Source organism: Serratia sp. BNK-23 (assembly GCF_047456145.1).
GTDB classification, from domain to species: Bacteria; Pseudomonadota; Gammaproteobacteria; order Enterobacterales; family Enterobacteriaceae; genus Serratia; species Serratia nematodiphila.
Genome location: NZ_CP179900.1, coordinates 3,686,308 through 3,743,978 on the forward strand (window position 1 = coordinate 3,686,308; position 57,671 = coordinate 3,743,978).

A 57,671-nucleotide genomic window follows, 5' to 3' on the forward strand; every position below is an offset into this window, starting at 1 on the left:
GACGCCGGTCACGATGCGCTGTACATGCGCACGCCCCTCTACCTGCAAACCGTTGGGGGCGTAGTCCTGAAACGCCGCGGCGTTCAGTTCCGTGTTGATCAGTTGTTCCAGATCGAGGTTACGCATTCTCTTCTCTCTTCATAGTCAAAATGTCTGCCGGTCGCCCTGCGCCATCAGGATGAATTTCACCCCCAGATCGTTGCCCTGCGCCAGCTGCTGCGCAATGGCGGCGCGCGCGTCTTCGCCCTGCTTCAGGCTGGGTTTGATGTGGCTGATGACCACCGGCAGACCGTTCAGCGAGCCTTCGCCGCCGCTGTACTGCGTCAGGTTCTTCAGCTCCTTCAGCAGCCAGGCCGGCGTCAGATGGCCGTACAGATGTTTGTCCTCCACCCCGTTGGGGTAAGAGGTTTCGATAATCATGCCCTTGAGCTTTTTCTGCTCGACAAGCGGCCCCAGCACGCGCCAGACGGTATCGAGATCGCGCGACTGCTCCACCTTATCCGGCCCGGTATCGCCGAAATAGGCGAAGAACTCGTTGCCGTTGGAAATCAGCAGCATCGACGACGGGTAGCGATCGTGGCTGAGCGGATACATCACGCCGGTCAACCCGGTCAGTCCGAGGGTAAACCGCTGCTGCGGCCGCACCGTTTGCAGCCGGTAGGTGCCCAGCCGCGCACCGTTGCCGGCATCGGTAAAGTTCGGCCAGGCCTTCCAGTTAAAGTAATGGTTGCGCAGGGTCAGCACGGTGTCCGCCTGGGCGTAAACGGTTTTTTTATTGTCTTCCGGCGAGCCGACGATCAGCCCCGCCACGTGGTCCAGATGGCCGTGGCTGATAAAGTAGCTGCCGATCAACTGCCGAAACACGTAGCCCTGCGGCGTATAAGGCGCGGCCAGCTCGGGCGTCACCTGCGGGAAGCTGCCCTTCTCCAGCCCTTTGGCGATGCCCGGCAGCAGCGAACCGGCGTCCAGCGCCACATACTGCGGCTGATTGTCGCTGCGGATCAGGTAGGAAGTCAGGTTGCCGTCGCTGACGCCGCCGTCGACGCCCAGCGCCACCACGTCAAAGCCGGCGATCGCCAGCGCGGAATAGCCGCTCAGGCACAGGGCCAGCACCTTTTTCATCATTACGTCGCTCCTTGCAGTTGCCTCAAGACTCTCCCCGTTTCGCCGCCTCGAACGCCGCCAGCGTCTCCACGCGGGCTTGCTTATGATCGACGATCGGCAGCGGGTAGTTCAGCGTACGGCGCTGCTTTTCCGCCCAGCGGTGGGGGTAATGGATGTCATTGTCGGGCACATCCGCCAGTTCCGGCAACCATTTACGGATGAAAGTGCCTTGTGGATCAAAACGTTCACCCTGGGTGGTCGGGTTAAAGATGCGGAAATACGGCGCGGCGTCGGTGCCGGTGGAGGCCGCCCACTGCCAGCCGCCGTTATTGGCCGCCAGATCCCCGTCCAGCAGTTGCGACATGAAGTAGCGCTCCCCGGCGCGCCAGTCGATCAGCAGATCCTTCACCAGAAAACTGGCGCTGATCATGCGCAGCCGGTTATGCATCCAGCCGGTAGCGTTCAGCTGGCGCATGGCGGCATCGACGATCGGATAGCCGGTCTCGCCCCGCTGCCAGGCCTGCAGCTTCGCCGCGTCATCGCACCAGCGCACTTTGTCCGTCCAGGCGATAAACGGCCGATGGCGGCACAGCTCGGGATAGGCCACCAGCAGATGGCGGTAGAACTCGCGCCAAATCAGCTCGTTCAGCCAGGCGAAAGCGCCGCTCTCGCGATCTTCCAGCAGCTGCGGGCATTCGGCGCGCAGGCGGTTAAAACACTGGCGCGGCGACAGCGCGCCGATCGCCAGATAAGGCGACAGGCTGCTGGTGCCGGCGATGGCGGGCAGATCGCGCTGGCGAAGGTAATCCTGCACTTGCTCACGACAAAAGGCGCGCAGCCTCTGTAGCGCGGCCTCCTCGCCGGCGGGATAGTCATTCCCGATGTCCGCCGCGGGATAATCGAACGCCGCCGGCGCTTCAGGCGCTGGCAACGCGCCATCGGCACGGATCTTCGGCGCCGGCAGGCAGCTCACGTCGGACTCAGTCAGGCGCTGAATAAAGGCGTTGCGAAACGGCGTATAAACCTTGTACATCTCGCCGCCGCCGGTTAGCACGCTGCCCGGCGGCAACAGCAGGCTGTCATCAAAACCGTGGCACGTTACCCGTCCATTCAACTGCTGCTCCAGCCGCGCATCGCGGCGCCGTTCATTCAGTTCGTACTGGCGATTGTAAAACAGCGCGTCCACCTGCTCTCGCCGGCAATAGTCCGCCAGCCAGTCGATCGATGCAGCAAAGTCCGAACAGGCATGGCAATGCAGCGCAATGCCCTTTTGCGCCAGCGCCTGCTGTACCGCCCGCAGGCTGGCGTGGATCAGCGCCGCCTGCCGCGGCGCCATCTCATGCTGCCGCCACTGCTGCGGGGTGGCGATAAACACCGCCAGCACCCGGGCTTTGGGATCGCTGCAGGCAGCATGCAACGCTTTGTTGTCGGTGATACGCAGATCGTTACGCAACCAGACCAGATGCGTGGTCATAAAATTCCCTTGTCAATCAATGGCCGTAACGCAAACGCAGCGCCTCCGGATAAGGTTCGAAATAGCGTTGTTCCGCCAGATAACTGTCGGGGTATTCCGCCATGTAATGCTTAAGCAAGGCGATCGGCGCCAGCAGCGGCTGCATGCCCTGCCGGTAGCGGTCGATCAGGTGCGCCAGCTCCTGGCGCTGCGCCGCGCTGAGCTGACGGCGGAAGTACCCCTGCACGTGCATCAGCACGTTGGTATGGTTGCGGCGCGTCGCCTTGTGCGCCAACAGCGCCATCAGGCGGCTGCGATATTCCACGGCGAAGGCCTCCAGCGAGTCCCAGCGATGAATGTCGGCGACGAAACGCCCCAGTTCGCGGTACGCCGGCTGCGAATGCGCCAGCAGCGACAGCTTGTAGCGGCTGTGAAACGCGATCAGCCCGCCGCGGGTCAGCCCCTGGCGCCACAGCATATTCAACTCATACAGCGCGTACACCCGTTCAATGAAGTTTTCCCGCAATGCCGCATCCTGCAATCGTCCGTCTTCTTCCACCGGCAGCCACGGCATCTGACGCAGCAGTTCGGCGGTAAACAGCCCGACGCCGTTTTTACGCGAGTCCTTGCCGTTCTCACTGTAGACCCGCACCCGCTCCAGGCCGCAGCTCGGCGACTTGGCGCAGACGATATAACCGCACAGGTGCTGCAACGCGGCCACGCGCTGCGCGGAGAAACTGCGCATCTCCTCGGTCAGATCCACGCCGGCGTCGTTGCTGTAGCGCATCGCCGGCCAGGGCTGCGCCTGTTTCACCAGGCGCAGCGCCGGGCGCGGCGTGGGCAGGCCGATCGCCATTTCCGGGCATACGGGCTCAAAGCGCACATAGGGCGCCAACTGTTCCACCGCGAAGGCCAGCCGCTTGTGGCCACCGTCGAAACGCACCGCGTCGCCCAGTAAACAGGCGCTGATGCCGATAGGGATCTTGTCACTCATACCGTTCTCTCGTGGTGTTGGTCGATGGGGAAAGTGTAGAAGAATGGCTTGCCAAATACGACCTTGCGCTTGACGGCAGCGGGCTTGGGGCATAAAAAAACCCCCGCCGCAGGGCGAGGGTTGTTCGTGAATCGGCAGCGACTCAGTAGAAATCGCAGGACGCCAGTTCCGCCTGCTGCAGCCAGACCGGCTTATCGCTGGTTTTTGACCAGACGCGGTGCAGGTAGCTGTAAAAACGCCCGCGATCGCTGCGGAACAGCATCACCGGCAGGGCCAAAATGCCCGCGATAACCACTGCGCTGCGGCGCAGGAGAATCCGATGCAGTGAATAAGCGTGATAGGTCGTAGACATGCGAACCTCCTTAAAAACGCCTGCCGTTGATTTGTCAGGGAGAACGGCGTCGGCGTATCAAATGAACAATCGGTAATTTGGTAACTGGACAAAATTTTAGCGCACTTGATGAAAGTTTACTACTCATCCGACCACTAAATCGCACAAAAAATCGCTAATCACCGCAGCGATTCGTAATTTTGTTACAATCAAGTTAATTTTTAACTAAACATGGGTTACATTGTGGTTATTATTCGGTTCTTCATCCCACGCCCCAGCCCCGGCTTATTCACACATCAGGCGCAATCTCGCCGCAAGCAGGCTGCCTGAAACGGCCAATTTCCGCTGAAATTTCAGCCATTTTTATACTTTTTTTACACCCGCCCGCGCGATTTTTTCATCTTCTTTCTACCCCGCTCCCTACACTGCCTCTATCAAAAACAACACCTCTGGAGGTGTCCCGTGAGTTTCAGCGTTATTGGTGGTGCGCTGTTGGTTCTGCTGCTGTTGGCCTATCTGGTCTACGCCCTGTTTAACGCGGAGGATTTCTGATGGCGGCTTCAGCCTTTTTACTGATCGCCAGTTTCCTGTTGGTGCTTCTGCTGCTGGCCCGGCCGCTGGGCGGTTTTATGGCGCGCCTGATCGAAGGTGAGCCGCTGCCTGCGCTGCGCGCAGTGGAAGCTGGCGTCTGGCGCGCCTGCGGCATCCGCCCCACCGAGATGAACTGGTGGCAGTACGCGCTGGCGATCCTGGCGTTTAACCTGCTCGGCCTGGCACTGCTGTTCGCCCTGCTCATGGCGCAGGGCTCGCTGCCGCTCAACCCGCAAGGCTTCCCTGGCCTCTCCTGGGATCTGGCGCTCAACACCGCCGTCAGCTTCGTCACCAACACCAACTGGCAAGCCTACAGCGGTGAAAGCGCCCTCAGCTATTTCAGCCAGATGGCCGGGCTGGCGGTGCAGAACTTCGTTTCCGCCTCCACCGGCATCGCCGTGGCCTTTGCGCTGATCCGCGCCTTTACCCGCCGCGCCGGCAAGACCGTCGGCAACGCCTGGGCCGATCTGTTCCGCATCACGCTGTATGTGCTGCTGCCGATCGCGCTGCTGATCGCCCTGTTCTTCGTCAGCCAGGGCACGCTGCAAAACTTCCTGCCTTACCTGCACGTCACCACGCTCGAAGGCGCGCAGCAGACGCTGCCGATGGGGCCGGTCGCTTCGCAGGAAGCGATCAAGATGCTCGGCACCAACGGCGGGGGGTTCTTCGGCGCCAACTCGGCGCACCCGTTCGAAAACCCGACCGTGCTGACCAACTTCGTGCAGATGCTGGCCATCTTCCTGATCCCCTGCGCGCTGTGCTTCTCCTTCGGCCAGCTGGCCGGAGAAAACCGTCAGGGCCACGCGCTGATCTGGGCGATGGCGCTGATCTTCGTGGTGGCGGTGGTGGTGGTGATGGTTGCCGAGCTGGCGGGCAACCCGCACCTGAGCGCGCTGGGCGCCGACAGCAACATCAATATGGAAGGCAAAGAGTCGCGCTTCGGCATTCTCGCCACCAGCCTGTTCTCGGTGGTGACCACCGCCGCGTCCTGCGGGGCGGTCAACGCCATGCACGACTCCTTCACCGCGCTGGGCGGCATGGTGCCGATGTGGCTGATGCAGATCGGTGAAGTGGTGTTCGGCGGCGTCGGCTCCGGCCTGTACGGCATGCTGCTGTTCGTACTGCTGACGGTGTTTATCGCCGGTCTGATGATCGGCCGCACCCCGGAATATCTGGGCAAGAAGATCGACGTTTACGACATGAAGATGACCGCGCTGGCGATCCTGGTCACGCCGACGCTGGTGTTGCTGGGCAGCGCGCTGGCGATCGGCACCGACGCGGGCCGCGCCGGCATCCTCAATCCGGGCGCCCACGGCTTCAGCGAAGTGCTGTATGCCCTGTCCTCCGCCGCCAACAACAACGGCAGCGCCTTCGCCGGGTTGAGCGTCAATACGCCGTTCTACAACCTGCTGCTGGCCTTCGCCATGTTCGTCGGCCGCTTCGGGGTGATCCTGCCGGTGCTGGCGATCGCCGGTTCGCTGAGCGCCAAGCCACGCCAGCCGGCGGGCAACGGCACCCTGCCAACCTATGGGCCGCTGTTTATCGGCCTGCTGATCGGCACCGTGCTGCTGGTGGGCGCGCTGACCTTCGTGCCGGCGCTGGCGCTGGGCCCGGTGGCCGAGCATTTGCAGCTTTGGCTGGCAAACTAACCGACGTCACAGAGAGAGAATAAGAGATGACTCGCAAACAACGCGCGCTGTTTGAACCGGCTCTGGTGCGCACCGCGCTGATCGATGCGGTGAAAAAACTGGATCCTCGCGTTCAATGGCGCAACCCGGTGATGTTCGTGGTGTATATCGGCAGCCTGCTGACCACCGCTATCTGGCTGGCGATGCTCACCGGCCAAACCGACGGCGCCGCCGCCTTTACCGGCAGCGTCTCCCTGTGGCTGTGGTTCACCGTGCTGTTCGCCAACTTCGCCGAGGCGCTGGCCGAAGGCCGCAGCAAGGCCCAGGCGGAAAGCCTGAAGGGCACCAAGAAAACCAGCTGGGCGAAAAAACTGGCCGGCCCGCGCCGCGACGGCGCCACGGAGAAAGTGGCCGCCGAGAGCCTGCGCAAAGGCGATATCGTGCTGGTGGAAGCCGGCGATACCATCCCGTGCGACGGCGAAGTGCTGGAGGGCGGCGCTTCGGTGGATGAAAGCGCCATCACCGGCGAATCCGCGCCGGTGATCCGCGAGTCCGGCGGCGACTTCTCTTCGGTCACCGGCGGCACCCGCGTGCTGTCCGACTGGCTGGTGGTGCAGTGCAGCGTCAACCCGGGGGAAACCTTCCTCGATCGCATGATCGCCATGGTGGAAGGTGCCAAGCGCCGCAAAACGCCGAACGAGATCGCGCTGACCATCCTGCTGGTGGCGCTGACCATCGTGTTCGTGTTGGCCACCGCCACCCTGTTCCCGTTCTCGCAATACAGCGTCGAGGCGGCCGGCAGCGGCAGCGTGGTCACCATCACCGTGCTGGTCGCGCTGCTGGTTTGCCTGATCCCCACCACCATCGGTGGCCTGCTGTCCGCCATCGGCGTGGCCGGGATGAGCCGCATGCTCGGCGCCAACGTGATCGCCACCAGCGGCCGCGCGGTGGAAGCCGCCGGCGACGTGGACGTGCTGCTGCTGGATAAAACCGGCACCATCACGCTGGGCAACCGCCAGGCTTCGGAGTTCCTGCCGGCGCCGGGCGTGAAAGAGCAAGAGCTGGCGGATGCCGCGCAGCTGGCCTCGCTGGCGGACGAAACGCCGGAAGGCCGCAGCATCGTGGTGTTGGCCAAACAACGATTCAACCTGCGCGAGCGCGATCTGCAGGCGCTGAACGCCACCTTCGTGCCCTTCTCCGCCCAGACCCGCATGAGCGGCGTCAACGTGCAGGAGCGCATGATCCGCAAAGGCGCAGTGGATGCCATTCGCCGTCACGTCGAATCCAATCAGGGGCACTTCCCGCGGGCGGTGGACGATCTGGTGGAAAGCGTGGCGCGCACCGGCGGTACACCGCTGGTGGTGGCGGAAGGCGCCCGGGTACTGGGCGTGGTAGCGCTGAAGGATATCGTCAAGGGCGGCATTAAGGAACGCTTCAATGAGCTGCGCAAGATGGGCATCAAAACGGTGATGATCACCGGCGATAACCCGCTGACTGCGGCGGCGATCGCCGCCGAAGCCGGGGTGGACGACTTCCTGTCGGAAGCCACGCCGGAAGCCAAGCTGGCGCTGATCCGCCAGTATCAGGCGGAAGGCCGTCTGGTAGCGATGACCGGCGACGGCACCAACGACGCCCCGGCGCTGGCGCAGGCCGATGTGGCGGTGGCGATGAACTCCGGCACCCAGGCCGCCAAAGAGGCGGGCAACATGGTCGATCTGGATTCCAACCCGACCAAGCTGATCGAAGTGGTGCATATCGGCAAACAGATGCTGATGACGCGTGGCTCGCTGACCACCTTCAGCATCGCCAACGACGTGGCCAAGTACTTCGCCATCATTCCGGCGGCGTTCGCGGCCACCTATCCGCAGCTGAACGCGCTGAACGTGATGCACCTGCACTCCCCCGCCTCCGCCATCATGTCGGCGGTGATCTTCAACGCCCTGGTGATCGTGTTTCTGATCCCGCTGGCGCTGAAAGGGGTGAGCTACAAACCGATGAGCGCCGCGGCTCTGCTGCGCCGCAACCTGTGGCTGTATGGGGTCGGCGGTCTGCTGGTGCCGTTCATCGGCATCAAACTGATCGACCTGATCCTGGTCGCGCTGCACGTCGCCGGTTAACCATTGAGGGAAATGAACATGACGTATTTACGACCTGCGCTGGTGATGTTGATCCTGCTGACTCTGATCACCGGCATCGCCTATCCGCTGCTGACCACCGGGCTGGCGCAGCTGCTGTTTTCGGGCGCGGCCAACGGTTCGCTGCTGTACCAGGGCGACAAGGCGGTCGGCTCTGCGCTGATCGGCCAGAACTTCACGCGCGCCGACTATTTCTGGGGCCGCCCGTCGGCGACCGGCGATTCGGCTTATAATCCACAGGCCTCCGCCGGCAGCAACCTGGCGGCCACCAACCCGGCGCTGGATAAGGCTATCGCCGAACGCGCGGCGCAGCTGCGCCAGGCCAATCCGGCCATGAGCGGCCCGATCCCGGTGGATCTGCTGACCGCCTCCGGCAGCGGGCTGGATCCGCAGATTTCGATCGCCGCGGCGCGGTATCAGCTGGCGCGGGTCGCGGCGGCGCGTCATCTGCCGCCGGAACAGGTCGCCAAACTGATCGAAGACAACACCGATCGGGCCACGCCCAACTTCATGGGGGAATCGGTGGTCAACGTGCTGAAGCTGAACCTGGCGCTGGATGCGTTGAAGTAGCGCGCCGTATTCAGCATAGTGATAGGGTTCGGCATGCCGAACCCCTTTTTGCTTGGTAACACAAGGAATTGTCATGGTCGAAGAAGAACAGCAGCGTCCCGATCCCGATAGCCTGCTGGCGCTGGCCAATGAAAAACCGCGCGGCCGGTTGAAGGTATTCTTCGGCGCCTGCGCCGGCGTGGGCAAAACCTATGCCATGCTGCAGGAGGCCCAGCGTTTGCGCGCTCAGGGGCTGGACGTGCTGGTCGGCGTGGTGGAAACCCACGGCCGCAGCGAGACCGCCGCCCTGCTCGACGGCCTGGCGCTGTTACCGCAAAAGCGCATCCAGCATCGCGGCCGGCTGGTGCATGAATTCGATCTCGACGCCGCGCTGGCGCGCCATCCGGCGCTGATCCTGATGGATGAACTGGCGCACAGCAACGCTCACGGTTCGCGCCACCCCAAACGCTGGCAGGATGTGGAAGAGCTGCTGGACGCCGGCATCGACGTGCTGACTACCGTCAACGTGCAGCATTTGGAAAGTCTGAACGACGTGGTGGGCGGCGTGACCGGCGTGCGGGTGCGCGAAACGGTGCCCGACCACGTGTTTGACGAGGCCAGCGAAGTGGTGCTGGTCGATCTGCCGCCGGACGATCTGCGCCGGCGGCTGCACGAAGGCAAAGTGTATATTCCCGGCCAGGCCGAGCGCGCCATCGAGCATTTTTTCCGTAAAGGCAACCTGATCGCCCTGCGCGAGTTAGCGCTGCGCCGCACCGCCGATCGGGTCGATGACCAGATGCGCGAGTTTCGCGACACCCAGGGGCGCGAGAAAGTGTGGCACACCCGCGACAGCATTCTGCTGTGCGTCGGCCACAACAGCGGCAACGAAAAGCTGGTGCGCATCGCCGCCCGCCTGGCGGCGCGGCTCGGCTGCCACTGGCATGCAGTCTATGTGGAAACCCCCAAGCTGCACCGGCTGCCGGAAAACCAACGCCGCGCCATTCTGCGTGCGCTGCGGCTGGCGCAGGAGCTGGGCGCCGAAACCGCCACCCTGGCCGATCCGTCCGAAGAGCGCGCGGTGCTGCGCTACGCCCGCGAACATAACCTCGGCAAAATCATCATCGGCCGCCGCAGCGAGCAGCGCTGGAAGCTGCGCGGCAGCTTCGCCGATCGCCTCGGCAGACTGGGCCCGGATCTCGATCTGGTGATCGTCGCGCTGGACAGCGACGCCGCACCGCCGCCGCCGGGCAAGGAGCACGACGGCCGCAGCTTCAATGAGAAATGGCGCATGCAGCTGCGCGGCTGTGCGGTGGCGGTGGCGCTGTGCGCACTGATCACCCTGCTCTCGCAGTGGCTGCTGCCGGGCTTCGATCAGGCCAACCTGGTGATGGTCTACCTGCTCGGCGTGGCGATCGTCGCGCTGTTCTTCGGCCGCTGGCCATCGGTGCTGGCGGCGGTGATCAACGTCGCCAGTTTCGATCTGTTCTTCGTCCAGCCCGAATGGTCGTTCGCCGTCAGCGATATGCAGTATCTGCTGACCTTCGGCGTGATGCTCGCCGTCGGCATCATCATCGGCAACCTGACCGCCGGGGTGCGTTATCAGGCCCGGGTGGCGCGCTACCGCGAGCAGCGGGCGCGCCATCTGTACGAAATGTCACGCGGGCTGAGCCGCGCGCTGACCGTGGCCGACATCGCCAACACCAGCCGTCATTTCCTCTCCAGCAGCTTCCAGGCGAAAACCGTGCTGCTGCTGCCGCAGGAAGACGGCCGGCTGCAGCAAATGATCGGCGAGGAAGGCGGGCTGCTGTCGGTAGACGAAGCCATCGCGCGCTGGAGTTTCGATAAAGGCTTGCCGGCCGGCGCCGGCACCGACACCCTGCCCGGCGTGCCTTACCAACTGCTGCCGCTCAATACCCCCAAACAGACCTTCGGCCTGTTGGCGATCGAGCCCAACAACCTGCGCCAGCTGATGGTGCCGGAACAACAGCGGCTGCTGCAAACCTTCGCAGTGCTGATCGCCAGCGCGCTGGAACGGCTGCACCTGGCGCGCAGCGCCGAAGAAGCCAAGCTGGACGCCGAACGTGAACAGCTGCGCAACTCGCTGCTGGCGGCGCTGTCGCACGATCTGCGCACCCCGCTGACCGTGCTGTTCGGCCAGGCGGAAATTCTCACGCTGGACCTGGCGGCCGAAGGCTCCAATCACGCCACCCAGGCCAGCCAGATCCGCCAGCAGGTGCTGAGCACCACCCGGCTGGTGAACAACCTGCTGGATATGGCGCGCATCCAGTCCGGCGGTTTCAGCCTGCGTAAAGAGTGGCAGTCGCTGGAAGAGATCGTCGGCGCCTCGCTGCACATGCTGGAGCCGCTGCTCAGCCAGCATCCGATCGTGGTCGAACTGCCGCCGGAACAGATCCTGGTCAACTGCGACGGCAGCCTGCTGGAACGGGTGTTCACCAACCTGTTGGAAAACGCCAATAAATACGCCGGCGCCGAGGCCACCATCGGCATTCGCGCCCGCACGCTGCCCGAGTGGCTGGAAGTCGAGGTCTGGGATAACGGCCCCGGCATCCCCGCCGATCAGCTGCAGCTGATTTTCGACAAGTTTTCACGCGGCAATAAAGAGTCGGCGATCCCCGGCGTCGGCTTGGGGTTAGCCATTTGCCGTGCCATTATTGAAGTGCATGATGGCCGCATCTGGGCGGAAGCTGGCGCCAACGGCGGCGCCAGCTTCCGCTTCGTGCTGCCGCTGGAAAAACCGCCCGAGATCGACGGCGATGCCTTCGATCTGTAATCAACGCAGGGGAAACGTGAGCATAACGCCAACCAACATTCTGATTGTTGAAGATGAAAAAGAGATCCGCCGCTTCGTGCGCACCGCGCTGGAGAGCGAAGGCCTGCGGGTGTTTGAAAGTGAAACCCTGCAGCGTGGGCTGATTGAGGCCGGCACGCGCAAACCGGATCTGATCATCCTTGATTTGGGCTTGCCGGATGGCGACGGGCTGAGCTACATCCGCGATCTGCGGCAGTGGAGCGCCATTCCGGTGATCGTGCTGTCGGCGCGCAACGCCGAAGAGGACAAAATCGCCGCGCTGGACGCCGGCGCCGACGACTACCTCAGCAAGCCGTTCGGCATCGGTGAGCTGCTGGCGCGGGTGCGGGTCGCGCTGCGCCGCCACTCAGCTAACCAACAGGAAAGCCCGCTGGTGAGCTTTTCGGCGATCACCGTCGATCTGGTGAATCGCCGGGTGCTGCGCAATGACGAAGATCTGCATCTGACGCCGATCGAGTTTCGCCTGTTGGCGGAGCTGCTGGCCAACGCCGGCAAGGTGATCACCCAACGCCAGCTGTTGAGCCACGTCTGGGGGCCGAACTACGTGGAACACAGCCACTACCTACGCATCTACATGGGCCATTTGCGGCAGAAGCTGGAAGCCGATCCGGCCCGGCCCAAACACCTGCTGACCGAAACCGGCGTCGGCTACCGTTTCATGCCTTAACCCCGACGGGCGCGGTTTGCCGCGCCGTTACGCCACCGGGCCCTTCTTCAATCCGACCATAAATTCCTTGAACGCCTCGCGCAGCGGAGCGAACACCGGGTGTTTGCGGTTTTCGATCATCACTTCGGAGAACAGTTTCAACCCCACGGCGAAGGCCGCGCTCTGCTCAGGGCCGAAGTTCAGATCGTCACGCGCCCGAATGCGCTCGACGATCTCGAGAATATCGTCATGGTTGGTCACCTCAAAACTCAGCGGTGCCTTCTCGACGGGGTTGCCCTGGCGGTCGCTCAGGGCTTCAACGGTAATGTTAAAACGGTGGCCGGGCATCAGTTCTCCTCCTGCTGCGTGGGTTGAATGTGCATTTCGCTTTCGATCGCCGCCACGGCGGTCAACAGTGCGGCGTTGATGCGCTCCACCTGCTGCGGCGTAAGATCGGCGCGCATCACGTTGCCGCGCAGCAGACTGCGCAGACGGTTCATGGCGTCGTAAATGCCTTCCGCCAGGTTGCCGTGCCGATGATGCTCGCGGCCGGCGCCCGCCAGACGCGCCAGAATGACCTCAACCACCTGTTGATGCTTTTGCAGCTCGCCCTCGCCCGCCGAGGTGATGCGGTAGCTTTTGCGGCCGTTGCCGGTGGTGAGCGGTTCGAGAAAATCCTGCTCTTCCAGCAGCGTCAGTGTGGGGTAAATCACCCCCGGGCTCGGCACATACAGGCCGGAAGAAGCTTCTTCTATTGCTTTGATCAACTCGTACCCGTGGCTGGGCTTGCGCGCCACCAGCGCCAGCAACACCAGACGCAGATCGCCGTGTTCGAACAGACGATGACGCCCGCCCCGGCCGCCGCGCCCGCCACGGCCATGCTCTTCGCCGTCGCCGCCGAAGTGATGGCGCCCACCGCGATGACGGCGCCCCTCTTCACATTCATGATGGTGATGATGCCGGTGTAAACCTAATCGATGAAACATAGGGTGATACCTCGCTTTAACAGTGAACATCAATACGAGGTTGTTTAGATATATCTAAACAGCGTCGATAACGCTAATCTAGATCGATATATCTAAATGCGCAAGCGCGTGCCGTGAAAAAGATATATCTAAATTACGGGCATAAAAAAAGCGCTGTAAAAACAGCGCTTTTTATCAGACGAGAACAACGATTATTTGGCGGAAGCCAGCACTTCGCTGACGATCTCAACCGCTTCGTGCTCGATTTTCTCGCGGTGTTCCGCCCCGAGGAAGCTCTCGCAGTAGATCTTGTATGCCTCTTCGGTACCGGAAGGACGGGCCGCGAACCAACCGTTGTCGGTCATCACTTTCAGGCCGCCGATCGACGCGCCGTTGCCCGGCGCTGCGGTCAGACGCGCGGTGATCGGGTCCCCGCCCAGCGTACTGGCCTTGACCATCTCCGGCGACAGCTTGGACAGCGCCGCTTTCTGCGCATGGGTTGCCGGCGCCTGGATGCGGTTGTAGCTTGGCGCACCGAAGCGCTTGGCCAGATCGTCATAGTGATGCTGCGGATTTTCACCGGTTACCGCGGTGATTTCAGCCGCCAGCAGGCACATGATGATGCCGTCTTTGTCGGTCGACCAAGGCTGGCCGTTGAAGCGCAGGAACGAGGCCCCGGCGCTCTCTTCGCCGCCGAAGCCCAGGCTGCCGTCGAACAGGCCGTCCACGAACCATTTGAAACCAACCGGCACTTCCACCAGCTTGCGGCCCAGGTCAGCCACCACGCGATCGATCATCGCGCTGGACACCAGCGTTTTACCTACCGCCACATCGGCGCCCCACTGCGGGCGATGCCGGAACAGGTAGTTGATGGCTACCGCCAGATAGTGGTTCGGGTTCATCAGGCCCTTCGGCGTGACGATGCCGTGACGGTCGTAATCCGGATCGTTGGCGAACGCCAGATCGAATTTGTCGCGCAGTGCCAGCAGGCCGGCCATCGCCGACTCGGACGAGCAGTCCATGCGGATGATACCGTCGTGATCCAGGTGCATAAAGCGGAAGGTCTGATCGATGGAGTCGTTCACCAGCGTCAGATCCAGCTTGTAGTGTTCCGCCACGCGCTGCCAATAGGCGATGCCGGAGCCGCCGAGCGGATCCACGCCCAGTTTCAGGCCGGCGCGTTGAATGGCCGGCATGTCGACCACGTCAACCAGGCCTTCGACATAAGGCTGCACCAGATCTTTGGCGTGCAGGTGGCCGCTGTTCCAGGCTTTGTCCAGCGACTGGCGCTGAACGCCTTTCAGCTGCTGCGCCAGCAGTTCGTTGGCGCGCTTTTCGATCACCGACGTCAGGTTGGTGTCAGCCGGACCGCCGTTCGGCGGGTTGTACTTGATGCCGCCGTCTTCCGGCGGGTTGTGGGACGGCGTAATGACGATGCCGTCGGCCTGCGCGCCGCCGCGGCGGTTGTGGCACAGAATGGCGTGCGATACCGCCGGCGTTGGCGTGAAGCCGTTGTTTTCCTGCACGATCACATCGACGCCGTTGGCGGTCAGCACTTCCAGCACGGAAATAAAGGCCGGTTCGGACAGCGCATGGGTGTCTTTACCCACGTAGCACGGGCCGGTGGTGCCCTGCTGATGACGAACTTCGGCGATCGCCTGAGCGATGGCGAGGATGTGCGCTTCGTTGAAGCTGTGGCGCTGCGCGCTGCCGCGGTGGCCGGAGGTGCCAAACTTCACCGCATGTGCGGCATTGCCGGCTTCCGGTTGCAGCACATAGTACTGCGACGTCAGCTGGGCTACGTTGATCAGATCGCTTTGGCGGGCGGGCTGCCCGGCACGTGGATTATTCGCCATCGACATATCTCCCTCATCCCTGTCGGTGACCGGGCAAATACGTCGCGCACGGCCATCATGACGGGCTGTTCGCTAAATTAGACGGTACCGCAAACTTTCTCGATCAGTTCCGCCGGGAACTGCATCGCCTGCATGATGTGTTCGATCATGCTGCGCTTGCGGCCGGTATTGGTATTGGTGATCACCCAGTAAGGGGTGCCAGGCACATGCTTCGGCTTGGTATGCGTGCCGTTGGCCAGCAGGGTCTGCTGATCGCCGGCGAAATAGGTGCGGGTACGGCCGGTCAACGCCTCGGTGGCGGCGGCAAAACCGGCGGCATCGAGGGTGTACAGCGTGGACAGCACCAGCATGAAACGGTTGACCGCTTTGTTCTGCTCGGCGTATTCATCCGACAGCAGCAGTTCACGCACGGCGCGTACGCGATCGCGCGGGCGCTGAACCGGCGCCGCTTTTTCCAGCTCGACGGACTGCGACGCACTGGCGGCAGGCAACGCGCGCGCCGGCTGCCCGGCGGTGAATTTCAACATGCGGCGTAAAATATCGGACGCGCTTTCACCGATGTGTTGCGTGTGGCTGGCAATATAACGGTAAAGCTCTTCGTCGACTTCAATAGTTTTCATCTTTATCCAATACTGTTTTTTCTACTTAGAACCTGAAGCCAGATCCTGCATTCAAGCCATGGGATTATAAGGTTAAAAGCGCTGGGGCGAACACAACAATGTGCCTCCGGACGGCAAATGCAGACTAATACCTATAGCCGGCACTGCCAAGCCCGCGCCGCGAAAATTCCGCATGATTCATCGTGCGATTCAATCATGATACCCTAATCTGAATCTCTCTCTGTATGAACTTCGCCATGAAATTACATTATCAACTGCTGGCCGCCGAGTCAGACGCGCTGCCGGTGCTGCTGATCCACGGGCTGTTCGGCAATCTCGACAACCTGGGCGTGCTGGCGCGCGATCTGCATAAACAGCACAGTGTGATCAAGGTCGATCTGCGCAACCACGGCCTCTCCCCGCGCGCCGACGACATGAACTACCCCGCCATGGCGCAAGATCTGCTGGCGCTGCTCGACGAACTGCAGCTGGAGAAAGCGATCGTCATCGGCCACTCGATGGGCGGCAAAGCGGCGATGGCGCTGACCGCCATCGCGCCCGAGCGCATCGCCAAGCTGATCGTCATCGACGTCGCGCCGGTGGATTACCAGACCCGACGCCATGACGAGATCTTCGCCGCGCTGAAGGCCGTCAGCGCCGCCGGCATTACCCAGCGCCAGGCGGCCGCCCAGTTGATGCGCGACTACCTTCAGGAAGAAGGCGTGATCCAGTTCCTGCTGAAGTCCTTCCATAACGGTGAATGGCGCTTCAACCTGCCGGTGCTGATCGAACGCTACGAAGACATCACCGGCTGGCAGGAAGTCCCGGCCTGGCCACACCCGACCCTGTTCATTCGCGGCGGCCTGTCGCCGTACGTGCAGGACAGCTACCGTGCAGACATCGCCCGCCAATTCCCGCAGGCACGCGCGCACGTCGTCGCCGGCACCGGCCATTGGGTGCACGCCGAAAAACCGGAAGCGGTGCTGCGCGCCATCCACCGTTTCCTCGGCGAAGCCTGAAAAACGCGCTCACCTGGCGAAAAAACGCGCTAAAGATAACGGCTTAGCGCGTTTAGCCCGCAGTTAGGCATTGTCGCCGCTCCATCTGCTGGGGTAATATGGCGCGCTATAATTTTGCCGCCGCGCCAGCGCGTTCGCGAACGCCGGTTCGGGGGTAAATTTGGGTTAGGGTTTATTGGCCCGAAGTGTGTTAACCGATGCCTCCGGAAGCGTGCGAGCGCTTTTTGATGCAAACTCCCTTGCAGTACCGCTACCTATGGCAAAAGAACAAACGGATCGCACGACGCTGGATCTGTTCGCAGATGAACGCCGTCCGGGGCGCCCGAAAACCAACCCGCTTTCCCGCGATGAACAGCTTAGAATCAATAAGCGCAATCAGTTACGGCGCGATAAAGTGCGCGGATTGCGGCGCGTAGAGCTGAAAATCAACGCGGATGCGGTGGACGCCCTGAACAAACTGGCGGAACAGCGCAACATCAGCCGCAGCGAACTCATCGAGCAGATGCTGTTGGCGCAACTGGCGGAAGAACAGCCGGAACATTGATCTCTTCGGCCGCACGCGCGGCGCGGCGTTAAGGACAACGCCGGATCGACCACGCTTTTCTTCATCCTTCGGCATCGCATAAATGCGATAAAACCCCGGCGCCACTTTCTGGCATGATACGCATTTACCGGTAAGAGACTGCGCCTGTCGGCGCCCGCCACCGTGGCGAAAGGCTCTTGCCATGGCATCATTTTAATCGGCGGCAGTGCCGGCGCCGAGTAATGCAATTAATTGAATTTAAAGGTTATACGCGATATGGCTACTGTAGGCATTTTCTTTGGCAGCGACACTGGCAATACCGAAAACATTGCCAAAATGATCCAGAAAATTCTCCAGAAACAGTTTGGCGACGACGTCTCTGAAGTGCACGACATCGCCAAAAGCAGCAAAGAAGACCTGGAAGGGTTCGATATCCTGCTGCTGGGTATCCCGACCTGGTACTACGGTGAAGCGCAGTGTGACTGGGACGATTTCTTCCCGACGCTGGAAGAAGTCGATTTCAACGGCAAACTGGTGGCGCTGTTCGGCTGCGGCGACCAGGAAGACTACGCGGAATACTTCTGTGACGCGATGGGCACCATCCGCGACATCATCGAACCGCGCGGCGCGGCCATCGTGGGCCACTGGCCGACCAAAGGCTACCACTTCGAAGCTTCCAAAGGCCTGGCGGACGACAACCACTTCATCGGTCTGGCGATCGACGAAGACCGTCAGCCGGAGCTGACCAACGAGCGCGTCGACGCCTGGGTCAAACAGATTGTCGAAGAGCTGAGCCTGGCCGATATCGTCGGCTAAACGCCGGGACTGGCGAAAGGTTGAACAAAGGCCCTGTAAAGTGCATAGTGTGCCGACAGGGCCGTCATCGGCAACAGGGATTGCTGCGATAGAAGCTACAGATTTGTAACTTCCCACCCCGTCACGGTAGACTGAGATATCGGTTTATCCCATCCATCAAGGCGTTGCATGCAAAACATGCAATAGTGCAATTATATCTTTGTTAACAACCGGCGGTTTCCATTTAGTACAACCGGTTCTATAATGAGACGCATTAACTCTTTGTGCCGACCGATGCCACAGGCGAGTACGCCTCAACTTGATTAGCATAGTAACAGGACTGAATTCGCATGACCGACAACAACATCGCATTGAAGAAGGCCGGCTTAAAAGTCACGCTTCCGCGACTCAAAATCCTGGAAGTACTGCAAAATCCGGAATGCCATCACGTCAGTGCGGAAGATTTGTACAAAAAACTGATTGATATGGGCGAAGAGATCGGCCTGGCAACGGTTTATCGCGTACTGAACCAGTTTGACGATGCGGGCATTGTGACACGTCACAACTTCGAAGGCGGCAAGTCCGTGTTCGAGCTGACCCAACAGCATCACCACGATCACCTGATTTGCCTGGACTGCGGCAAAGTGATCGAATTCAGCGACGAATCCATCGAAGTGCGCCAGCGTGATATCGCCAAGCAGCACGGCATCAAGCTTACCAACCACAGTCTGTACCTGTACGGCCACTGTGAAACCGGTGACTGCCGCGAAGACGAATCGCTGCACGACAAGAAATAAGCCTCACCGGCTATGAGAAACCGCCTCACATTGAGGCGGTTTTTTTATGCCCGCCGTACAACGGGCAAAAAAATCCCCGGGCAAGCCGGGGAAAGATCATGTCATGAAATACTACAATTGCAGCGGCACTGCGACTCCACGTACTGCTCTCACTTCAACATCCGCCCCACGCCGGCACGCGCGGGGGCGAACGCATTCCCCCTTCGTTAAGCGGCCCGCCGCCATGACGACAGGCCGATGTGCCGGGCTTAGACCTTCTCGGCGCGGCTGTAACGTTTACCGTCCGGGCTGACCGAGCGCACCTGTACTTCGCCGGAGACCGCCGGTTTGGCCTTGGCATCATAGCGCTGCCACTGCTTACCGCCGTCGGTGGAGTACTCGATGCCCAATCCCGGCAGCGCGATATTCGCTTCCAGCTTGCCGCCCGCCACGCGCGCGCCCGGCACCGGCAGACGGTAAGCGACGCCGCCTTTGTCCAGCTTGGCCAGTTCTCGTTGGCCCAGGATATTGGCGAAGCGCAACCAGTCTTTCTCCAGCGCCTTGGTGTCGACAAAGTGGGTTTCCCCGCCTTTGTATTCACGGCCGGCGCGATAGTCCTGCTCCCAACCGGCTCGGTGCCAGGCGCGTTCCGCCACCGACAGCGCGCGCGGGAAGATCATGTATTCCATCTGCGGATCGGTGCGCTGGGTTTCGCTCCACAGCTGAGCGGACAGACCGTAGGCGCCCGGCCACGGCTTGTCGCTTTTGGCGTTAAAGTGGTTGCCGTCGCGGTCGACCGAGGTTTCCGCGTTCTGCGGCATGTTGTCCGGCGCGAAGCTGAACACCTTGCGCTCGTCGCTGAAGCGGGTGCCCCAGTAGTAACCACGCTCGTCCGGGTTCACCTCGTAAGGGAAGTCCATGTAGACGTAGTCCGGGTTGGAGACCACCACTTCATACCCTTTGTTGGCCCAGTCGTTGACGCTATCGAAACCGCCCCAATACAACGTATCCCAGAAGTTGACGCCCACGCGCGAGGTGGCGAACGCCTTTGCGTTCTCGGCGTCTTTCAAGCCGTCTTGCCAGGCCTGCATTCTGTCGATGCCGTGCGCCTTCACCAGCTTGCTGACCTCCTGGCCGAAGTAGCTCGGCAGGTGTTCCATGTCGGCCACCTTGCCTTCTTTGATCATCGTCTGGCAAACCTGCGACTTGGCCCACGGCTTGTCTTCGTTGCTCTGGTCGATGATGCCTTTACCCGGCTCCGGTTTCGCCTTGTCGGTATAGCCGGCGCCCAGGCGGATGTTTTTCGCCTCATCGCCGCCGAAGTGCCAGGTTTTGATCGGCTGCCCGGCTTCTTTATGCATCTGGGCAATCTCGCCAATCACCTTGTCGACAAAGCGCTGGGAGGAATCCAGGCACGGGTTCAGGTAGCTCTGGCGGTTAAAGAACTGCACCGAGGTGGTATTGGAGGTATCGGTCGGATCCACCAGGCGGAACTCGTTGGCCTCCTGCTCTTTGCCGGCGGCATGCAGTTTCTTGTAGCGCGCTTCCATAGAGACCACCGCCGCGCGGGCGTGCGCCGGCATGTCGATCTCCGGGATCACCTCAATCTGGCGCGCCTGGGCGTATTTGATGATGTCGATATAGTCCTGACGGCTGAAGAAGCCGCCGTAGACGTCCGGCCCCTGGCCGTACTGCGGCAGCAAGCAGGTGGTTTCGCTCAGATCGTGGCAGCGCTGGCCGCCGACCTCCGTCAGCTCCGGCAAACCGGGGATCTCGATGCGCCAGCCTTCGTCATCGCTCAGGTGGAAGTGGAATTTATTGAGCTTGTAAGCCGCCATCTGATCCAGCAGACGCAACACCGCGTCCTTCTTATGGAAGTTGCGCGCCACGTCAAGGAAAATGCCGCGATACTGGAAGCGCGGCGCATCGCTGGCGTCCAGCGTGGCGATCTTGCCGCTGCCGTCGCTCGGCACTAACGACAGGATCGACTGCAACCCGTAGAACACCCCGGCCTGATCGAAGCCGATCACCCGCGCCTCTTTCTTACCGATTTTCAGCTCATAGGCACCCGACACCGCCATCGCGCCTTTAAACTTGCCCGGCTGGATGTCGGTCTTGATCGGGTAACCGTTGGCCTGAACCGGCACGCCCAGCAGCGCGAAACGCTGGTTGACGACGTCCGCCGCCGGCTTGACCAGCGTGCTCAGATCCGGCGATACCCCTTTGCGCAGGTCGGCGTCCTGTGCGTGCACTTTCACCTGCATCGGTGTCGGCACGATCTGGCCGCGCAGCGCGCCGGCGGGCAGCGTCTGCAGATCGGCATTGCTGACAAAGCGCGAAGCCGGCGTCATCAGAATGTTTTTGTCGTCCTTGGTGCGCTTCCACTGATCGCCGGTGAACGGCGCCACGAACTGGTCCAGGTTTTCGGTGTCGGTATTCGCCAGCATTTTCGGCTTGGCGTCGCCGGAGGTGGCATACCAGCGCGGCAGGAAGTCGTTTCTGAACAGCTGCCAGTATTCGGCGACCACCGGGATTTCCACCGCCTTGCCGGCAGGGAAACCGCTGAATTTGGCGGTCGGCTCCAGCTTGTACAGATCGCCGGTCAGATGCGCGATCTTGAACTGATCGTTATCCACCCGCAAGGTCTGGCGCGGGCTGTGGAAATAGATGACCCAGTCCTTGCCGTCGATCGCCTGCCCGTCGTTGCTGAGGGTGAACAACACCCGGTTGCATGAGGCCCAGTCGGCGCCCAGCGCCGCGCAATCCACGCCGTTTTCGCCGGCGCGGTTATCCAGCATTTTCACGTTCAGCTTCAGCTGGCTCAGCTGATCCACCAGCTGTTGATCGGCCATGGCATTACCCATGCCGCCCAGGAATCCCATCGTTGCCGTCAAAGCGGCCAGTGCGCTCAGTTTGAATGCGTTCATCTTCTCGTCCTTCTTAATTATTGTTATCGCGAATTTCTTGCCACAGCTTGCCGCACTTGGCGTCGTAAGCCTGACCGTTACCGCTGTGCACCGCCATAATGCAGTTCTGATAATCCATTACCCGCACCGTTTCCTGCGCGGCGAACTGCTGGTGCTGTTTCTCTTGTTTCAGCACGTTCAGCACCGCCTTGCAGGGCTGCAGACGCTCCGGCGAGCCTTCGGCGGTGTTGATGCAGGCGCTGTAAGCCTGCTTCAATTTGGCGTCTTCCGGCGGCGCGGCGGGTTGCGCGCAGGCGCTCAAGAGCGCGGCGGCCGCCAACATCAGCATGATTTTTTTCATCGTTGAATTCCCTTAACTGCCCCCGGCGACGAGGCCGGGGAACGCATCAGAAGATGGTGAATGGCGCGATGACCATGAACTTGACGTCTTTCTCGTCCTGGAAGATGTTGCCGTAACCGCCGCCCCAGCTCGGGATGTTGGTGTGGTTGTCATACTGGGTGTAGTGCAGCTTGATCAGCGTGCCCTTGGCGCGCCCTTCCTGGATGGTGTACATCGCGTCCAGGCTCCAGGCGCTCTCTTTCAGGCGCTGGCTCTGATCGTAGATCGGGTTGGTGCTCGGCTTGGCGTCCCAGGCGTAAACGTAGGAGCCGCCGACCGCCATGCCCGGCAGGTTCCAGTTGCTGAGGTCATACATCACGCCGGCGTACACCGCTTTCTCGCCGTTGGCGTTAAAGTCGGAGCGGTTATCCCACCACACGTCCAGGCGGCCGTTGGACGAGGCGTAGGTCGGGGTCATGCGCTGCAGGAAGAAACCCTGGTTGCCTTCCGCCTTGACCATGGTGCCTTCCAGACGCCAGTTGAACTGGCCGGTGGTGTAACCGAAGGTCAGCGCCTGCAGCCAGGCCAGCCCGTCGTAGATGCTGTTCGGATCGTTCTTGTCGCTGATGCGATCTTCCGCACCGTAGAACTGGTAACTGGTGGTCAGCGGGTTGCCCAGCACATCGAATTTGTAAGACGCCTTGGTGAAGTACTGATTCACGTAACCCTGGGCCTGGCCGAAGGCGGCTTCCAGCACCAGATCGTTTTTGAAATCGTACTTGGCGCCCAGCGAGTGCAGGTAGGAGACGCGGGTTTTCTTATCGTTCTGGCGGAAGTCGTCCACCTCGATATGCCACGGCGCCTTGTATTTGTCGGCCCACATGTAGGAGAAGCTCAACGCGCCGGCATCGCCGTAGTCGAACTTGGCGCCGGCCTCGGCGCCCTGATAGGTGCCCGGCATAAAGCTCCAGTGCGGCGCCAGCAGGGTTTGGCCGCTCGGCTGAATATAGCCGGCGCGCGCCCAGACCGGGCCGTATTTGAACTTGGCGGCGGCTTTGTACAGGCTGACGCCGCCTTTGTCACCGGAATAGTCTTCGTCGTAGGTACGGTTTTTTGAGGAGAACGCGATCTCGTTAGGGTGGCCGCTGGCGCTGGATTCCGCCAGCTCGATGGCGGTAAAGGCACCGACGTCCAGACCGAACATGTCCCAGGCATAACCCGAAGCGAAATCCAGGCTCAGGTTGGCGGTAGAGTGCGACAGGTTGGTGGTGTATTGGTTGTAATCCTTGCTGTCCGGATTGAGATCTTTACGGTCGCGCTCACGTTGCCAGTAATAGATGCCGCCGGTCAGCGTGGAGTCATCGATAAACCCTGCGGCTTTCGCCTCAGGCGCCATGGCAAACCCTGTTCCCAACAGCGCGCCCGCGACTGCGAGCGCCAGCGTTTTACGCTGAGCACCGTGCGTACCCATATTGAAATTCCTCTTTGACTTAACTTAAAAGTTGCAGCCGCCTGTGTTCACCACTGCCCTGCACGACTGCCAATAAAAAACCCGAACGGGTAAAAAAAATTGCCGACGAGATGTTATTCCCACAGCACTAATTGCTACAGACAGACTATTTTTCGCGACGCGAATTATCAAATGAAAAATGCGGGAGATTTGTCAAAATATGACAAGGAGCACATATCAGTGAGATTTTGTTACGCCGGTGTTCATGGAAGGTGTCGAATAAAAAATTCAATTAAATCAGAATAAATTGAGATACAAGGTCAACCAGAGACGATTAATGGTTTCAGCCTGACTAAATGCGTCATTCAGACAATAAAAATTGAGAGCGCTCTCCAAATGAAATTAATTCGCATCACGAATATATAAGTAAAAATTAAGACTATTAAGTCCAATATCAAAAAACTTATTGATTAACGCACCGCGGTTAATTAAGCACAGCCCGGAATAACGCTGCAGGAATAGATGATTTGCTCGATGGCAGACATAAAAAAAGCGCGGCCTAAGCCGCGCTGATTCATTAATTTCCAAGGCGAATAAGATTAGCCTTCGATTTTCGCCCAGGTGTCACGCAGACCAACGGTGCGGTTAAACACCAGATGCTCGGCCGACGAGTAACGATTGTCGGCACAGAAGTAGCCTTCACGCTCGAACTGGTAGGCCTTCTCCGGCTGGGCGGCCGCCAGACTCGGCTCGACGAAACCGTGCTTGATGACCAGCGATTCCGGGTTGATGGTGGAGAGGAAATCCTCCGCCGCGCCCGGGTTAGGCACGCTGAACAGGCGATCGTACAGGCGAATTTCCGCCGGCAGCGCGTGCGCCGCGGACACCCAGTGGATCACGCCCTTCACCTTGCGGCCGTCGGCAGGATCTTTGCTCAGCGTTTCCGCATCGTAGCTGCAGAAGATGGTGGTGATCTCGCCCGCTTCGTCCTTCTCGACGCGCTCGGCCTTGATCACGTACGCATTGCGCAGACGCACTTCCTTACCCAGCACCAGACGCTTGTACTGCTTGTTGGCTTCTTCGCGGAAGTCGGCGCGATCGATATAGATCTCACGGCTGAACGGCACATCGCGGCTGCCCATTTCCGGCTTGTTCGGGTGGTTAGGCATGGTGACCATTTCCACCGCGTCGCCCATGTTCTCGATGACGATTTTCACCGGATCCAGCACCGCCATGGCGCGCGGGGCGTTCTCGTTCAGATCGTCGCGAATGCAGGATTCCAACGCCACCATCTCGACGTTGTTGTCTTGCTTGGTCACGCCGATGCGCAGGCAGAACTCGCGAATCGAGGCGGCGGTATAACCGCGGCGGCGCAGACCGGAGACGGTCGGCATGCGCGGGTCATCCCAACCTTCGACGATCTTCTCGGCCACCAGTTGGTGCAGCTTGCGCTTCGACATGATGGCGTATTCGAGGTTCAGACGCGAAAACTCGTACTGCCGCGGGTGGCAAGGAATGGTGATGTTATCCAGCACCCAGTCATACAGACGGCGGTTATCCTGGAACTCCAGGGTGCACAGCGAATGGGTGATCCCTTCCAGCGCATCGGAAATGCAGTGGGTGAAATCATACATCGGGTAGATGCACCATTTGTTGCCGGTCTGGTGGTGTTCGGCAAACTTGATGCGGTACAGCACCGGATCGCGCATCACGATAAACGGCGAAGCCATATCGATCTTGGCGCGCAGGCAGGCGGCGCCTTCGGCGAACTCGCCGTTGCGCATCTTCTCGAACAGCGCCAGGTTCTCTTCCACGCTGCGGTCGCGGTACGGGCTGTCTTTGCCCGGCGAGGTCAGGGTGCCGCGATATTCACGGATCTGCTCCGGCGACAGCTCATCGACGTAGGCCAGCCCCTTGGTAATCAGCTCAACCGCATACTGGTGCAGCTGATCGAAATAGTCTGAGGAGTAATGAACGTTGCCGCTCCACTCAAAGCCCAGCCACTCCACGTCGTGCTTGATTGACTCCACGAACTCGATGTCTTCTTTCACCGGGTTGGTGTCATCGAAACGCAGGTTGCACTGGCCCTGATAGTCCTTGGCGATGCCGAAGTTCAGGCAGATGGACTTGGCGTGGCCGATATGCAGATAGCCGTTAGGCTCCGGCGGGAAACGGGTATGTACCGACGTGTGTTTCCCCGACGCCAGATCTTCATCGACGATCTGACGGATAAAATTGGTTGGGCGGGCTTCAGCCTCACTCATTTCACTGTTCCTCAATGCAAAGCGCTACACATAACCGCCTATGATCCAACAAGCCACGTCTGGAAACAACCGTTTGTTTCACGAAAAATGCGGCATATTGCACCATCGGCGCGCAGCGCACCGCCGTGGAGCGAAATGGGATAAAAAAGCGGGAAGAGATCGCTCTCTTCCCGCCAAGTCGGGGCAAACTCCGCCATGATGTGTGACCGGCCCCGGGTACTACTCAGGTAAAAACAGCCTTATTTCTGGATCTCGTACAGCTTGGTCTGACCGGCGACCACCGAGCCGCTGGCCAGCGCCGCCAGGCCGGCATAGTCGTCAGAATTGCTGACTACCACCGGGCTTATCATCGAACGCGCATTGGCGTTCAGGTAATCCAGATCCAGTTCCAGAATCGGTTGACCGGCTTTCACTTCCGCGCCCTCTTCCACCAGGCGTTTGAAGCCCTGGCCTTCCAGCGCGACGGTGTCGATCCCCATGTGCACCACGATCTCGGCGCCCTTGTCGGTTTCCAGGCAGAAGGCGTGGTTGGTGTTGAAGATTTTCACCACGGTGCCGTCAGCCGGCGCCACCACGATGTTGTCGGTCGGGCGAATCGCCAGGCCGTCGCCTACCGCCTTGCTGGCGAAGGCTTCGTCCGGCACCTGATCGAGCGCCACCACTTCACCGGTTACCGGCGCCACCAGCGTTTCAAACGCGGCTTTCGGCGCGTTCGGCACCGCCTGCGGTTTGGCTTCTGCAGCAGGGGCCGCCGCCGGAGCCGCCGCTGCCGCTACCGGGCCGGCCGCGATCACGTTGCGCATCGCGCTGGCGATAAGTTCGGCACGGGTGCCGACGATCACTTGCACGCTCTGCTTGTTCAGGCGAATAACGCCCGATGCGCCGAGGCGTTTCGCCAATGCGTCGTTCACCAGCGCGGAGTCTTTCACATTCAGACGCAGGCGGGTGATGCAGGCATCGATGCCGGTCAGGTTGTCGGAGCCGCCGATCGCGCCGACGTAGCGACGGGCCAGCGTGGTGGTTTCGTTCTCGTCTTTACCGGCGTTGCTGTCGACGTTGACGTCGTAGCCGTCGGTTTCGTCACCGGCAACCGCCAGCTCGCGGCCCGGGGTCATCAGGTTGAACTTGTTGATAGTGAAGCGGAACACCACATAGTAGATAACGAAGAACACCAGGCCTTGCGGGATCAGCATGTACCAGTGGGTCGCCAGCGGGTTGCGGGACGACAACACCATATCCACCAGGCCGGCGCTGAAGCCGAAACCGGCGATCCAGTGCATGCTGGCGGCGATGAACACCGAGATACCGGTCAGCACGGCGTGGATCACATACAGCACCGGCGCCACGAACATGAAGGAGAATTCCAGCGGTTCGGTGATACCGGTAAAGAAGGCGGCGAACGCGGCCGCCAGCATGATGCCCGCCACTTTGGCTTTGTTCTCAGGACGCGCGCAATGATAAATGGCCAGCGCCGCACCCGGCAGACCGAACATCATAATCGGGAAGAAGCCCGCCTGATAACGGCCGGTGATGCCGACAACCGCTTTACCGGCTTCGATCGACTGCTGGCCACCGAGGAAGTTAGGAATATCGTTGATGCCGGCCACGTCGAACCAGAACACCGAGTTCAGCGCGTGGTGCAGGCCAACCGGAATCAGCAGGCGGTTGAAGAAGGCATAGATGCCCGCGCCGACCGAGCCCATTTTCTGGATGTGTTCACCGAAGTTCACCAGACCGTTGAAGATCACCGGCCAGATGTACATCAGAATGAAAGCGACCAGGATCATCAGGAAGGAGATGAGGATCGGCACCAGGCGGCGGCCGCTGAAGAACGACAGCGCCTTAGGCAGCTCGACGCCGCTGAAGCGGTTGTACACTTCGGCGGAAATGATGCCCACCAGAATACCGACGAACTGGTTCTGGATCTTGCCGAACGCGGCAGGCACCTGATCCAGCGGGATCTTCTGAATCATCGACACGGCGGCCGGCGAACAGAGGGTGGTCAGCACCAGGAAGCCGACGAAGCCGGTCAACGCGGCGGCACCGTCCTTGTCTTTGGACATGCCGTAGGCCACGCCGATAGCGAACAGCACCGACATGTTGTCGATGATAGCGGAGCCGGATTTAATGAAGAAAGCGGCGAGCGCGTTGTCGCCGCCCCAACCAACAGGGTCAATCCAGTACCCGACGCCCATCAAGATGGCGGCGGCGGGCAGCGTGGCGACCGGCACCATCAGCGCCCGTCCCACCTTTTGCAAATAACTAAGAATGTTCACCTTTTCCCCCTATGTTGTCCGCGGACGGACCCTATTAGTAGTTTATTTGGAGCTCTCACTACCTTTTTAGAAACAACGCATGGCACGTATCACTCATGCCGAGTGTAAAAAATTTATTTTGTATCGCAAATTAAAACCTCCCTTTTTGTGATAAATATCACCAAAAAGTAGTCTTTACCTCCCAGATTGCTGGCCATCACACAAAACTTATTTTATCATTCAAAAAATCAACCGGACGGACGATTCACGCGAGAATCATAAAGCTGGGTTACGCTTAGGACTCCCGCAGGCCCGTACAGTATAGCTTTAGTTTACTTATCCCAAGAGGTGTTAGATGAGACTTATCCCACTGAAAGATACCGCACAAGTCGGCAAATGGGCCGCGCGTCATATCGTTCAACGCATCAACGCATTCAAGCCAACCGCAGAGCGCCCGTTTGTACTCGGCCTGCCTACCGGCGGCACGCCGCTGGAAGCCTACAAACATCTGATTGCGATGCACAAAGCAGGTGAAGTAAGCTTTAAGCATGTTGTGACTTTCAACATGGACGAGTACGTTGGCCTGCCGCAGGAACACCCGGAAAGCTACCACACCTTCATGTACCGCAACTTCTTTGATCACGTTGATATTCCTCGTGAAAACATCAACCTGCTGAACGGCAACGCCGCGGATGTCGACGCCGAGTGCCGCCAGTACGAAGAGAAGATCAAGTCTTACGGCAAAATTAACCTGTTCATGGGCGGCGTGGGCATCGACGGCCATATCGCGTTCAACGAGCCGGCTTCGTCCCTGGCTTCGCGCACCCGCATCAAAACGCTGACCGAAGACACCCGCATCGCCAACTCGCGCTTCTTCGGCGGCGACGTCAGCCTGGTGCCGAAATATGCGCTGACCGTCGGCGTGGGCACGCTGCTGGACGCGGAAGAAGTGATGATCCTGGTCACCGGCCACGCCAAGGCGCAGGCGCTGGAAGCCGCAGTGGAAGGCAACATCAACCACATGTGGACCATCAGCTGCCTGCAGCTGCACGCCAAAGCGGTGGTGGTGTGCGACGAACCGGCCACCATGGAACTGAAAGTCAAAACCGTCAAATATTTCCGCGAGTTAGAAGCGGAAAGCGTGAAAAGTCTTTAATCTTTGCAGGGGGCTACGATGTTCGCTTTAACCCACGGCCGAATCTATACCGGCCACGACGTACTTGATGACCATGCAGTCATTATCGCTGATGGGCTGATCGAGAAAGTCTGCCCGGTGGCTGAATTGCCCGCCGGCATCGAAACGCGCGACCTGGGTGGCGCCATCCTGGCCCCCGGGCTTATCGACGTGCAGCTGAACGGCTGCGGCGGCGTCCAGTTCAACGATTCGCTGGAAGCGATCTCGGAAGAAACGCTGGAGATCATGCAGCGCGCCAACGAGAAATCCGGCTGCACCAGCTATCTGCCGACGCTGATCACCAGCAGCGACGAATTCATGAAGCACAGCGTCGACGTGATGCGCGCTTATCTGAAAAAGCACCAAAACCAGGCGTTGGGCCTGCACCTGGAAGGGCCGTACCTCAGCCCGGTGAAAAAAGGCACCCACAACCCGGCGTTCATTCGCAAGCCGACCCAGGACATGATCGATTACCTGTGCGCCAACGCCGACGTGATCACCAAGGTGACGCTGGCGCCGGAAATGGTTGAGCCGCACTTTATCAAGCAGCTGACCGAGGCCGGCATCGTGGTCTCCGCCGGCCACTCGAACGCCACCTACGATCAGGCGCGCACCGGCTTCGCCGCCGGTATCAGCTTCGCCACCCACCTGTACAACGCCATGCCGTATATCACCGGCCGCGAACCGGGGCTGATGGGGGCTATCTTCGACACGCCGGAGGTCTATACCGGCATCATCGCCGACGGCCATCACGTGGCCTGGGCGAGTATCCGTAACGCCAAACGCCTGAAAGGTGATAAATTGGTCTTGGTCACCGACGCGACCGCACCGGCGGGTGCAGATATTGACCAATTTATTTTCGCCGGTAAAACAATATACTATCGGGACGGGCTGTGCGTGGATGAGAACGGCACCCTGAGCGGTTCCGCGCTGACCATGATCGAAGCGGTGCAAAACAGCGTCGAGCATATCGGCATCGCGCTGGACGAAGCGCTGCGCATGGCGACGCTGTACCCGGCGCGCGCCATCGGCGCCGATCGCCGTCTGGGCACCATCGAAGCCGGCAAGGTGGCTAACCTGACCGCCTTCACCCGTGATTTCAAGATCACCAAAACGCTCGTTAACGGTAACGAGGTTTAATTCAATGAACAGCGAGTAACATTATTGATGAGCACTGGCGGACAAGCACAAATAGGGAACGTTGACTTAGTCAAACAACTTAACGGCGCGGCAGTTTATCGCCTGATCGACCAACAGGGCCCGATCTCGCGCATTCAAATCGCCGAACTCAGCCAGCTCGCCCCCGCCAGCGTCACTAAGATTACTCGCCAGCTGCTGGAGCGCGGGCTGATCAAAGAAGTCGATCAGCAAGCCTCCACCGGCGGCCGCCGCGCGATCTCCATCGTGTCGGAAACCCGTCATTTCCATACCGTCGCGGTGCGCCTCGGCCGCCACGACGCCACCATCACGCTGTATGACATGAGCGGTAAGTCGCTCAGCGAAGAACACTATCCGCTTCCGGAACGCACCCAGGAAACGCTGGAGAATGCGCTGTTTGCCGCCATCGCCCAATTCATTGAAGCGAACCAGCGCCGCCTGCGCGAACTGATCGCCATCGCGGTGATCCTGCCTGGCCTGGTGGATCCGGCGCTGGGCGTGGTGCGCTATATGCCGCACATCAGCGTCAGCAACTGGGCGCTGGTAGACAACCTGCAGCAGCGCTTTAACGTCACCAGCTTCGTCGGCCACGACATCCGCAGCCTGGCGCTGGCGGAGCACTACTTCGGCGCCACCCGCGACTGTGAAGACTCGATTCTGGTGCGCCTGCACCGTGGCACCGGCGCCGGCATCATCGTCAACGGGCAGATTTTTCTCGGCAACAACGGCAACGTCGGCGAGATCGGCCATATCCAGATCGATCCGCTCGGCGAACGCTGCCACTGCGGCAACTTCGGCTGCCTGGAGACGGTGGCCGCCAACGCGGCGATCGAACAGCGCGTGCGCCAGCTGCTGAGCCAGGGCTACCCGAGCAAACTGACGCTGGAAGACTGCGGCATCAACGCCATCTGCAAGGCCGCCAACCGCGGCGATCTGCTGGCCAGCGAAGTGATCGAACACGTCGGCCGCTATCTGGGCAAGGCGGTGGCCATCGCCATCAACCTGTTCAATCCGCAGAAGGTGGTGATCGCCGGTGAGATCACCGAAGCGGACAAGGTGCTGCTGCCGGCGATCCAGAGCTGCATCAATACCCAGGTGCTGAAGGACTTCCGCAAAAATCTGCCGGTGGTGACCTCCGAACTCAATCATCGCTCGGCGATCGGCGCTTTCGCCCTGGCCAAACGCGCGATGCTCAACGGCGTGCTCTTGCAGCGATTGCTGGAAAGCTGATCCGCCGCTTCTGGCAGGTGTGTTATCGTCACTTCTTGCCTGCCGTAATCATGAGAAACAGCGACAAATGAAAATCAAAAACGTTATATGCGATATCGACGGCGTGCTGCTGCATGACAATACGCCGGTGCCCGGCGCCGATCTGTTCCTGGCGCGCATCCAGGAACAAGGCATGCCGCTGGTGGTGCTGACCAACTACCCATCACAGACCGCACAGGATTTGGCGAACCGCTTCGCCGCCGCCGGGCTGGAAGTGCCGGAGAGCGCGTTCTATACCTCGGCGATGGCCACCGCCGACTTCCTGCGCCGTCAGGAAGGTAAAAAAGCCTATGTGGTCGGCGAAGGCGCGCTGATCCATGAGCTGTACAAAGCCGGTTTCACCATCACCGACATCAACCCGGATTTTGTGATCGTCGGTGAAACCCGCTCTTACAACTGGGACATGATGCACAAAGCCGCCTACTTCGTCAGTAACGGCGCGCGCTTTATCGCGACTAATCCGGATAGCCACGGCCACGGCTTCTCGCCGGCCTGCGGTGCCCTGTGCGCGCCCATCGAGAAGATCACCGGCCGCAAGCCGTTTTATGTCGGCAAGCCCAGCCCGTGGATCATTCGCGCCGCACTGAACAAAATGCAGGCGCACTCGGAAGAGACGGTGATCGTCGGCGACAACCTGCGCACCGACATTCTGGCGGGCTTCCAGGCCGGCCTGGAAACCGTGCTGGTGCTGTCCGGCGTCTCCACGCTGAGCGACATCGAAACCATGCCGTTCCGCCCGAGCTACGTTTACCCTTCCGTCGCCGATATCACCATCTTCTGATGCGACCATGGCGGCCGCCCGGCCGCCGTTATTTCCTTCTCCCCCAGCGTCAGTTTGAATTTAATTCGTTCATGGCCGTAAAAGGTTTCAGCCTGCCTGCGTTAAAAATCCTCATTATAACGTTACGCCCCGCCAATAGCTGATATTGCCGGCGAGCGGAAAACCCTTACCCCTAATTAATGAGGCTACCATGAGCACAAATAACACTATTAATGCCGTCGCCGCCGATGACGCGGCCATTATGCCGTCTATCGCCAATAAAAAGATCCTGATGGGTTTCTGGCACAACTGGGCCGCCGGCGCCAGTGACGGCTACCAGCAAGGGCAGTTCGCCAATATGAACCTGACCGACATTCCCACCGAGTACAACGTGGTGGCCGTCGCCTTTATGAAAGGCCAGGGCATCCCGACCTTCAAGCCTTACAACCTGTCCGACACCGAGTTCCGCCGCCAGGTGGGCGTGCTGAACAGCCAGGGCCGCGCGGTGCTGATCTCCCTCGGCGGCGCAGACGCGCATATCGAGCTGAAAACCGGCGACGAAGACAAGCTGAAAGACGAGATTATTCGCCTGGTGGAAGTCTATGGCTTCGACGGCCTGGATATCGATCTGGAACAGGCGGCGATCGGCGCCGCCAATAATAAAACCGTCTTGCCTGCGGCGTTGAAAAAAGTAAAAGACCATTACGCCGCGCAGGGAAAAAACTTTATTATCAGCATGGCGCCGGAATTCCCGTATTTACGCACCAACGGCACCTACCTGGATTATATTAATGCCCTCGAAGGCTATTACGACTTTATCGCGCCGCAATATTATAACCAGGGCGGCGACGGTATTTGGGTGGATGAACTCAATGCCTGGATCACGCAGAATAACGACGCCATGAAAGAGGACTTCCTCTACTACCTGACGGAAAGCCTGGTTACCGGCACCCGCGGCTATGCGAAGATCCCGGCGGCGAAATTCGTCATCGGCCTGCCGAGCAACAACGATGCCGCCGCCACCGGCTACGTGGTCAACAAACAGGCGGTGTATAACGCTTTCTCGCGTCTCGACGCCAAAAACCTGTCGATCAAGGGCCTGATGACCTGGTCAATCAACTGGGATAACGGCAAGAGCAAAGCCGGCGTCGCCTACAATTGGGAGTTCAAAACCCGCTATGCGCCGCTGATTCAGGGCGGCGTCACCCCGCCGCCGGGAAAGCCTAATGCGCCGACGGCGCTGACGGTCGCCGAACTGGGCGCCACCTCGCTGAAACTGAGCTGGGCCGCCGCCACCGGCGCTTTCCCGATCGCCAGTTACACCGTCTACCGCAACGGCAATCCGATCGGCCAAACCGCCGGCCTGTCGCTGGCTGACGGCGGTCTGACGCCGGCGACCCAGTACAGCTACTTCGTTACCGCGACCGATAGCCAGGGCAATACCTCGCTGCCGAGCAGCGCGCTGGCGGTCAAAACCGCCAACGACGGCACGCCGCCCGATCCGGGGGCGCCCGAGTGGCAGAACAACCACAGTTACAAGGCTGGCGACGTGGTGAGCTATAAAGGCAAGAAATATACCTGTATCCAGGCGCACACCTCCAACGCCGGCTGGACGCCGGACGCCGCCTTCACCCTGTGGCAGCTCATCGCCTAATCGCTAATCGATTGCCGGCCAAACTGGCCGGCAATCCCGCCATCACGCTAAAAATTGCATAATCGATAATTTTTCACGTCGATAACTGAACATCCGTTAAAAACCACACCTAAGCAAACAACTATTTCTCAACGCATGGCTAAAACGCTTGCATCTCCCGCAGCTTTTGGCGCATTTTCATAACCACAGCGCAGCAAAACCGGGTTATCGCTGATAAATCGGCAATGCTGCCCATAACAGTAAAAAACAACATCACAGTCATAAAAGCCCGTTAGGAGAGTTGTATGTGTTCTATTTTCGGTGTGCTCGATCTGAAGTCCGATCCCGTTGAACTGCGTAAGAAAGCGCTGGAGCTGTCACGTCTGATGCGCCACCGCGGCCCGGATTGGTCCGGCGTTTACGCCAGCGACAAAGCCATTCTGGCTCACGAACGCCTGTCGATCGTCGACGTCAACAATGGCGCTCAACCGCTGTACAACGCTGCGCACACCCACGTTCTGGCGGTCAACGGCGAAATTTACAACCATCAGGCGCTGCGCCAACAGCTGAGCGAACGCTACGCGTTCCAGACCGGTTCCGACTGTGAAGTGATCCTGGCGCTGTACCAGGAGAAAGGCCCGGAGTTCCTCGACGATCTGCAAGGCATGTTCGCCTTCGCCCTGTATGACACCGAAAAAGACGCCTACCTGATCGGCCGCGATCACCTGGGCATCATTCCGCTGTACATGGGCCACGACGAGCACGGCAACCTGTACGTCGCCTCGGAAATGAAAGCGCTGGTGCCGGTGTGCCGCACCATCAAGGAATTCCCGGCCGGCAGCTACCTGTGGAGCCAGGACGGTGAGATTCGTGAATATTATCGCCGCGATTGGTTCGATTACGACAGCGTCAAGGACAACGTGACCGACGCCGCCGCCCTGCGCACCGCGCTGGAAGAGTCGGTGAAAAGCCACCTGATGTCCGACGTACCTTACGGCGTGCTGCTGTCGGGCGGGCTGGATTCCTCGGTCATTTCGGCGATCACCAAGAAGTACGCCGCGCGCCGCGTGGAAGATCAGGAACGCAGCGAGGCCTGGTGGCCACAGCTGCACTCCTTCGCCGTAGGCCTGGAGGGCTCGCCGGATCTGCGCGCCGCGCAAGAGGTGGCCAACCATCTGGGCACCGTGCACCATGAAATCCACTTCACCGTACAGGAAGGCCTGGACGCCATCCGCGACGTGATTTATCACATCGAAACCTACGACGTCACCACCATTCGCGCCTCGACGCCAATGTACCTGATGTCGCGCAAAATCAAGGCGATGGGCATCAAGATGGTGCTTTCCGGTGAAGGCGCGGACGAAGTGTTCGGCGGCTACCTGTACTTCCATAAGGCGCCGGACGCCCGCGAATTCCACGAAGAGACCGTACGCAAACTGCTGGCGCTGCACATGTTCGACTGCGCGCGCGCCAACAAGGCGATGTCCGCCTGGGGCGTCGAAGCCCGCGTGCCGTTCCTGGACAAGAAATTCCTCGACGTGGCGATGCGCATCAACCCGAAAGATAAAATGTGCGGCAACGGCAAAATGGAAAAACACATCGTTCGCGAATGTTTCGAGTCCTATTTGCCGGCCAGCGTGGCCTGGCGCCAGAAAGAGCAGTTCTCCGACGGCGTCGGCTACAGCTGGATCGACACGCTAAAAGAGGTCGCTGCGCAGCAAATCAGCGATCAACAGCTCGAAACCGCGCGTTTCCGCTTCCCGTACAACACGCCGACCTCGAAAGAAGGCTACCTGTACCGCGAGATCTTCGAAGAGCTGTTCCCGCTGCCGAGCGCCGCCGAATGCGTGCCGGGCGGCCCGTCCGTCGCCTGCTCGTCCGCCAAGGCCATCGAATGGGATGAATCGTTCAAGAAGATGGACGATCCTTCCGGCCGCGCCGTCGGCGTGCACCAGGCCGCCTATAAATAAACGCGCGGCGTTTTCCCTTGGGGCGGGCCTTTTGGCCCGCCTTTTTGTTGCCTTTTCCGCCCGCCAACTGCCTGAATTGCCGATTTTATCGCCATAATGTTCACAACCCAGACAAACGGCGCTTCCGGGCGCTTTTTCGGGAAAAAACTTGTTGACGCAAATCGGTCATATACGCATAATGCGCCCCGCAACGCCGATGAAGGCAAAGCAAAAAAAGAGGGCTACGTAGCTCAGCTGGTTAGAGCACATCACTCATAATGATGGGGTCACAGGTTCGAATCCCGTCGTAGCCACCATCTCTTTTTTTGCATTTGCGGGAGTGGCGAAATTGGTAGACGCACCAGATTTAGGTTCTGGCGCCGCAAGGTGTGCGAGTTCAAGTCTCGCCTCCCGCACCATTTCTCTTCATCGTCGGCGCAGTATGTTGATGGGGTATCGCCAAGCGGTAAGGCACCGGTTTTTGATACCGGCATTCCCTGGTTCGAATCCAGGTACCCCAGCCATATTCTTTCGGGAACGGGGTTTCAACATAAGATTTGTTTGCAGGTGGGGTATCGCCAAGCGGTAAGGCACCGGTTTTTGATACCGGCATTCCCTGGTTCGAATCCAGGTACCCCAGCCATAACAAACTGCTTGCAAATCAAAGAAGTAAAAAGTAACATCGGCTACGTAGCTCAGCTGGTTAGAGCACATCACTCATAATGATGGGGTCACAGGTTCAAATCCCGTCGTAGCCACCATAATTGGGGTGTCGCCAAGCGGTAAGGCTCTGGTTTCTGATACCAGCATACCCAGGTTCGAATCCTGGCACCCCAGCCATATTTAGAAAAGCCCGCTTCGGCGGGCTTTTTGCTGTCTGGCGTTCAGCCATCCTTAATAGGCCCAGCCGCCGCTGAGCCCTGTCGGTTACAATCCTAACGCGTACTTCAACGCATGTTCTTTCAGCTTGCCCGCCCGCTGCGCGGCCATCAGCGCCAGATTGCGCGCCACGTTCAGCGGAGCCAGATTATTGCTGAAGGCGGTATAAAATAGATCCATGCCGCTCTGCATCAGCAGATTGTCGGTACGGCGACGGCGCTGATAACGCAGCAGCACCGCCTCGCTGCTCCAGTCCTCTCCCTGCTCCCGCGCCTCGCTCAACACGCTCAGCAAGGCATCCACGTCGCGATATCCCAGATTGACGCCCTGCCCGGCCAGCGGGTTGATGGTATGCGCCGCATCCCCCAGCAGCGCCAACCCCGGCAGCACGTAACGCTGCGCATGACGCCGCGTCAACGGGAACGATCCGGCGGCGTGCACCTTGACCGGGCCCAGCCGCGCTGGAAAAGCGGTGGCGATCTCACGCTCCAGCTGCGCCGGCGGCATCGCCTGCAGTTGGCGAATGCGCTGCGGGCTGTCATACCACACCAGCGATGCCCAGCTGTCGTACAGCGGCAGGAAGGCGCGCGGCCCGGACGGGAAGAAGCGCTGCCAGGTCACATCCTGCTGCGGCGCGCCGGTATCGACGGTGATCAACATGCACGCCTGACGATACTGCCAGCCGTTGGTGCCGATCGCCGCCAGCTTGCGCACCTGCGAGTTGGCGCCATCGGCGCCGATAACCAGCCGCGCCTGCAGCGTTTCACCGCTGTCCAGCGTCAACTGCCAGGCCTTGTCCGCCCGCTGCAGCGATTGCAGCCTGGCGGGGCACAGCAACGTCAGGTTGGCGCACTGCGCGAACTGCTGCCACAGCGCCAACTGCAGAATACGGTTTTCCACCATAAAGCCCAGCTCCGGCAACCCCAGTGACACCGCGTCGAACGCCACCCGCGACGATGCCCATTCCCAGGTCTCCAGCCGGCGATACGGCGCCGTGCGCATCGCCGTCACGGCCGGCCAGGCGCCGAGCTGTTTCAGCAGCCCCACCGAGGTGCAGCCGATAGCGGAAATGCGCAGATCCGGCGGGCTTTGCGCCTCGAACGCCTGCGGCGCCTGATGTTCCAGCAACGCCACCGACCAGCCCGCCTGCGCCAGCCCGAGGGCCGCCGCCGCGCCGACCATGCCGCCGCCCACCACCACCGCGTCATACCGATTTTGAGATGTCTTCATATTGGCTATGTTTTCTGTGTGAATGCTCGCCATCCCACCCGGCATGGCGTTTTGCGCAGTGTACCGGATTTTCGCTTCGGCTTCAGGTTGCGTGCCATTTTCCCCCGCGCTGGTCACAACGGCGGCAAATGATTACAATACGCGCCCTGCATGTCGCGTAACGCAACTTTCGCTCCGCACTGAGTAATGGCAAGTCAATGACGAAAAAACTACATATCAAAACCTGGGGCTGCCAGATGAATGAGTACGATTCATCGAAAATGGCCGACCTGTTGAACAGCACGCACGGCTTCGAGTGGACCGAAAACGCCGAAGAAGCGGACGTGCTGTTGCTGAACACCTGCTCGATCCGTGAAAAAGCGCAGGAGAAAGTTTTCGCCATGCTGGGGCGCTGGCGCTTGCTGAAAGAAAAGAACCCGTCTGTCATCATCGGGGTCGGCGGTTGCGTGGCCTCGCAAGAAGGGGAACTGATCCGCAGCCGCGCGCCGTGCGTCGACGTGGTATTCGGCCCGCAGACCTTGCACCGCCTGCCGGAAATGATCAACCACGTTCAGGGCACCCGCAGCCCGGTGGTTGATATCAGCTTCCCGGAGATCGAAAAATTCGACCGTTTGCCGGAACCGCGCGCCGAAGGCCCGACCGCGTTCGTGTCGATCATGGAAGGCTGCAACAAATACTGCACTTTCTGCGTGGTGCCTTACACCCGCGGTGAAGAAGTGAGCCGTCCGAGCGACGACGTGCTGTTCGAAATCGCCCAGCTGGCGGCGCAGGGCGTGCGCGAGGTCAACCTGCTCGGCCAAAACGTCAACGCTTACCGCGGCGCCACGCATGACGGCGATATCTGCTCGTTCGCCGAACTGCTGCGCCTGGTGGCGGCCATCGACGGCATCGATCGCATTCGCTTCACCACCAGCCACCCGATCGAGTTCACCGACGATATCATCGCGGTGTACGAAGACACGCCGGAGCTGGTCAGCTTCCTGCATCTGCCGGTGCAGAGCGGTTCGGATCGCATCCTGACCATGATGAAACGCGCGCATACCGCGCTGGAGTACAAGGCGATTATCCGCAAGCTGCGCAAGGCGCGCCCGAACATTCAGCTCAGCTCCGATTTCATCGTCGGTTTCCCGGGCGAGAGCCAGGCCGACTTTGAACAGACCATGAACCTGATCGCCGACGTCAACTTCGACGTCAGCTTCAGCTTCATCTATTCGTCGCGCCCGGGCACCCCGGCGGCGGACATGGTTGACGACGTCAGCGAAGAAGAGAAAAAGCAGCGGCTGTACATTCTGCAGGATCGCATCAACCAGCAGGCGCTGCAGTTCAGCCGCCGCATGCTCGGCACCGTCCAGCGCATTCTGGTGGAAGGCACCTCGCGCAAAAGCGTGATGGAACTGGCCGGGCGCACGGAATGCAACCGTGTGGTAAACTTCGAAGGCACGCCTGACATGATCGGCCAGTTTGTCGACGTGGAAATTACCGAGGTGCTGACCAACACCCTGCGTGGCGCAGTGGTGCGCACCGAGCAGCAGATGGATCTGCGCGTACATGAATCCCCGCAGTCGGTGATCGCCCGTACCCGCAAAGAAAACGCGCTGGGCGTCGGCATTTACCAGCCCTGACGCCGCGGCGGCCGCCTTATCGCCGCCCGTTCGCGCTACTCCTTACCGTTTCTCCGCCGGGCGTCCGCGCCCGGTGATGTTCTTTTTTTATTTTTTTATTGTTGAAGAGGCGACATAACATGCAACTCCCACACTGCCCGAAGTGCAACTCCGAATACACCTACCAGGACAATGCCCTGTTCATCTGCCCTGAGTGCGCCCATGAGTGGAGCGACAGCGCCCCGGCGGAAGATCAGGACGCGCTGATCGTCAAAGACGCCAACGGCAACCTGCTGGCGGACGGCGACGCGGTCACCGTGATCAAGGACCTGAAGGTCAAAGGCAGTTCCTCGATGCTGAAAATCGGCACCAAGGTGAAAAACATTCGTCTGGTGGAAGGCGATCACAACATCGACTGCAAAATCGACGGTTTCGGCCCGATGAAACTGAAATCCGAATTCGTGAAAAAGAACTGATTCCCAGCGATCTTGTCCTGTGATGACGCGGCGGGCTTTGCGCCCCGCCGCGTTTTTTCCTTGTCTTCCCTTGAATTCCGCCGACGGCGCACAGATAGATCAGCGGTAAACTTGCGCCGTTGCGGCGCACCATGAATAATTCAAGAAAGAGAGTATTCAGGCTCGTCCTGAACGCGCGCGTCCCGGACGCGCTATGTGACATCAACCAGGCCCGATGTGACCTAGAGGAATAGTTTGAACGTCGCAACACAAGAAATTTTGTTAGAGCCCGCAGACAACCAGCGTTTGCTCAGCCTGTGCGGCCCGTTTGATGACAACATCAAGCAACTCGAGCGCCGATTGGGCATCGAAATCAATCGCCGCGACAACCGTTTCAAGCTGGTCGGCAAGAACCTGTGCGTGGTCGCCGCCGCCGATATCCTGCGCCATCTTTACGTGGATACCGCGCCGATTCGCGGCGTGATCCCGGATATCGATCCGGAGCAAATCCATCTGGCGATCAAAGAGAGCCGGGTGCTGGAACAGGTGGCCGACAGCGTGCCGGATTACGGCAAGGCGGTCACCATTAAAACCAAGCGCGGCATGGTGAAACCGCGCACGCCTAACCAGGCGCAATACATCGCCAACATTCTCGATCACGACATCACCTTCGGCATCGGCCCGGCGGGCACCGGCAAAACCTACCTGGCGGTCGCCGCCGCGGTGGATGCGCTGGAACGCCAGGAAATTCGCCGCATTCTGCTGACCCGCCCCGCGGTCGAAGCCGGCGAAAAGCTGGGCTTCCTGCCGGGCGATCTGAGCCAGAAGGTCGATCCTTATCTGCGCCCGCTGTACGACGCCCTGTTCGAAATGCTGGGCTTCGAGCGCGTGGAGAAGCTCATCGAACGCAACGTGATCGAAGTCGCGCCGCTGGCCTATATGCGCGGCCGCACGCTGAACGACGCCTTTATCATTCTGGATGAGAGCCAGAACACCACCATCGAACAGATGAAGATGTTCCTGACGCGCATCGGTTTCAACTCGAAGGCGGTCATCACCGGCGACGTCACCCAGATCGACCTGCCGCGCAACCAGAAATCCGGCCTGCGCCACGCGGTGGAAGTGCTGTCGGACGTGGAAGAGCTGAGCTTCAACTTCTTCCACAGCGAAGACGTGGTGCGCCACCCGGTGGTGGCCCGCGTGGTCATCGCCTATGAGGCCTGGGAAGCGGCCGAACAGAAACGCAAAGACGCGATTGCCGAACAACGTAAGCGCGAGGCGCTCGCCGCCTCCGAGCAGGAGACACCATGAGCCAGGTGATTTTGGATTTGCAGATTGCCTGTGAAAGTAGCGACGGCCTGCCGGACGAGGCCACCTTCCAGCGCTGGCTGGAAGGCGTGCTGCCGCAATTTCAGGAAGAGGCCGAGGTGACCGTGCGTCTGGTGGACGAAGCGGAAAGCCACGAGCTGAACCTGACCTACCGCGGCAAAGACAAGCCGACCAACGTGCTCTCTTTCCCGTTCGAAGCCCCGCCGGGCATCGAGCTGCCGCTGCTCGGCGATCTGATCATCTGCCGCCAGGTGGTTGAACAGGAAGCGATTGAGCAAGGCAAGGCGCTGGAGGCCCACTGGGCGCATATGGTTGTCCACGGCAGCCTCCATCTGCTAGGGTATGACCACATCGAAGACGATGAAGCCGAAGAAATGGAGTCTTTGGAAACCGAAATCATGCACGGACTGGGCTATCCTGATCCGTACCTGGCGGAAAAAGACCCCGTCTGACGTCAGCCGTTTACCCTACAGCCCCTCTGCGGGGCTGTCGCTGACGCCCCTTAACTCTGACATGAGTGACAGTAACGAAAACGCCATGAGCGACGACCATTCACAAAGCAATGACAGCCCCAGTCCCAAGAAGGGGTTCTTTACTCTTATCCTTAACCAGTTGTTCCACGGCGAGCCCAAAAACCGTGGCGATCTGGTCGAGCTGATCCGCGATTCCGAACAAAACGACCTGATCGATCCCGATACCCGCGACATGCTGGAAGGCGTGATGGATATCGCCGAACAGCGCGTGCGCGACATCATGATCCCCCGCTCCCAGATGGTGACGCTCAAGCGCAACCAGACGCTGGAAGAGTGCCTGGACGTGATTATCGACTCCGCCCACTCGCGTTTCCCGGTGATCAGCGAAGACAAAGATCACATCGAAGGCATCCTGATGGCCAAGGATCTGCTGCCGTTCATGCGCGCAGATTCCGAGCCGTTCAGCATCGACAAGGTGCTGCGCACCGCGGTGGTGGTGCCGGAAAGCAAGCGCGTCGACCGGATGCTGAAAGAATTCCGCTCCCAGCGCTATCACATGGCGATTGTCATTGACGAATTCGGCGGCGTGTCCGGCCTGGTCACCATCGAAGATATCCTGGAACTGATCGTCGGCGAGATCGAAGACGAATATGACGACGAAGACGATCTGGATATCCGCCAGCTCAGCCGCCACATGTACACCGTGCGCGCGCTGGCCCCGATCGAAGACTTCAACGAAGCCTTCGGCACCCACTTCAGCGATGACGAGGTCGATACCATCGGCGGTCTGGTGATGCAGGCCTTCGGCCACCTGCCGGCGCGCGGGGAAACCATTGAAATCGAAGGTTACCTATTTAAAGTTGCCATGGCCGACAGTCGACGTATCATCCAGGTTCATGTAAAAATTCCGGACGATTCTCCACCACCGAAACTGGAAGATTAAATCCAACATGGCTAAAGCCTCATTACTTGAACGCCAGCGGGTTCGCGCCCTGCTGGCGCTGTTGTCAGGTGCCGGCGGGACGCTGGCGTTCTCGCCCTACGACTTCTGGCCCGCGGCCATCGTCTCCCTGTTCGGCCTGCTGGCCGTTACCCTCAATCGCACCACCAAACAGTCCGCCCTGCTCGGCTTTGTCTGGGGCTTCGGGCTGTTCGGCAGCGGCATCAACTGGGTGTATGTCAGCATCGCCGATTTCGGCGGCATGCCGTTCGCCGTCAACGTCTTCCTGGTGGTGCTGCTCGCCGCTTACCTGTCGCTGTACACCGGGCTGTTCGCCGGGCTGCTGACGCGCCTGTGGCCGGCCACCAGTTGGTGGCGGCTGGCCATCGCCGCGCCGGCGCTGTGGCAGGTGACCGAATTCCTGCGCGGCTGGGTGCTGACCGGCTTCCCGTGGCTGCAGTTCGGCTACAGCCAGATCAACGGCCCGCTGAAGGGCATCGCGCCGCTGCTGGGTGTTGACGCCATCACCTTTGTGCTGATGGCCATCGCCGGCCTGCTGGTGTACGCCGTCAATCAACGGCGCCTGTCGGCAGCCGTGATCGCCGCCGCGCTGCTGCTGTTGCCGTGGCCGCTGCGCCAGCTGCAGTGGTTTACCCCGCAGCCGGAGAAAGCGGTGAACGTCGCCATGGTGCAAGGCAACATTCCCCAGTCAATGAAGTGGGATCCGAGCATTCTGCTCAGCACGCTGCAAACCTATCTGGACGAAACCCGCCCCTACATGGGCAAGGCGCCGATCATCATCTGGCCAGAGTCCGCCATCCCTGACTTCGAGCCGCGTCAGAACGGCTTCCTGACCATGATGGATGACCTGATGCGGGCGAAGAACAGCAGCCTGATCACCGGCATCGTCGATGCGCGCGCCACCCCACAAGGCGTGCAGGAATACAACAGCGCCATCGTGCTGGGCGAACCGACGCCGTACAGCTACCCGGCCAAAGATCGCTACAACAAGCATCACCTGGTGCCGTTCGGCGAATTCGTGCCGCTGGGTGAACTGCTGCGCCCTATCGCGCCGTTCTTCAATCTGCCGATGTCCGGTTTCAGCCGCGGCGACTACGTGCAGCCGCAGCTCAGCGTACGCGGCTACAACCTGACGGCGGCCATCTGTTACGAGATCGTGCTGGGCCAGCAGGTGCGCGATAACTTCCGCCCGGACACCAACTTCCTGCTGACCATCTCCAACGACGCCTGGTTCGGCCACTCCATCGGCCCGTGGCAGCACTTCCAGATGGCGCGCATGCGGGCGCTGGAGCTCGGCCGGCCGCTGCTGCGCAGCACCAATAACGGCGTCACCGCCGCGGTGGATGCGAACGGCGAGGTGATCGCCGAGATCCCGCAGTTTACCCGCCAGGTGCTCGAAGTGAAGGTCACGCCGACCACCGGCGTCACGCCTTATGCGCGTTTCGGCGCCACACCGCTGTGGGTGATTACCCTGCTGCTGGGCGGCTGGGCGCTGATGTTGGGCTTGCGCCGCAAATAATCCTCTTCGCCGGGGCGCGCCCGCCGCGCCCCGCGTTCCCGTCAATATCCCCGCCTCAGTCAGAAAACGTCGTTAAATCAACGCGGCTGGCACACTCCTTGCTTTTATCTATGGCGACATCGCGCGCCGGTTTACTTTTGCTGACGTTTTGTCGCACCTGCGCACATTTTGGGTGCATTAAGCGCACCGCGCGGGTGCGCCGACGTTTTGTTGCATTGATTTGGTGCGCGCGGCGTCTCAAAAAATGAAACATTTTAGTTTCAAGGTGTTCACAATCGGTTATTTTTTAACAGCGTTCAGTTCATAAGACTATCTTTATAACTTGAGCAATAAACAGTCGATTTAACCTGACGCTCTTTAGTCAGAGCCACAACAACAGCAAAGGAGTTGGACCATGCAAATGCGTAAATTGGCGTTATCGTTACTGCTGCTCGGTGCGGCAGGTAGCGTGGCGCATGCGGAAGACCTGACCGGTACGCTGAAGAAAATCAAAGACAATGGCGTGATCGTTGTCGGCCACCGCGAATCGTCAGTGCCGTTCTCCTACTACGACAACCAACAAAAAGTTGTGGGCTACTCTCAGGACTACTCCAACCAAATCGTTGAAGCCGTTAAGAAAAAGCTGAATGCGCCGAATCTGCAGGTGAAAATGCTGCCGATTACCTCGCAGAACCGCATCCCGCTGCTGCAAAACGGCACCTATGATTTCGAGTGCGGATCCACCACCAATAACCTCGAGCGCCAGAAACAGGCCGCCTTCTCCGACACCATTTTCGTGGTCGGCACCCGCTTGCTGGTGAAAAAGGGCTCCGACATCAAAGACTTTAAAGACCTGGCCGGCAAACCGGTGGTGGTCACCTCCGGCACCACCTCCGAAGTGCTGCTGAACAAGCTGAACGACAGCGACAAGATGAACATGCGCATCATCAGCGCCAAAGACCACGGCGATTCCTTCCGCACGCTGGAAAGCGGCCGCGCCGTGGCCTTCATGATGGATGATGCCCTGCTGGCGGGCGAACGCGCCAAGGCCAAGAAACCGGATCAGTGGGAAATCATCGGCACGCCGCAGTCGAAAGAGGCCTACGGCTGCATGCTGCGCAAAGACGATCCTGAGTTTAAAAAGCTGGTCGATGACACCATCGCCCAGGCGCAAACCTCCGGTGAAGCGGCCAAGTGGTTTGAGAAATGGTTCAAGCAGCCTATTCCACCGAAAAACCTCAACATGAACTTCGAACTGTCGGACGACATGAAGCAACTGTTCAAAGAGCCAAACGACAAAGCGTTGAACTAAATAGAACAAAAGCCGGCGCGGCCGCCAGGCCAAACCGGCCCAGTTGATGACTGGGACAGACAGGAATGAGGGGGGCCGTTCCCCTCCCTCATTTTCCCCAAGGCGCATCACCGACACCCGTACACAACAAGCCAGCCAGACTGGCCGCGCGGCGATCGGCGCTCATCAAGTCATCAATCTTCGGCGCCCTGCGCCCGTTTATCGGAGTTTGTTATGTCAATAGATTGGAACTGGGGTATCTTCCTGCAGCAGGCCCCGTTTGGGAACACCACTTACCTCGGCTGGATCTGGTCCGGCTTTCAGGTCACGGTGGCCCTCTCCGTCTGTGCCTGGATTATCGCTTTCTTCGTCGGTTCACTGTTCGGTATCTTGCGTACCGTGCCCAACCGCTTTCTTTCCACCCTCGGCACCTGTTACGTCGAACTGTTCCGCAACGTGCCGCTGATCGTGCAATTCTTTACCTGGTATCTGGTGATCCCCGAGCTGCTGCCGGCCAATATCGGCACCTGGTTCAAAACCGAGCTGGATCCCAACGTGCAGTTCTTCGTTTCTTCCATGCTCTGCCTGGGGCTGTTTACCGCCGCCCGCGTTTGCGAACAGGTGCGCGCCGCCATTCAATCCCTGCCGCGCGGTCAGAAAGCCGCCGGGCTGGCGATGGGCCTGACGCTGCCGCAAACCTACCGCTACGTGCTGCTGCCGAACGCCTACCGGGTGATCGTGCCGCCGATGACCTCGGAGATGCTCAACCTGGTCAAAAACTCCGCCATCGCCTCCACCATCGGGCTGGTGGACATGGCCGCGCAGGCCGGCAAGCTGTTGGATTACTCCGCACACGCCTATGAATCCTTTACCGCCATCACGCTGGCTTATATCGGCATCAACGCCGTTATCATGCTGTTTATGCGTCTGGTCGAAAAGAAAGTGCAGTTGCCTGGCAACCTGGGGAGTAAATAATGTACGAATTTGACTGGGCGTCGATCGTCCCAAGCTTCCCTTATCTGCTGCAAGGCATGGTGATCACGCTGAAGATCACCGTGACCGCCATCGTGGTCGGCATCCTGTGGGGCACCGTGCTGGCGGTGATGCGTCTGTCGCCGTTCAAGCCGATAAGCTGGTTCGCCACCCTGTACGTCAACCTGTTCCGTTCGGTGCCGCTGGTGATGGTGCTGCTGTGGTTCTATCTGGTGGTTCCAAGCTTATTACAACAGGTTCTAGGGCTGTCGCCGAAAACCGATATTCGCCTGATCTCGGCTATGGTAGCCTTTTCCCTGTTTGAAGCGGCCTATTATTCGGAAATCATCCGCGCCGGTATCATCAGCATCTCGCGTGGCCAATCCTCCGCCGCGCTGGCGCTGGGCATGACCCACTGGCAGTCCATGCGGCTGGTGATCCTGCCGCAGGCGTTCCGCGCCATGGTGCCACTGCTGCTGACCCAGGGCATCGTACTGTTCCAGGATACCTCGCTGGTTTACGTACTGAGCCTGGCCGACTTCTTCCGCACCGCGTCGACCATCGGCGAACGCGACGGCACCCAGGTTGAAATGATCCTGTTCGCCGGTTTTGTCTATTTTGTTATCAGCCTCGCCGCCTCTGCGCTGGTAAGCTATTTGAAGAAAAGGACTGTTTGATGATATCCCTGAAAAATGTTTCCAAGTGGTACGGTCACTTCCAAGTGTTGACCGATTGCACCACCGAAGTGAAAAAAGGCGAAGTGGTCGTCGTCTGCGGTCCTTCAGGTTCCGGCAAATCCACCCTGATTAAAACCGTCAACGGCCTGGAGCCGATCCAGCAGGGAAGCATCCTGGTGAACGGCACCTCGGTCAACGACAAGAAAACCAACCTGGCGCAGCTGCGTGCCAAAGTCGGCATGGTGTTCCAACACTTTGAGCTGTTCCCGCACCTGTCAATTATCGACAACCTGACGCTGGCGCAGGTGAAAGTGCTCAAGCGCGATAAGACCGCCTCACGCGAGAAGGGCCTGAAGCTGCTTGAACGCGTCGGCCTCTCCGCCCATGCCAACAAGTTCCCCGGCCAGCTGTCCGGCGGCCAGCAGCAGCGCGTCGCCATCGCCCGCGCACTGTGCATGGATCCTATCGCCATGCTGTTCGATGAACCGACCTCGGCGCTCGATCCGGAAATGATCAACGAAGTGCTGGACGTGATGGTCGAACTGGCGAACGAAGGCATGACCATGATGGTGGTAACCCACGAAATGGGCTTCGCCCGCAAGGTGGCGAATCGGGTAATCTTTATGGACGAAGGCAAAATCGTCGAAGACCGCAACAAAGACGATTTCTTCAACAACCCCGAGTCCGATCGCGCCAAGGACTTCCTGGCCAAGATCCTGCACTAAACGCTCTCGATGCGCCCCGCCAGGGGCGCATCTTTTCTCCCGGCACTAAAAGCGCTTGTTTCTCCCCGGTTTTGATCCGATGCTCGCTGGATAACAAACAGAGGAGAAAGAACATGCCCCGCCCTATTATCATCGATTGCGATCCCGGCCTCGACGACGCCATCGCGCTGGCCATGGCGCTGCGTTCGCCGGAGCTGGACGTCAAAGCCATTACCACCTCCGCCGGCAACCAGACGCCGGAGAAAACCCTGCATAATGCGCTGGGCCTGCTGACCCTGATGCAGCGCGAGGACATCCCGGTCGCCGCCGGTGCCGGCGGCCCGCTGATGCGCGAGCTGGTGATCGCCGACTATGTCCACGGCAAAACCGGCATGGGCAACACCCACCTGCCGACGCCGACCCTCAAACCCGATCCCCGCGGCGCCGTCGAGCTGATCGCCGACCTGCTGCGCGCCAGCCCGCAGCCGATAACCCTGGTGGTGACCGGCCCGATGACCAATATCGCCCTGCTACTGGCCCAGCATACCGAGTTGAAAAGCCGCATCGAGCGCATCGTATTCATGGGCGGCGGCATGAACGCCGGCAATACTACGCCGGTGGCGGAGTTCAACATCTTCGTCGATCCCGAAGCAGCCGAAATGGTGCTGAAATCCGGCGTGCCGCTGACCATGGCCGGGCTGAACGTCACCCATCAGGCGCTGGTGTTGCCGCAGGATATCGAGCGCATTCGTCAGATAGACAATCCGGTCGCGCAGGCGGTCGCGGAGATGCTCGATTTTTACCTGCCGCTGTACCTCAGCCATCCGCGCGGCCTGCCCGGCGCAGCGATGCACGATCCCTGCACCATCGCCTGGCTGCTGGCGCCACAGCTGTTCACCGGCGTAGAACGCTGGGTCGGCGTGGAGACCAAAGGGGAATACACCGTCGGCATGACGGTGGTGGACTATTTCCAGCAAACCGGCAACGCGGCCAACGTGGAAGTGCTGACCGGCATCAACCGCGAGGGCTTTATCGATCTGCTGGCCGAGCGCGTAGCGCGTTATTGATCCTATCGGGGCGCGCTCGCGCCCCTCATTCAACTTTTTTGATTTAACTCAGCGAATTTTTGCGCTATCACTGTTCATCGCTTGCCTCTACCATGCGTTTACACCGACTGACATCGTTACCGATTAGCCTTCGCCTGGAGATAAGCCAATGAGCCGCGTACTGGTCCTGAAATCAAGCATTCTGGGTGAATATTCCCAGTCTGGAAAATTAGTCGATTTTTTTGTTGAACAATGGCGTGAAACTCACCCTGAAGACACGTTCACCGTGCGCGATTTGGCCAACCCAACGCTGCCGGAGCTGGATGGTGAAGTGATGGCCGGCTTTACCGCCGGCGACAAACCGCTGACGCCGCATCAGCAAAGCACCCTGGCGCTGTCCGATGAGCTGATTGCCGAGCTGAAATCGCACGACACGCTGATCATCAGCGCCCCGATGTACAACTTCAACATCCCGACGCAGCTGAAGATCTACTTCGATCTTATCGCCCGCGCCGGCCAGACATTCCGCTATACCTCCGCCGGCGCCGAAGGGCTGGTGACGGGCAAGAAAGCGATCGTCATCTCCAGCCGCGGTGGCATCCACGCCGACACGCCGACGGATCTGATCACGCCGTACGTGAAGTTGTTCCTGGGCTTTATCGGCATCACCGACGTTGAATTCGTGCTGGCGGAAGGCTTCGCCTATGGCCCGGAAGCGGCGGAGAAAGCCGCCCAGGACAGCCGCATCGCAGTCGTGCAGAAAATCCCGGCCGGCGTCGCCGTACCGGCCAGCGCACCGGCGCAGGCGGACGTTGCTCCGGCAACCGTCAGCGGCGGTTTCCTGAGCAACCTGCTGAAGAAACTGTTCCGTTAAACGCCGGCCTTAGCGTTCCCCGCCCTGGCGGGGAACGTCATCAAGGTTCAAACGGCCGGCGCTGGAACTGGTCGTGACCGCATTTCGGGCAGAGCGGCAGCACCTCCGGCGTGTAAAACGCCAAATGGTAGTGACACTGCTCGCACACCAGATTGCCCAGCCCCACCACTTCACCGCTGTGGTAAACGCCGTGGTGGCTGACATCCTTGAACACCTCGCGCCACTCCAGCTGGGTTTTGTCGGTGATATCCGCCAGTTCCTGCCACAGGCTCTCTTTGATCACGCGCATAAACACGCTGTCGGTAAACTCGTCCCGGCTCTCCTGATAGCTGCGAGCGAACTCCTCCAGATCGCGCCGCACCGCCTGCGTCACCTGCCGCACTTCGTCGCGCGTCAGATCTTCGGCCTCGTTCAAGCGCCGCTCCGCGCTGGCCACCAGTTCATCGATATCGCGTTCGCCGTTTTTCAGGCGTTCGCTCAGCGATGCCACCAATTCGCGGTAATACTGAGCAACCTTGTTCATAGACTCTCCTCAATAAACGCTGCGCCGGACTTGGCTGTAGGGATCCCCCCTAAGCTACTTGTTCTTATTTTAGCCGTAAATGACTGATGTCACTTGGCAAGACGCGGGATCCGCAGGTTGTGAGCCGCGTCATGACGGCGTTTTTTTTAAATGCGCCGAGTCAGGCGCTTGGAGTTGTTGCCGGGAGGTCTTATCAGCTATGCTATGCGGATCTACGAATACTAAATGTTCATTGCGTTGCCTCTGACCGGGGCAACGGTTTACACCTACAGGACCACCGGCCGCCATGCAAGAGCAATACCGTCCAGAAGACATAGAATCGAACGTACAGCTTCACTGGCAAGAGAAGCAGACTTTCAAAGTTACCGAAGACGACAGCAAGGAAAAGTACTACTGCCTATCCATGCTGCCTTACCCGTCCGGCCGACTGCACATGGGCCACGTTCGTAACTACACTATCGGCGACGTGATCTCGCGCTATCAGCGCATGCTGGGCAAAAACGTACTGCAGCCGATCGGCTGGGATGCGTTCGGCCTGCCGGCGGAAGGCGCAGCGGTGAAAAACAACACCGCGCCGGCCCCGTGGACCTACGACAACATCGAATACATGAAGAACCAGCTGAAACTGCTGGGCTTCGGCTACGACTGGGATCGCGAAATCGCCACCTGCCAGCCGGAATACTATCGCTGGGAACAGTGGTTCTTCACCAAGCTGTATGAAAAAGGCCTGGTCTACAAGAAGACTTCGGCGGTGAACTGGTGTCCGCACGATCTGACCGTGCTGGCCAACGAACAGGTTATCGACGGCTGCTGCTGGCGCTGCGACACCAAGGTCGAGCGTAAAGAGATCCCGCAGTGGTTCATCAAAATCACCGCTTACGCCGATCAGCTGCTGAACGATCTGGACACGCTTGAAAGCTGGCCGGAGCAGGTGAAAACCATGCAGCGCAACTGGATTGGCCGCTCCGAAGGCGTGGAAATCACCTTCGACGTGGCGGACAGCGAAGAGAAGCTGACGGTTTACACCACCCGCCCGGACACCTTCATGGGCGCCACCTACGTGGCGGTCGCCGCGGGCCACCCGCTGGCGCAACAGGGCGCGCGCAACAACCCGGCGCTGACCGAGTTCATCGACGAATGCCGCAACACCAAAGTGGCCGAAGCAGAAATGGCGACGATGGAGAAGAAAGGCATGCCGACCGGCCTGTTCGTGGTCCACCCGCTGAGCGGCGAGAAGCTGCCGGTGTGGGTCGCCAACTTCGTGCTGATGGAATACGGCACCGGCGCCGTGATGGCGGTGCCGGCGCACGACCAGCGCGACTGGGAATTCGCCACCAAATATGATTTGCCGATCAAACCGGTGATCCTGAACCTCGACGGCAGCCAGCCTGACGTGAGCGCCGAAGCGATGACCGACAAAGGCGCGCTGTTCAACTCCGGCGAGTTCGACGGTCTGGACAATGAAGCGGGCTTCAACGCCATCGCCGACAAACTGGTCGCCAAGGGCGTAGGCCAGCGTAAGGTTAACTACCGTCTGCGCGACTGGGGTGTCTCCCGCCAGCGTTACTGGGGCGCGCCAATCCCGATGGTGACGCTGGAAGACGGCACCGTAATGCCGACGCCGGAAGACCAGCTGCCGGTGATCCTGCCGGAAGACGTGGTCATGGACGGCATCACCAGCCCGATCAAGGCCGACCCTGAGTGGGCGAAAACCACCGTCGACGGCCAGCCGGCGCTGCGCGAAACCGACACCTTCGACACCTTTATGGAATCCTCCTGGTACTACGCGCGCTACACCTGCCCGCAGTATGACCAGGGCATGCTGGATCCGGCCGCCGCCAACTACTGGCTGCCGGTCGATCAATATATCGGCGGCATCGAGCACGCCATCATGCACCTGATGTACTTCCGCTTCTTCCACAAGCTGATGCGCGATGCGGGCCTGGTGGATTCCGATGAGCCGGCCAAGCGCCTGCTGTGTCAGGGCATGGTGCTGGCCGACGCCTTCTACTACACCGGCAACAGCGGCGAGCGCGTCTGGGTATCCCCGGTTGACGCCACCGTCGAGCGCGACGACAAGGGCCGCATCATCAAGGCTACGGATCCGCAAGGCCGTGAACTGGTCTATGCTGGCATGAGCAAAATGTCGAAGTCGAAGAACAACGGCATCGACCCGCAGGAGATGGTGGAAAAATACGGCGCGGACACCGTGCGTCTGTTCATGATGTTCGCTTCACCGGCAGAAATGACGCTGGAGTGGCAGGAATCCGGCGTGGAAGGGGCTAACCGCTTCCTGAAACGCGTGTGGAAACTGGCCTACGATCACGTGGAAAAAGGCGCGGTGCAGCCGCTGGACGTGGCGTCGCTGAACGAAGAGCAGAAAGCGCTGCGCCGCGATCTGCACAAAACCATCGCCAAAGTGACCGACGATATCGGCCGCCGTCAGACCTTCAACACCGCAATCGCCGCCGTGATGGAGCTGATGAACAAGCTGGCCCGCGCGCCGCAGGAGAGCGAGCAGGATCGCGCGCTGCTGCAAGAAGCGCTGCTGGCCGTGGTGCGCATGCTGTATCCGTTCACCCCTCACGTGTGCTTCACCCTGTGGCAGGCGCTGGGCGGCGAAGGCGACGTGGACACCGCGCCATGGCCGGTTGCCGACGAACAGGCGATGGTCGAGGACTCCAAGCTGGTGGTGGTGCAAGTGAACGGCAAGGTTCGCGCTAAAATCACCGTATCTGCCGATGCGACCGAAGAGCAAGTGCGCGCGCGCGCTGCCGAAGAGCATCTGGTGGCTAAATATCTGGACGGCGTCACGATTCGCAAAGTGATTTACGTTCCGGGCAAACTGCTTAACCTGGTTGTGGGTTAACACAAGGAGGAGTTGTGCGACAACGTATTCTGACGCTGTTGCTGGGGTTGGCGGTGTTGGTCACCGCCGGCTGCGGTTTTCACCTGCGTGGCACCACGCAGGTGCCTAATGAAATGAAAACGCTGATCCTGGACAGTTCGGATCCTTACGGGCCATTGACGCGAGCGGTGCGTGAGCAGCTGCGTTTGAACGCCGTGACCATCGTCAGCGATCCGAAGCGTAAAGACGTGCCTTCCCTGCGCATCGTCGGCGCGACGGAAAGCCAGGATACCGCCTCGATCTTCCAGGACGGTAAAACCGCCGAGTACCAGCTGGTGCTGACCGTGCAGGCGCAGGTGCTGCTCCCGGGCCACGACCTGTATCCGCTGTCGGTGAAAGTGTTCCGTTCGTTCTTCGACAACCCGCTGACCGCGCTGGCCAAGGACTCCGAGCAGGAGATCATTCGCCAGGAAATGCGTGAGCAGGCGGCGCAGCAACTGGTGCGTAAACTGCTGACCGTGCATGCGGCGGAAGAAGAGAACCGGCAGAAAGCCGCTGCCGCCGGCGAACGAGCGGCAAGCCAAACCGCACAATGATCCGTATTTATCCGGAACAACTTGCCGCGCAGCTCCGTGAGGGGCTGCGCGCTTGTTATTTATTGAGCGGCAATGAACCGCTGCTGCTGCAGGAGAGCCAGGATTTGCTCCGGCAGGCCGCGCAACAGCAGCAGTTCAGCGAGCACTACAGCATTTCCCTCGACGCCCATACCGACTGGGACGCCATCTTCGGCATCTGCCAGGCGATGAGCCTGTTCGCCAGCCGCCAGACGCTGCTGCTGATCTTCCCGGAAAACGGCCCGACGGCGCCGATCGGCGAACAGCTGACCAAACTCGCCACGCTGCTGCACGAGGATATTCTGCTGATCCTGCGCGGCCCGCGCCTCACCAAAGCGCAGGAAAACAGCGCCTGGTTCAAGGCGCTCAGCCCGCACGGCGCTCTCGTCAGTTGCCAGACGCCTGAACAGGCGCAGCTGCCGCGCTGGGTCGCCGCGCGCGCCAAGTCGATGAAACTGGAGTTGGACGACGCGGCCAATCAGCTGCTGTGCTACTGCTACGAAGGCAACCTGCTGGCGCTGTCGCAGGCTCTGGAGCGGCTGTCGCTGCTGCACCCGGACGGCAAGCTCACGCTGCCGCGCGTCGAGCAGGCGGTGAACGACGCCGCCCACTTCACGCCGTTCCACTGGCTGGATGCCCTGCTGGCCGGCAAGAGCAAGCGCGCCTGGCATATCTTGCAGCAGTTGCAGCAAGAGGACGTGGAGCCGGTGATCCTGCTGCGCACCCTGCAGCGCGAACTGCTGCTGCTGCTGACGCTGCAGCGCCGCATGGCGTCTGCGCCGCTGCGCTCGCTGTTCGATCAGCACAAGGTCTGGCAGAACCGCCGCCCGTTGGTGACCCAGGCGTTGCAACGCCTGTCCGGCCCCCAGCTGCAGCAGGCGGTACAGCTGCTGACGCAAATCGAGCTGACCCTCAAGCAGGACTATGGCCAGTCGGTCTGGCCGGAACTGGAAACCCTGTCGATGCTGCTGTGCGGCAAACCCCTGGCCACGAGTTTTAGCGATGCCCACTAACCCGGAACACCCCACCGTTTTGCACGCGCTGTTCGGCGGCACCTTTGATCCGATCCACTACGGCCACCTGCGGCCGGTGGAGGCGCTGGCCGCCGAAGTGGGCCTGAATCGCGTCACGCTGCTGCCTAACCATGTGCCGCCGCACCGCCCGCAGCCGGAGGCCAATGCGCAACAGCGCCTGAAGATGGTCGAGCTGGCGATCGCCGGCAACCCGCTGTTTGCGGTCGACGATCGCGAACTGCACCGCACCACGCCCTCCTACACCATCGAGACGTTGGAAACGATTCGTAAAGAGCGTGGCGCCGCCCAGCCGCTGGCGTTTATTATTGGCCAGGACTCGCTGCTGACGCTGCATAAGTGGCACCGCTGGCAGGCGCTGTTGGACGTCTGCCACCTGCTGGTGCTGGCGCGCCCGGGCTATAACGATCGCATGGACACGCCGGAACTGCAGCAGTGGCTGGAACGCCATCGCACCGCCGACCCGGCGCTGCTCAGCCGTCGCCCGCACGGCCATATCTATCTGGCCGATACGCCGGAGCTGGAAATTTCCGCCACCGAGATCCGCCAGCGCCGCCATCAGGGCCTCAACTGCGACGACCTGCTGCCGCGCCCGGTGCAGCGCTATATCGAGTTGCAGGGTTTATATCGCTAGTGAAAGGTGCGTGATATACTGCGCCGCTATTTTTCAGGTATCCGCTGAAAACCCCGGAAACCTTAGCTGGCCGGGCAGTCACCAGTTAGCTGGCTTTCAGCGGCAGCCTGCCGAAACCATTATCCGGTTACGCCGCGGCGCGCGCATTTTGCCCGCCGCAGCCGACTGAACAGAACACACCCGAGGGGGAACCTTTGCAAGGTAAAGCGCTCCAAGATTTCGTCATCGATAAAATCGATGATCTGAAAGGCCAAGACATTGTCGCTCTGGACGTCCAGGGCAAATCCAGCATCACCGATTGCATGATCATCTGCACCGGCACCTCAACGCGCCACGTGATGTCGATCGCCAGCCACGTGGTGCAGGAATCCCGCGCCGCGGGCATGGAGCTGTTTGGCATGAAAGGCCAGGAAGCCTCCGACTGGATCGTGGTCGATCTGGGCGAAGTGATCGTACACGTGATGCAGGAAGAGAGCCGTCGCCTGTACGAGCTGGAAAAACTCTGGAGCTAAGCGGTGAAACTGCAATTGGTGGCGGTCGGCACCAAAATGCCAGACTGGGTGCAAACCGGCTTTATGGATTACCTGCACCGCTTTCCCAAAGATATGCCGTTTGAGCTGACCGAGATCCCGGCCGGCAAACGCGGCAAAAATGCCGACATCAAGCGCATTCTGGACAAGGAAGGCGAACAGATGCTGGCGGCGGTGGGCAAAGGCAACCGCATCGTTACGCTGGATATCCCAGGCACGCCGTGGGAAACGCCGCAGCTGGCGCAGCAGCTTGAGCGCTGGAAGCAGGATGGCCGCAATGTCAGCTTGCTGATCGGCGGCCCGGAAGGGCTGGCGCCCGCCTGCAAAGCCGCTGCCGAGCAGAGCTGGTCGCTTTCTCCGTTGACGCTGCCGCATCCTTTGGTGCGCGTCCTGGTGGCCGAAAGCCTCTACCGCGCCTGGAGTATTACAACAAATCATCCTTACCACCGGGAATAGCCGGTGGTGACCGTGACAGAGTGAAATAAAGCAGCGGGATGAAAATAGAACGTAACCCTTTTCGCGACTATACGGCTGAATCCGCCCTGTTTGTACGCCGCGCCCTGGTGGCGTTCCTGGTCATCCTGGTGCTGTCCGGCATCCTGATCGCCAACCTGTATAATCTGCAAGTGGTCCGCGTCGAGGATTACCGCACCCGTTCCAACGAAAACCGCATCAAACTGGTGCCCATCGCGCCCAGCCGCGGCATTATCTACGATCGCAACGGCACCCCGCTGGCGCTCAACCGCACCATTTATCAGCTGGAGCTGATGCCGGAGAAGGTCGACGATCTCAAGGCCACGCTGCAGGCGCTGCGCACGGTGGTCGATCTGACTGACGACGACATCGCCAATTTCGAAAAAGAGCGCAAGCGCTCGCGCCGTTTCGTCTCCATTCCGGTGAAAACCGCGCTGACCGAGGTGCAGGTCGCCCGCTTTGCGGTCAATCAGTTCCGCTTCCCCGGCGTGGAAGTGAAAGGCTATCAGCGCCGCTACTATCCTTACGGATCCGCCCTCACCCACGTCACCGGCTATGTGTCGAAGATCAACGACCGCGACGTTGAGCGTCTGGACAAAGACGGCAAGCTGGCCAACTACGCCGCCACCCACGATATCGGCAAGCTGGGCATCGAACGCTATTACGAAGACACGCTGCACGGCAAAACCGGTTACGAAGAGGTTGAAGTCAACAACCGCGGCCGGGTGATCCGCCAATTGCACGAGCAGCCGCCTTCCGCCGGCCAGGACGTCTACCTGACGCTCGATCTTGATCTGCAGCGCTATATCGAACAGCTGCTGGTTGGCAGCCGCGCCGCGGTGGTGGTGAGCGATCCGCGCACCGGCGCCATCCTGGCGATGGTGTCCAATCCGAGCTACGATCCGAACCTGTTCGTGGACGGCATTTCCAGCAAGGACTATCAGGGTCTGCTGAACGATCCGAATCGCCCGCTGATCAACCGCGCCACGCAGGGGGTTTATCCGCCCGCGTCAACGGTGAAACCTTATATCGCCGTGTCGGCACTCAGCGCCGGCGTGATCACCAAGAACACCGT

51 protein-coding genes and 6 tRNA genes (2 of these 57 only partly in view) are annotated in these 57,671 nt (G+C 60.1%); 41 read left to right on the plus strand and 16 right to left on the minus strand.

The window, feature by feature from the left end; all coding sequences use genetic code 11:
* The 5 genes from ACMGF9_RS17590 to ACMGF9_RS17610 form a co-directional block, all read right to left on the minus strand.
* On the minus strand, positions 1–126 hold the beginning of the coding sequence (locus ACMGF9_RS17590; RefSeq protein WP_004939910.1) for a type 2 GTP cyclohydrolase I. Its footprint begins 618 nt before the window's first position; only the first 126 of its 744 coding nucleotides appear in the window; the start codon lies at positions 124–126; its stop codon lies beyond the left edge, outside the window.
* An 18-nt stretch (positions 127–144) separates the two neighbouring features.
* Positions 145–1,125, minus strand: coding sequence for an MBL fold metallo-hydrolase (locus ACMGF9_RS17595; protein WP_075684750.1), 981 nt, complete (start codon positions 1,123–1,125; stop codon positions 145–147).
* A 22-nt stretch (positions 1,126–1,147) separates the two neighbouring features.
* Positions 1,148–2,578 (minus strand): deoxyribodipyrimidine photo-lyase, encoded by a 1,431-nt coding sequence (gene phrB / locus ACMGF9_RS17600; RefSeq protein ID WP_118892360.1) that lies wholly within the window; start codon positions 2,576–2,578, stop codon positions 1,148–1,150.
* A gap of 16 nt (positions 2,579–2,594) precedes the next feature.
* Entirely contained in the window at positions 2,595–3,551 is a 957-nt protein-coding gene (locus ACMGF9_RS17605) for a YbgA family protein (protein ID WP_004939915.1), read from the minus strand.
* A 142-nt stretch (positions 3,552–3,693) separates the two neighbouring features.
* Positions 3,694–3,903 (minus strand): YbfA family protein, encoded by a 210-nt coding sequence (locus ACMGF9_RS17610; protein WP_004939916.1) that lies wholly within the window; start codon positions 3,901–3,903, stop codon positions 3,694–3,696.
* 441 nt (positions 3,904–4,344) lie between these two features.
* On the opposite strand from ACMGF9_RS17610, the gene ACMGF9_RS17615 reads away from it, so the two are divergent.
* The 6 genes from ACMGF9_RS17615 (at position 4,345) to kdpE (ending at position 12,282) form a co-directional block, all read left to right on the plus strand.
* Entirely contained in the window at positions 4,345–4,434 is a 90-nt protein-coding gene (locus ACMGF9_RS17615) for a K(+)-transporting ATPase subunit F (protein WP_016928742.1), read from the plus strand.
* Positions 4,434–6,122, plus strand: a complete 1,689-nt coding sequence (gene kdpA, locus ACMGF9_RS17620) for a potassium-transporting ATPase subunit KdpA (protein WP_075684749.1) — start codon at positions 4,434–4,436, stop codon at positions 6,120–6,122. Before ACMGF9_RS17615 ends, kdpA begins: the two co-directional genes overlap by 1 nt.
* Positions 6,123–6,148: 26 nt before the next feature.
* Positions 6,149–8,218: a potassium-transporting ATPase subunit KdpB gene (gene kdpB, locus ACMGF9_RS17625; RefSeq protein ID WP_021504609.1), complete on the plus strand. Its 2,070-nt coding sequence runs from the start codon at positions 6,149–6,151 to the stop codon at positions 8,216–8,218.
* A gap of 18 nt (positions 8,219–8,236) precedes the next feature.
* Positions 8,237–8,806, plus strand: coding sequence for a potassium-transporting ATPase subunit KdpC (gene kdpC, locus ACMGF9_RS17630; RefSeq protein WP_015376963.1), 570 nt, complete (start codon positions 8,237–8,239; stop codon positions 8,804–8,806).
* Positions 8,807–8,879: 73 nt separating this feature from the next.
* Entirely contained in the window at positions 8,880–11,576 is a 2,697-nt protein-coding gene (gene kdpD, locus ACMGF9_RS17635; RefSeq protein ID WP_414160343.1) for a two-component system sensor histidine kinase KdpD, read from the plus strand.
* Positions 11,577–11,592: 16 nt separating this feature from the next.
* Complete coding sequence (kdpE, locus tag ACMGF9_RS17640) at positions 11,593–12,282, plus strand: two-component system response regulator KdpE (protein WP_016928747.1); 690 nt, start codon at positions 11,593–11,595, stop codon at positions 12,280–12,282.
* 27 nt (positions 12,283–12,309) lie between these two features.
* Here kdpE and ACMGF9_RS17645 read toward each other — a convergent pair whose 3' ends face one another.
* The 4 genes from ACMGF9_RS17645 to seqA all read right to left on the minus strand — a co-directional run bounded on the left by ACMGF9_RS17645 (position 12,310) and on the right by seqA (position 15,702).
* Positions 12,310–12,609 carry a DUF3861 domain-containing protein gene (locus ACMGF9_RS17645; protein WP_015376960.1) on the minus strand — a complete coding sequence of 100 codons (300 nt, stop codon included), beginning with the start codon at positions 12,607–12,609 and terminating at the stop codon, positions 12,310–12,312.
* A complete protein-coding gene (locus ACMGF9_RS17650) occupies positions 12,609–13,247 on the minus strand; it encodes a PadR family transcriptional regulator (RefSeq protein WP_015376959.1) in 639 nt (212 codons plus the stop codon). The genes ACMGF9_RS17645 and ACMGF9_RS17650 overlap by 1 nt, the downstream gene beginning before the upstream one ends.
* 191 nt (positions 13,248–13,438) lie before the next feature.
* Positions 13,439–15,082 carry a phosphoglucomutase (alpha-D-glucose-1,6-bisphosphate-dependent) gene (gene pgm / locus ACMGF9_RS17655; RefSeq protein WP_041922314.1) on the minus strand — a complete coding sequence of 548 codons (1,644 nt, stop codon included), beginning with the start codon at positions 15,080–15,082 and terminating at the stop codon, positions 13,439–13,441.
* A gap of 77 nt (positions 15,083–15,159) precedes the next feature.
* Positions 15,160–15,702 (minus strand): replication initiation negative regulator SeqA, encoded by a 543-nt coding sequence (gene seqA, locus ACMGF9_RS17660; protein WP_015376957.1) that lies wholly within the window; start codon positions 15,700–15,702, stop codon positions 15,160–15,162.
* 224 nt (positions 15,703–15,926) lie between these two features.
* Between seqA and ybfF the strand changes: the two genes are divergently transcribed.
* From ybfF to fur, 4 genes are all read left to right on the plus strand, one after another.
* Entirely contained in the window at positions 15,927–16,700 is a 774-nt protein-coding gene (gene ybfF, locus ACMGF9_RS17665) for an esterase (RefSeq protein ID WP_015376956.1), read from the plus strand.
* Positions 16,701–16,956: 256 nt separating this feature from the next.
* Entirely contained in the window at positions 16,957–17,244 is a 288-nt protein-coding gene (ybfE, locus tag ACMGF9_RS17670) for a LexA regulated protein (protein WP_004939936.1), read from the plus strand.
* A 255-nt stretch (positions 17,245–17,499) separates the two neighbouring features.
* Positions 17,500–18,039, plus strand: coding sequence for a flavodoxin FldA (fldA, locus tag ACMGF9_RS17675; RefSeq protein WP_004939938.1), 540 nt, complete (start codon positions 17,500–17,502; stop codon positions 18,037–18,039).
* A 329-nt stretch (positions 18,040–18,368) separates the two neighbouring features.
* Complete coding sequence (gene fur, locus ACMGF9_RS17680) at positions 18,369–18,815, plus strand: ferric iron uptake transcriptional regulator (RefSeq protein WP_004939939.1); 447 nt, start codon at positions 18,369–18,371, stop codon at positions 18,813–18,815.
* A 248-nt stretch (positions 18,816–19,063) separates the two neighbouring features.
* Here the strand turns inward: fur and ACMGF9_RS17685 are convergent, their stop codons facing one another.
* The 5 genes from ACMGF9_RS17685 to nagE form a co-directional block, all read right to left on the minus strand.
* Positions 19,064–21,721 carry a beta-N-acetylhexosaminidase gene (locus ACMGF9_RS17685; RefSeq protein ID WP_118892361.1) on the minus strand — a complete coding sequence of 886 codons (2,658 nt, stop codon included), beginning with the start codon at positions 21,719–21,721 and terminating at the stop codon, positions 19,064–19,066.
* A gap of 13 nt (positions 21,722–21,734) precedes the next feature.
* Positions 21,735–22,061, minus strand: a complete 327-nt coding sequence (gene chiQ / locus ACMGF9_RS17690) for a ChiQ/YbfN family lipoprotein (RefSeq protein ID WP_076740485.1) — start codon at positions 22,059–22,061, stop codon at positions 21,735–21,737.
* 46 nt (positions 22,062–22,107) lie between these two features.
* On the minus strand, positions 22,108–23,511 hold the full coding sequence (chiP, locus tag ACMGF9_RS17695; protein WP_004939945.1) for a chitoporin ChiP: 1,404 nt from the start codon (positions 23,509–23,511) through the stop codon (positions 22,108–22,110).
* A gap of 578 nt (positions 23,512–24,089) precedes the next feature.
* Positions 24,090–25,754, minus strand: a complete 1,665-nt coding sequence (gene glnS, locus ACMGF9_RS17700; protein WP_015376953.1) for a glutamine--tRNA ligase — start codon at positions 25,752–25,754, stop codon at positions 24,090–24,092.
* Positions 25,755–25,993: 239 nt separating this feature from the next.
* On the minus strand, positions 25,994–28,030 hold the full coding sequence (gene nagE, locus ACMGF9_RS17705; RefSeq protein ID WP_044031763.1) for an N-acetylglucosamine-specific PTS transporter subunit IIBC: 2,037 nt from the start codon (positions 28,028–28,030) through the stop codon (positions 25,994–25,996).
* A 334-nt stretch (positions 28,031–28,364) separates the two neighbouring features.
* Between nagE and nagB the strand changes: the two genes are divergently transcribed.
* From nagB to ACMGF9_RS17765, 12 genes are all read left to right on the plus strand, one after another.
* A complete protein-coding gene (gene nagB / locus ACMGF9_RS17710; RefSeq protein WP_004939952.1) occupies positions 28,365–29,165 on the plus strand; it encodes a glucosamine-6-phosphate deaminase in 801 nt (266 codons plus the stop codon).
* Between the two features lie 18 nt (positions 29,166–29,183).
* A complete protein-coding gene (gene nagA / locus ACMGF9_RS17715; RefSeq protein ID WP_015376951.1) occupies positions 29,184–30,323 on the plus strand; it encodes an N-acetylglucosamine-6-phosphate deacetylase in 1,140 nt (379 codons plus the stop codon).
* 27 nt (positions 30,324–30,350) lie between these two features.
* Entirely contained in the window at positions 30,351–31,571 is a 1,221-nt protein-coding gene (gene nagC, locus ACMGF9_RS17720) for a DNA-binding transcriptional regulator NagC (protein WP_004939956.1), read from the plus strand.
* A gap of 67 nt (positions 31,572–31,638) precedes the next feature.
* On the plus strand, positions 31,639–32,391 hold the full coding sequence (locus ACMGF9_RS17725) for an HAD-IIA family hydrolase (protein ID WP_004939957.1): 753 nt from the start codon (positions 31,639–31,641) through the stop codon (positions 32,389–32,391).
* A gap of 190 nt (positions 32,392–32,581) precedes the next feature.
* Complete coding sequence (locus ACMGF9_RS17730; protein ID WP_021504616.1) at positions 32,582–34,024, plus strand: carbohydrate-binding protein; 1,443 nt, start codon at positions 32,582–32,584, stop codon at positions 34,022–34,024.
* A 284-nt stretch (positions 34,025–34,308) separates the two neighbouring features.
* Positions 34,309–35,973, plus strand: coding sequence for an asparagine synthase B (gene asnB, locus ACMGF9_RS17735; RefSeq protein WP_021504617.1), 1,665 nt, complete (start codon positions 34,309–34,311; stop codon positions 35,971–35,973).
* A 219-nt stretch (positions 35,974–36,192) separates the two neighbouring features.
* A tRNA-Met gene (locus ACMGF9_RS17740) sits at positions 36,193–36,269 on the plus strand.
* Positions 36,270–36,286: 17 nt separating this feature from the next.
* A tRNA-Leu gene (locus ACMGF9_RS17745) sits at positions 36,287–36,371 on the plus strand.
* Positions 36,372–36,401: 30 nt separating this feature from the next.
* Positions 36,402–36,476 (plus strand) — tRNA-Gln (locus ACMGF9_RS17750).
* Between the two features lie 44 nt (positions 36,477–36,520).
* Positions 36,521–36,595: transfer RNA gene (locus ACMGF9_RS17755), tRNA-Gln, on the plus strand.
* A 41-nt stretch (positions 36,596–36,636) separates the two neighbouring features.
* Positions 36,637–36,713: transfer RNA gene (locus ACMGF9_RS17760), tRNA-Met, on the plus strand.
* Between the two features lie 4 nt (positions 36,714–36,717).
* A tRNA-Gln gene (locus tag ACMGF9_RS17765) sits at positions 36,718–36,792 on the plus strand.
* Between the two features lie 87 nt (positions 36,793–36,879).
* Here the strand turns inward: ACMGF9_RS17765 and ubiF are convergent.
* Positions 36,880–38,061 (minus strand): 3-demethoxyubiquinol 3-hydroxylase, encoded by a 1,182-nt coding sequence (gene ubiF, locus ACMGF9_RS17770; RefSeq protein ID WP_021504618.1) that lies wholly within the window; start codon positions 38,059–38,061, stop codon positions 36,880–36,882.
* Between the two features lie 197 nt (positions 38,062–38,258).
* Here ubiF and miaB point away from each other — a divergent pair, with 197 nt between their 5' ends.
* The 12 genes from miaB (at position 38,259) to ACMGF9_RS17830 (ending at position 49,942) form a co-directional block, all read left to right on the plus strand.
* A complete protein-coding gene (miaB, locus tag ACMGF9_RS17775) occupies positions 38,259–39,683 on the plus strand; it encodes a tRNA (N6-isopentenyl adenosine(37)-C2)-methylthiotransferase MiaB (RefSeq protein WP_033633929.1) in 1,425 nt (474 codons plus the stop codon).
* A gap of 119 nt (positions 39,684–39,802) precedes the next feature.
* Positions 39,803–40,138, plus strand: coding sequence for a zinc ribbon domain-containing protein YjdM (locus tag ACMGF9_RS17780; protein WP_004939967.1), 336 nt, complete (start codon positions 39,803–39,805; stop codon positions 40,136–40,138).
* Between the two features lie 234 nt (positions 40,139–40,372).
* On the plus strand, positions 40,373–41,428 hold the full coding sequence (locus ACMGF9_RS17785; RefSeq protein ID WP_004939969.1) for a PhoH family protein: 1,056 nt from the start codon (positions 40,373–40,375) through the stop codon (positions 41,426–41,428).
* Complete coding sequence (gene ybeY / locus ACMGF9_RS17790) at positions 41,425–41,898, plus strand: rRNA maturation RNase YbeY (RefSeq protein WP_004939970.1); 474 nt, start codon at positions 41,425–41,427, stop codon at positions 41,896–41,898. The genes ACMGF9_RS17785 and ybeY overlap by 4 nt, the downstream gene beginning before the upstream one ends.
* 85 nt (positions 41,899–41,983) lie before the next feature.
* On the plus strand, positions 41,984–42,862 hold the full coding sequence (gene corC, locus ACMGF9_RS17795) for a CNNM family magnesium/cobalt transport protein CorC (protein WP_004939973.1): 879 nt from the start codon (positions 41,984–41,986) through the stop codon (positions 42,860–42,862).
* Positions 42,863–42,869: 7 nt separating this feature from the next.
* Complete coding sequence (lnt, locus tag ACMGF9_RS17800; protein ID WP_015376946.1) at positions 42,870–44,399, plus strand: apolipoprotein N-acyltransferase; 1,530 nt, start codon at positions 42,870–42,872, stop codon at positions 44,397–44,399.
* A gap of 394 nt (positions 44,400–44,793) precedes the next feature.
* A complete protein-coding gene (locus tag ACMGF9_RS17805; RefSeq protein ID WP_004939976.1) occupies positions 44,794–45,690 on the plus strand; it encodes an amino acid ABC transporter substrate-binding protein in 897 nt (298 codons plus the stop codon).
* Between the two features lie 213 nt (positions 45,691–45,903).
* Positions 45,904–46,644 (plus strand): amino acid ABC transporter permease, encoded by a 741-nt coding sequence (locus ACMGF9_RS17810; RefSeq protein ID WP_004939979.1) that lies wholly within the window; start codon positions 45,904–45,906, stop codon positions 46,642–46,644.
* Entirely contained in the window at positions 46,644–47,318 is a 675-nt protein-coding gene (gltK, locus tag ACMGF9_RS17815; RefSeq protein ID WP_004939982.1) for a glutamate/aspartate ABC transporter permease GltK, read from the plus strand. Before ACMGF9_RS17810 ends, gltK begins: the two co-directional genes overlap by 1 nt.
* On the plus strand, positions 47,318–48,043 hold the full coding sequence (locus tag ACMGF9_RS17820; RefSeq protein ID WP_015376944.1) for an amino acid ABC transporter ATP-binding protein: 726 nt from the start codon (positions 47,318–47,320) through the stop codon (positions 48,041–48,043). Before gltK ends, ACMGF9_RS17820 begins: the two co-directional genes overlap by 1 nt.
* 113 nt (positions 48,044–48,156) lie before the next feature.
* Entirely contained in the window at positions 48,157–49,089 is a 933-nt protein-coding gene (gene rihA / locus ACMGF9_RS17825; RefSeq protein WP_103086018.1) for a pyrimidine-specific ribonucleoside hydrolase RihA, read from the plus strand.
* Between the two features lie 148 nt (positions 49,090–49,237).
* Complete coding sequence (locus ACMGF9_RS17830; protein WP_015376942.1) at positions 49,238–49,942, plus strand: FMN-dependent NADH-azoreductase; 705 nt, start codon at positions 49,238–49,240, stop codon at positions 49,940–49,942.
* Between the two features lie 40 nt (positions 49,943–49,982).
* On the opposite strand, the gene ACMGF9_RS17835 is transcribed toward ACMGF9_RS17830, so the two are convergent.
* A complete protein-coding gene (locus ACMGF9_RS17835; RefSeq protein WP_004939988.1) occupies positions 49,983–50,465 on the minus strand; it encodes a zinc ribbon-containing protein in 483 nt (160 codons plus the stop codon).
* 286 nt (positions 50,466–50,751) lie between these two features.
* Between ACMGF9_RS17835 and leuS the strand changes: the two genes are divergently transcribed.
* From leuS to mrdA, 7 genes are all read left to right on the plus strand, one after another.
* Positions 50,752–53,334, plus strand: a complete 2,583-nt coding sequence (gene leuS, locus ACMGF9_RS17840) for a leucine--tRNA ligase (protein WP_015376941.1) — start codon at positions 50,752–50,754, stop codon at positions 53,332–53,334.
* A gap of 14 nt (positions 53,335–53,348) precedes the next feature.
* Positions 53,349–53,909: an LPS assembly lipoprotein LptE gene (gene lptE, locus ACMGF9_RS17845; protein WP_015376940.1), complete on the plus strand. Its 561-nt coding sequence runs from the start codon at positions 53,349–53,351 to the stop codon at positions 53,907–53,909.
* On the plus strand, positions 53,906–54,940 hold the full coding sequence (holA, locus tag ACMGF9_RS17850) for a DNA polymerase III subunit delta (protein WP_033633934.1): 1,035 nt from the start codon (positions 53,906–53,908) through the stop codon (positions 54,938–54,940). The genes lptE and holA overlap by 4 nt, the downstream gene beginning before the upstream one ends.
* Positions 54,930–55,592 (plus strand): nicotinate-nucleotide adenylyltransferase, encoded by a 663-nt coding sequence (nadD, locus tag ACMGF9_RS17855; RefSeq protein WP_015376938.1) that lies wholly within the window; start codon positions 54,930–54,932, stop codon positions 55,590–55,592. The genes holA and nadD overlap by 11 nt, the downstream gene beginning before the upstream one ends.
* A gap of 194 nt (positions 55,593–55,786) precedes the next feature.
* Entirely contained in the window at positions 55,787–56,104 is a 318-nt protein-coding gene (gene rsfS / locus ACMGF9_RS17860) for a ribosome silencing factor (protein ID WP_004940001.1), read from the plus strand.
* Between the two features lie 3 nt (positions 56,105–56,107).
* Positions 56,108–56,578: a 23S rRNA (pseudouridine(1915)-N(3))-methyltransferase RlmH gene (rlmH, locus tag ACMGF9_RS17865; protein ID WP_004940002.1), complete on the plus strand. Its 471-nt coding sequence runs from the start codon at positions 56,108–56,110 to the stop codon at positions 56,576–56,578.
* Between the two features lie 38 nt (positions 56,579–56,616).
* Positions 56,617–57,671: the 5' portion of a peptidoglycan DD-transpeptidase MrdA gene (gene mrdA / locus ACMGF9_RS17870; RefSeq protein WP_015376936.1), read on the plus strand. The gene runs 841 nt beyond the window's last position; 1,055 of the gene's 1,896 nt are visible here — the first part of the coding sequence; its start codon is at positions 56,617–56,619; its stop codon lies beyond the right edge, outside the window.

Bases quoted from the DNA above. Each gene is read 5' to 3' on its own strand.
- ACMGF9_RS17645 (WP_015376960.1), bottom strand. From the start codon at position 12,609: ATGCCCGGCCACCGTTTTAACATTACCGTTGAAGCCCTGAGCGACCGC.
- ACMGF9_RS17830 (WP_015376942.1), top strand. From the start codon at position 49,238: ATGAGCCGCGTACTGGTCCTGAAATCAAGCATTCTGGGTGAATATTCC.
- seqA (WP_015376957.1), bottom strand. From the start codon at position 15,702: ATGAAAACTATTGAAGTCGACGAAGAGCTTTACCGTTATATTGCCAGC.
- ybfE (WP_004939936.1), top strand. From the start codon at position 16,957: ATGGCAAAAGAACAAACGGATCGCACGACGCTGGATCTGTTCGCAGAT.
- ybeY (WP_004939970.1), top strand. From the start codon at position 41,425: ATGAGCCAGGTGATTTTGGATTTGCAGATTGCCTGTGAAAGTAGCGAC.
- holA (WP_033633934.1), top strand. From the start codon at position 53,906: ATGATCCGTATTTATCCGGAACAACTTGCCGCGCAGCTCCGTGAGGGG.
- lnt (WP_015376946.1), top strand. From the start codon at position 42,870: ATGGCTAAAGCCTCATTACTTGAACGCCAGCGGGTTCGCGCCCTGCTG.
- gltK (WP_004939982.1), top strand. From the start codon at position 46,644: ATGTACGAATTTGACTGGGCGTCGATCGTCCCAAGCTTCCCTTATCTG.
- glnS (WP_015376953.1), bottom strand. From the start codon at position 25,754: ATGAGTGAGGCTGAAGCCCGCCCAACCAATTTTATCCGTCAGATCGTC.
- fur (WP_004939939.1), top strand. From the start codon at position 18,369: ATGACCGACAACAACATCGCATTGAAGAAGGCCGGCTTAAAAGTCACG.
- nadD (WP_015376938.1), top strand. From the start codon at position 54,930: ATGCCCACTAACCCGGAACACCCCACCGTTTTGCACGCGCTGTTCGGC.
- ubiF (WP_021504618.1), bottom strand. From the start codon at position 38,061: ATGAAGACATCTCAAAATCGGTATGACGCGGTGGTGGTGGGCGGCGGC.
- ACMGF9_RS17685 (WP_118892361.1), bottom strand. From the start codon at position 21,721: ATGAACGCATTCAAACTGAGCGCACTGGCCGCTTTGACGGCAACGATG.
- kdpC (WP_015376963.1), top strand. From the start codon at position 8,237: ATGACGTATTTACGACCTGCGCTGGTGATGTTGATCCTGCTGACTCTG.
- ybfF (WP_015376956.1), top strand. From the start codon at position 15,927: ATGAACTTCGCCATGAAATTACATTATCAACTGCTGGCCGCCGAGTCA.
- kdpB (WP_021504609.1), top strand. From the start codon at position 6,149: ATGACTCGCAAACAACGCGCGCTGTTTGAACCGGCTCTGGTGCGCACC.
- ACMGF9_RS17595 (WP_075684750.1), bottom strand. From the start codon at position 1,125: ATGATGAAAAAGGTGCTGGCCCTGTGCCTGAGCGGCTATTCCGCGCTG.
- ACMGF9_RS17810 (WP_004939979.1), top strand. From the start codon at position 45,904: ATGTCAATAGATTGGAACTGGGGTATCTTCCTGCAGCAGGCCCCGTTT.
- ACMGF9_RS17820 (WP_015376944.1), top strand. From the start codon at position 47,318: ATGATATCCCTGAAAAATGTTTCCAAGTGGTACGGTCACTTCCAAGTG.
- leuS (WP_015376941.1), top strand. From the start codon at position 50,752: ATGCAAGAGCAATACCGTCCAGAAGACATAGAATCGAACGTACAGCTT.
- phrB (WP_118892360.1), bottom strand. From the start codon at position 2,578: ATGACCACGCATCTGGTCTGGTTGCGTAACGATCTGCGTATCACCGAC.
- nagA (WP_015376951.1), top strand. From the start codon at position 29,184: ATGTTCGCTTTAACCCACGGCCGAATCTATACCGGCCACGACGTACTT.
- asnB (WP_021504617.1), top strand. From the start codon at position 34,309: ATGTGTTCTATTTTCGGTGTGCTCGATCTGAAGTCCGATCCCGTTGAA.
- rihA (WP_103086018.1), top strand. From the start codon at position 48,157: ATGCCCCGCCCTATTATCATCGATTGCGATCCCGGCCTCGACGACGCC.
- kdpD (WP_414160343.1), top strand. From the start codon at position 8,880: ATGGTCGAAGAAGAACAGCAGCGTCCCGATCCCGATAGCCTGCTGGCG.
- miaB (WP_033633929.1), top strand. From the start codon at position 38,259: ATGACGAAAAAACTACATATCAAAACCTGGGGCTGCCAGATGAATGAG.
- ACMGF9_RS17725 (WP_004939957.1), top strand. From the start codon at position 31,639: ATGAAAATCAAAAACGTTATATGCGATATCGACGGCGTGCTGCTGCAT.
- pgm (WP_041922314.1), bottom strand. From the start codon at position 15,082: ATGGCGAATAATCCACGTGCCGGGCAGCCCGCCCGCCAAAGCGATCTG.
- ACMGF9_RS17780 (WP_004939967.1), top strand. From the start codon at position 39,803: ATGCAACTCCCACACTGCCCGAAGTGCAACTCCGAATACACCTACCAG.
- chiP (WP_004939945.1), bottom strand. From the start codon at position 23,511: ATGGGTACGCACGGTGCTCAGCGTAAAACGCTGGCGCTCGCAGTCGCG.
- ACMGF9_RS17605 (WP_004939915.1), bottom strand. From the start codon at position 3,551: ATGAGTGACAAGATCCCTATCGGCATCAGCGCCTGTTTACTGGGCGAC.
- ACMGF9_RS17650 (WP_015376959.1), bottom strand. From the start codon at position 13,247: ATGTTTCATCGATTAGGTTTACACCGGCATCATCACCATCATGAATGT.
- ACMGF9_RS17805 (WP_004939976.1), top strand. From the start codon at position 44,794: ATGCAAATGCGTAAATTGGCGTTATCGTTACTGCTGCTCGGTGCGGCA.
- fldA (WP_004939938.1), top strand. From the start codon at position 17,500: ATGGCTACTGTAGGCATTTTCTTTGGCAGCGACACTGGCAATACCGAA.
- chiQ (WP_076740485.1), bottom strand. From the start codon at position 22,061: ATGAAAAAAATCATGCTGATGTTGGCGGCCGCCGCGCTCTTGAGCGCC.
- nagC (WP_004939956.1), top strand. From the start codon at position 30,351: ATGAGCACTGGCGGACAAGCACAAATAGGGAACGTTGACTTAGTCAAA.
- ACMGF9_RS17610 (WP_004939916.1), bottom strand. From the start codon at position 3,903: ATGTCTACGACCTATCACGCTTATTCACTGCATCGGATTCTCCTGCGC.
- corC (WP_004939973.1), top strand. From the start codon at position 41,984: ATGAGCGACGACCATTCACAAAGCAATGACAGCCCCAGTCCCAAGAAG.
- ACMGF9_RS17835 (WP_004939988.1), bottom strand. From the start codon at position 50,465: ATGAACAAGGTTGCTCAGTATTACCGCGAATTGGTGGCATCGCTGAGC.
- nagB (WP_004939952.1), top strand. From the start codon at position 28,365: ATGAGACTTATCCCACTGAAAGATACCGCACAAGTCGGCAAATGGGCC.
- ACMGF9_RS17730 (WP_021504616.1), top strand. From the start codon at position 32,582: ATGAGCACAAATAACACTATTAATGCCGTCGCCGCCGATGACGCGGCC.
- kdpA (WP_075684749.1), top strand. From the start codon at position 4,434: ATGGCGGCTTCAGCCTTTTTACTGATCGCCAGTTTCCTGTTGGTGCTT.